Origin of the sequence: Streptomyces sp. NBC_00510 (assembly GCA_036013505.1) — a bacterium.
GTDB lineage: Bacteria > Actinomycetota > Actinomycetes > Streptomycetales > Streptomycetaceae > Actinacidiphila.
The window spans coordinates 3644623-3702293 of sequence record CP107851.1 but is presented as its reverse complement, the minus strand read 5'-3'; the positions used below and the strand labels follow the sequence as shown (position 1 = coordinate 3702293).

General features: G+C 72.4%; 40 protein-coding genes (2 of these 40 only partly in view). 20 read left to right on the top strand and 20 right to left on the bottom strand.

Annotated features, from left to right (window positions below; genetic code table 11):
* Positions 1-417, bottom strand: the 5' portion of a protein-coding gene (locus tag OG937_16195) for a TetR/AcrR family transcriptional regulator (GenBank protein WUD73122.1). The gene continues 201 nt to the left of window position 1, outside the view; only the first 417 of its 618 coding nucleotides appear in the window; its start codon is at positions 415-417; its stop codon lies off the left edge, out of view.
* A 189-nt stretch (positions 418-606) separates the two neighbouring features.
* On the opposite strand from OG937_16195, the gene OG937_16190 reads away from it, so the two are divergent.
* The 4 genes from OG937_16190 to OG937_16175 all read left to right on the top strand — a co-directional run bounded on the left by OG937_16190 (position 607) and on the right by OG937_16175 (position 4772).
* Positions 607-1566 carry a tetratricopeptide repeat protein gene (locus OG937_16190; protein WUD73121.1) on the top strand — a complete coding sequence of 320 codons (960 nt, stop codon included), beginning with the start codon at positions 607-609 and terminating at the stop codon, positions 1564-1566.
* Between the two features lie 620 nt (positions 1567-2186).
* Positions 2187-2810 carry a DUF6230 family protein gene (locus OG937_16185; protein WUD73120.1) on the top strand — a complete coding sequence of 208 codons (624 nt, stop codon included), beginning with the start codon at positions 2187-2189 and terminating at the stop codon, positions 2808-2810.
* A 92-nt stretch (positions 2811-2902) separates the two neighbouring features.
* Positions 2903-3514 carry a DUF6114 domain-containing protein gene (locus tag OG937_16180; protein WUD73119.1) on the top strand — a complete coding sequence of 204 codons (612 nt, stop codon included), beginning with the start codon at positions 2903-2905 and terminating at the stop codon, positions 3512-3514.
* A complete protein-coding gene (locus tag OG937_16175) occupies positions 3504-4772 on the top strand; it encodes a hydrogenase expression protein HypF (GenBank protein ID WUD73118.1) in 1269 nt (422 codons plus the stop codon). The genes OG937_16180 and OG937_16175 overlap by 11 nt, the downstream gene beginning before the upstream one ends.
* Before the next feature lie 114 nt (positions 4773-4886).
* Here OG937_16175 and pyk read toward each other — a convergent pair whose 3' ends face one another.
* The 3 genes from pyk to pta all read right to left on the bottom strand — a co-directional run bounded on the left by pyk (position 4887) and on the right by pta (position 9674).
* Positions 4887-6311 carry a pyruvate kinase gene (gene pyk, locus OG937_16170; GenBank protein ID WUD73117.1) on the bottom strand — a complete coding sequence of 475 codons (1425 nt, stop codon included), beginning with the start codon at positions 6309-6311 and terminating at the stop codon, positions 4887-4889.
* A gap of 109 nt (positions 6312-6420) precedes the next feature.
* The gene (locus tag OG937_16165) at positions 6421-7572 is read right to left on the bottom strand and encodes an acetate kinase (GenBank protein ID WUD73116.1); all 1152 of its coding nucleotides are present in this window, start codon (positions 7570-7572) and stop codon (positions 6421-6423) included.
* A 23-nt stretch (positions 7573-7595) separates the two neighbouring features.
* On the bottom strand, positions 7596-9674 hold the full coding sequence (gene pta, locus OG937_16160; GenBank protein WUD73115.1) for a phosphate acetyltransferase: 2079 nt from the start codon (positions 9672-9674) through the stop codon (positions 7596-7598).
* 158 nt (positions 9675-9832) lie between these two features.
* Here pta and OG937_16155 point away from each other — a divergent pair, with 158 nt between their 5' ends.
* Positions 9833-10858, top strand: a complete 1026-nt coding sequence (locus tag OG937_16155) for a 6-phosphofructokinase (GenBank protein ID WUD73114.1) — start codon at positions 9833-9835, stop codon at positions 10856-10858.
* Positions 10859-10865: 7 nt separating this feature from the next.
* On the opposite strand, the gene OG937_16150 is transcribed toward OG937_16155, so the two are convergent.
* Together OG937_16150 and OG937_16145 are read right to left on the bottom strand one after the other, a co-directional pair.
* Positions 10866-11549, bottom strand: coding sequence for a response regulator (locus tag OG937_16150; protein ID WUD73113.1), 684 nt, complete (start codon positions 11547-11549; stop codon positions 10866-10868).
* Complete coding sequence (locus OG937_16145; GenBank protein WUD73112.1) at positions 11546-13180, bottom strand: sensor histidine kinase; 1635 nt, start codon at positions 13178-13180, stop codon at positions 11546-11548. Before OG937_16145 ends, OG937_16150 begins: the two co-directional genes overlap by 4 nt.
* A 143-nt stretch (positions 13181-13323) precedes the next feature.
* On the opposite strand from OG937_16145, the gene OG937_16140 reads away from it, so the two are divergent.
* The 6 genes from OG937_16140 to fxsT all read left to right on the top strand — a co-directional run bounded on the left by OG937_16140 (position 13324) and on the right by fxsT (position 23951).
* A complete protein-coding gene (locus OG937_16140; GenBank protein WUD78763.1) occupies positions 13324-14697 on the top strand; it encodes a cation:dicarboxylase symporter family transporter in 1374 nt (457 codons plus the stop codon).
* A gap of 514 nt (positions 14698-15211) precedes the next feature.
* Complete coding sequence (gene fxsA, locus OG937_16135; protein ID WUD73111.1) at positions 15212-15409, top strand: FxSxx-COOH protein; 198 nt, start codon at positions 15212-15214, stop codon at positions 15407-15409.
* Between the two features lie 32 nt (positions 15410-15441).
* Complete coding sequence (locus OG937_16130) at positions 15442-17799, top strand: FxsB family radical SAM/SPASM domain protein (GenBank protein WUD73110.1); 2358 nt, start codon at positions 15442-15444, stop codon at positions 17797-17799.
* Between the two features lies 1 nt (position 17800).
* The gene (locus OG937_16125) at positions 17801-18586 is read left to right on the top strand and encodes an AAC(3) family N-acetyltransferase (GenBank protein WUD73109.1); all 786 of its coding nucleotides are present in this window, start codon (positions 17801-17803) and stop codon (positions 18584-18586) included.
* 120 nt (positions 18587-18706) lie between these two features.
* A complete protein-coding gene (locus OG937_16120) occupies positions 18707-20050 on the top strand; it encodes a TIR-like protein FxsC (GenBank protein ID WUD73108.1) in 1344 nt (447 codons plus the stop codon).
* Complete coding sequence (fxsT, locus tag OG937_16115) at positions 20034-23951, top strand: FxSxx-COOH system tetratricopeptide repeat protein (protein WUD73107.1); 3918 nt, start codon at positions 20034-20036, stop codon at positions 23949-23951. Before OG937_16120 ends, fxsT begins: the two co-directional genes overlap by 17 nt.
* Positions 23952-23958: 7 nt before the next feature.
* Here fxsT and OG937_16110 read toward each other — a convergent pair whose 3' ends face one another.
* Complete coding sequence (locus OG937_16110) at positions 23959-24849, bottom strand: alpha/beta hydrolase (protein ID WUD73106.1); 891 nt, start codon at positions 24847-24849, stop codon at positions 23959-23961.
* A 37-nt stretch (positions 24850-24886) separates the two neighbouring features.
* Positions 24887-25822: a DUF4231 domain-containing protein gene (locus OG937_16105; protein ID WUD73105.1), complete on the bottom strand. Its 936-nt coding sequence runs from the start codon at positions 25820-25822 to the stop codon at positions 24887-24889.
* 127 nt (positions 25823-25949) lie between these two features.
* Here OG937_16105 and OG937_16100 point away from each other — a divergent pair, with 127 nt between their 5' ends.
* Positions 25950-26729 (top strand): metallophosphatase family protein, encoded by a 780-nt coding sequence (locus OG937_16100; protein WUD73104.1) that lies wholly within the window; start codon positions 25950-25952, stop codon positions 26727-26729.
* 34 nt (positions 26730-26763) lie between these two features.
* Here the strand turns inward: OG937_16100 and OG937_16095 are convergent, their stop codons facing one another.
* Positions 26764-26970 carry a hypothetical protein gene (locus OG937_16095; protein WUD73103.1) on the bottom strand — a complete coding sequence of 69 codons (207 nt, stop codon included), beginning with the start codon at positions 26968-26970 and terminating at the stop codon, positions 26764-26766.
* A gap of 95 nt (positions 26971-27065) precedes the next feature.
* Here OG937_16095 and OG937_16090 point away from each other — a divergent pair, with 95 nt between their 5' ends.
* Entirely contained in the window at positions 27066-28262 is a 1197-nt protein-coding gene (locus OG937_16090; protein WUD73102.1) for a hypothetical protein, read from the top strand.
* Between the two features lie 7 nt (positions 28263-28269).
* Here OG937_16090 and glgB read toward each other — a convergent pair whose 3' ends face one another.
* The 4 genes from glgB to OG937_16070 all read right to left on the bottom strand — a co-directional run bounded on the left by glgB (position 28270) and on the right by OG937_16070 (position 36352).
* Positions 28270-30915 (bottom strand): 1,4-alpha-glucan branching enzyme, encoded by a 2646-nt coding sequence (gene glgB / locus OG937_16085; protein WUD78762.1) that lies wholly within the window; start codon positions 30913-30915, stop codon positions 28270-28272.
* 31 nt (positions 30916-30946) lie between these two features.
* Positions 30947-32404: a phosphotransferase gene (locus OG937_16080; GenBank protein WUD73101.1), complete on the bottom strand. Its 1458-nt coding sequence runs from the start codon at positions 32402-32404 to the stop codon at positions 30947-30949.
* Between the two features lie 253 nt (positions 32405-32657).
* On the bottom strand, positions 32658-34358 hold the full coding sequence (gene treS, locus OG937_16075) for a maltose alpha-D-glucosyltransferase (protein WUD73100.1): 1701 nt from the start codon (positions 34356-34358) through the stop codon (positions 32658-32660).
* Positions 34355-36352: an alpha-1,4-glucan--maltose-1-phosphate maltosyltransferase gene (locus OG937_16070; protein WUD73099.1), complete on the bottom strand. Its 1998-nt coding sequence runs from the start codon at positions 36350-36352 to the stop codon at positions 34355-34357. The genes treS and OG937_16070 overlap by 4 nt, the downstream gene beginning before the upstream one ends.
* A gap of 566 nt (positions 36353-36918) precedes the next feature.
* On the opposite strand from OG937_16070, the gene glgP reads away from it, so the two are divergent.
* On the top strand, positions 36919-39555 hold the full coding sequence (glgP, locus tag OG937_16065) for an alpha-glucan family phosphorylase (GenBank protein WUD73098.1): 2637 nt from the start codon (positions 36919-36921) through the stop codon (positions 39553-39555).
* A 90-nt stretch (positions 39556-39645) separates the two neighbouring features.
* Here the strand turns inward: glgP and OG937_16060 are convergent, their stop codons facing one another.
* From OG937_16060 to glgX, 5 genes are all read right to left on the bottom strand, one after another.
* Positions 39646-42021: a M4 family metallopeptidase gene (locus tag OG937_16060; protein WUD73097.1), complete on the bottom strand. Its 2376-nt coding sequence runs from the start codon at positions 42019-42021 to the stop codon at positions 39646-39648.
* A 339-nt stretch (positions 42022-42360) separates the two neighbouring features.
* Positions 42361-44247, bottom strand: a complete 1887-nt coding sequence (locus tag OG937_16055; GenBank protein ID WUD73096.1) for an ABC transporter ATP-binding protein/permease — start codon at positions 44245-44247, stop codon at positions 42361-42363.
* Positions 44244-46088 carry an ABC transporter ATP-binding protein/permease gene (locus tag OG937_16050; GenBank protein WUD73095.1) on the bottom strand — a complete coding sequence of 615 codons (1845 nt, stop codon included), beginning with the start codon at positions 46086-46088 and terminating at the stop codon, positions 44244-44246. The genes OG937_16055 and OG937_16050 overlap by 4 nt, the downstream gene beginning before the upstream one ends.
* Before the next feature lie 34 nt (positions 46089-46122).
* Positions 46123-47346: an MFS transporter gene (locus tag OG937_16045; GenBank protein WUD78761.1), complete on the bottom strand. Its 1224-nt coding sequence runs from the start codon at positions 47344-47346 to the stop codon at positions 46123-46125.
* A gap of 111 nt (positions 47347-47457) precedes the next feature.
* A complete protein-coding gene (glgX, locus tag OG937_16040; GenBank protein ID WUD78760.1) occupies positions 47458-49653 on the bottom strand; it encodes a glycogen debranching protein GlgX in 2196 nt (731 codons plus the stop codon).
* A gap of 349 nt (positions 49654-50002) precedes the next feature.
* Between glgX and OG937_16035 the strand changes: the two genes are divergently transcribed.
* The 5 genes from OG937_16035 (at position 50003) to OG937_16015 (ending at position 55260) form a co-directional block, all read left to right on the top strand.
* Positions 50003-51139, top strand: coding sequence for an Ig-like domain-containing protein (locus OG937_16035; protein WUD78759.1), 1137 nt, complete (start codon positions 50003-50005; stop codon positions 51137-51139).
* 202 nt (positions 51140-51341) lie between these two features.
* Positions 51342-52520, top strand: coding sequence for an Ig-like domain-containing protein (locus tag OG937_16030; GenBank protein WUD78758.1), 1179 nt, complete (start codon positions 51342-51344; stop codon positions 52518-52520).
* Positions 52521-52578: 58 nt separating this feature from the next.
* Positions 52579-53346, top strand: coding sequence for an enoyl-CoA hydratase-related protein (locus OG937_16025; GenBank protein ID WUD73094.1), 768 nt, complete (start codon positions 52579-52581; stop codon positions 53344-53346).
* Between the two features lie 254 nt (positions 53347-53600).
* On the top strand, positions 53601-54098 hold the full coding sequence (locus OG937_16020) for an ATP-binding protein (GenBank protein WUD73093.1): 498 nt from the start codon (positions 53601-53603) through the stop codon (positions 54096-54098).
* 289 nt (positions 54099-54387) lie between these two features.
* Positions 54388-55260: a hypothetical protein gene (locus OG937_16015; GenBank protein ID WUD73092.1), complete on the top strand. Its 873-nt coding sequence runs from the start codon at positions 54388-54390 to the stop codon at positions 55258-55260.
* Between the two features lie 217 nt (positions 55261-55477).
* Here the strand turns inward: OG937_16015 and OG937_16010 are convergent, their stop codons facing one another.
* Positions 55478-57115, bottom strand: a complete 1638-nt coding sequence (locus OG937_16010) for an FAD-dependent monooxygenase (GenBank protein WUD73091.1) — start codon at positions 57113-57115, stop codon at positions 55478-55480.
* A 53-nt stretch (positions 57116-57168) separates the two neighbouring features.
* The gene (locus OG937_16005) at positions 57169-57387 is read right to left on the bottom strand and encodes a hypothetical protein (protein ID WUD79095.1); all 219 of its coding nucleotides are present in this window, start codon (positions 57385-57387) and stop codon (positions 57169-57171) included.
* On the opposite strand from OG937_16005, the gene OG937_16000 reads away from it, so the two are divergent.
* Positions 57307-57671: the start of an antibiotic biosynthesis monooxygenase gene (locus OG937_16000; protein WUD78757.1), read on the top strand. The gene runs 691 nt beyond the window's last position; only the first 365 of its 1056 coding nucleotides appear in the window; its start codon is at positions 57307-57309; its stop codon lies off the right edge, out of view. The two genes, OG937_16005 and OG937_16000, sit on opposite strands and share 81 nt — an antisense overlap.

Sequence of the window (57671 nt, the reverse complement as noted above, 5' to 3'; positions counted from 1 at the left end):
CTCGATGACCAGGCGCTTCTGCCGGTCGACGATCGCCTCCCGGATCCGCTGCCGCAGTGCCTCGTCGTGGGTGGCCTCGGCGACCACCGCCATGAGCGCGGTCTTGGTGGCGGGCTGCTCCAGCAGGGCCGCGAACTGCAGGACCACGCCCTCCACGTCGGCGCGCAGGCTGCCGCGGTCGGGCAGTTCGAGCTCGTCGAAGAGCGCGGCGACCGCGTCCACGGCGAGTTCGTTCTTGTTCGCCCAGCGCCGGTAGAGGGTGGTCTTGGCGACCCTCGCGCGCGCCGCGACGTCCCCCATGGTGAGCTTGCCCCAGCCGAGCTCGACCAGGGCCTGCCGCGCGGCGTCCAGGATCGCCCGGTCGGCCTCCGCACTGCGGGGGCGTCCGGTCCTTCTGCCTGTTTCACGCGCGCACATGGCTGGGAACCCTATCCCCGTTGCGTATGGTGCGGCCGTACAGTTACGCTACGGGTCGTATCGAAAGGGTGACGGCCGCCGCGCGGGTGGGGACCTCGCGCCGGACAGCGCGTCATCGTCGCGCGCCGCAGGTGGCGCTTTCGGGGGGCGATTCCCCGGGAACCGCGACGAGGGGGGAGGATTGGTCTCATGCAGCCACGGAACATGTCCATGAGCGGCGTGGTCGACCTCGCCGCGGTGAAGGCGGCCGGCGAGGCCAAGGCGAAGGCCGAGCAGGCCCGCGCGGAAGCCGCCCGCAACGGGGGAGAGCCCGCCGCCCCCGCCCTGGTGACCGAGGTCACCGAGGCCACCTTCGAGAGCGATGTCCTGCAGCGTTCCACCGAGGTCCCGGTCGTCGTCCACTTCTGGACCGACCGCGCGGACGCGAGTGTGCAGTTGCAGGACACGCTGGAGTACCTCGCCGCGTCCTACGCGGGCCGGATCGTCGTCGCGAAGATCGACGTTTACGCGAACCAGCTGCTGGTGCAGCAGTTCGGCGTGCAGGGCATCCCCGCGGTGTTCGCGGTGCTGGCCGGCCAGGCCATGCCGCTCTTCCAGGGCGCCGCACCCGAGGACCAGATCCGCGAGGTGCTGGACCAGCTGGTCGCCGTGGCGGAGCAGCGCTTCGGCATCACGGGCGTACCGGTCGAGGGCGACGCCGAGGTGCCGGTCGCCGAGGAGCGGCCGCCCACCCCGCAGGAGCTCGTGTTGTCGGCCGCGCACGACGCACTGGACCAGGGCGACCTCGGTGGCGCGATCCAGGCGTACCGCAACGTGCTCTCGGACGACCCGTCGAACACCGAGGCGAAGCTGGGCCTGGCGCAGGCCGAGCTGCTGCAGCGGGTGCAGGGCGTCGACGCGCAGGCCGCCCGCAAGGCCGCGGCGGACGCCCCGGCGGACGTGGCGGCGCAGATCGCCGTGGCCGATCTGGACCTGGTCGGCGGCCATGTCGAGGACGCCTTCGGCCGGCTGGTGGACACCGTGCGGCGCACCGCGGGCGAGGACCGCGACACCGTGCGGCTGCGGCTGCTGGAGCTGTTCGAGGTGATCGGGTCCGACGATCCCCGGGTGACGGCCGCGCGTGCGGCGCTGGCGCGGGTGCTGTTCTGACCTGATCACATAAGGTGGCCCTGCCTCGAAAGCCATTTCGAGCCTCGATCAAGACCGGCCGCGCTTTACCAAATCTTGATGAAGCGCGGCCGCTGTTACTTCCGGTAAGAGAGTGACAGGGCTCTGTCCGGATCTATCACCTGATGGGTGATTTTCACACCCCCATCGCAACTACGCAGCGTAGCGGTTATGGTCTAGACCATATCTCCTGGGTTATCGCACCGTTACCCGCTAGTAACGACGCCCCTTGTGCAGCGGCGCCGAATGGACCACGATCGGCCAAGCCCGGTCCGTCGCCGAGCAGTCGGCATCCAGCCGTCCGATCGCCGAACGGGTCCCCACCGGGCCGGGACGCCGATGCTGTGCCAGCAGTGGACGCGGACCGCGGGCAGGGGGGTCTCTGCCGTCCGGCAGGGCCTGTCCAGCAGGTTGCGCGAGAGCGTGGCCGTGTGGTTGTCGCTCGGGGGTGATCGCCGATTTTTCGGACAGCGTCGTCCGCTCTTTCCCGCGTGACGGCCGTCGATACGGCGCTCTCCTTCCCGAGGACGTAGCACTTCTCCCATCCCGCCGCAATCCCCACGATTCCGGCCGGAGATGTACGTCCGAGAAGGAGGAAAGTCATGGAGTCGCTCATCCGCGGCGGTACCAGATGGAAGCGGTTCGCCGTCGTCATGGTGCCGAGCGTCGCGGCCACCGCGGCGATAGGCGTGGCCCTGGGTCAGGGCGCGCTCGCCGCGTCGTTCAGCGTTTCGGGCCAGCAGTTCAAGGTCGCCGCCCAGGACCTGGACGGTGACGGCTTCGTCCAGTACGGAGCCATCGACGTCCAGCACGGCGGCAAGCCGATCCCGGTCGCGGTCTCCGCGTTCGACAGCGCCACGATCACCGGACTGTGCCAGTCCGTGGTCGTGCCGACGCCGATCGGCGACGTCACGCTGAAGCTCGGTGCCGGCAACGACGGCAAGAAGGTCGAGGCGAAGAACCTCTACATCGACCTCGACCAGCTCGACGCCGATGCGGAGTTCACCGACATCAACATCGGTGTCGCCGCCGGTGACACCCAGCAGGGCCCCGGCATCAAGACCGGTGACAAGACCGACCCCGGTTCCTTCGCCCAGGAGGCCCGGAAGGCGCACCTCACCGGTGTGACCCAGACCGCGTGGGCGACCAGCGCGGGCACCTTCAAGCTCAGCGGGCTGAGCATGTCGGTGAAGGTCGGTTCCGGCAAGAAGTACGAGTGCTTCTAGCCTGACCAGAGGGGGTGGGGGGCACGGGATGCCCCTCACCTTCCTCACCCCTGACTCTTTCTAGAAACGCCAGTCCCAGGGAGCTGTTTTCCATGAGCGCCGAGACACACGGACTGAGGGGCCGGTTCGGCTATTGGCGGTTCCGCTTCCGCGTATGGCGCGGACAGCGGCCGTTCTGGGCGGGCCTGCTGACACTGCTGGCCGGACTGCCCATCGCGTACTTCCCGTACGCCCATCTCTCGCTCGGCGCGCTGAGCCTGACCATGGCCACCACGGCCGGGTCCGGTTCGCTGATCATCGGCGTGCTGCTGGTCGTACTCGGCCTGACCATGTGGTTCCAGTCGGCGGTGCGGGTCTTCTCGGGCGTCGCGTCGATCCTGCTGGCGCTGGTCTCGCTGGTGGTCTCCAACTTCGGCGGCTTCCTGATCGGCTTCCTGCTGGGCCTCATCGGCGGTGCCCTCGCCGTCTCGTGGGCCCCGGGCGTACCGCCCGCCGACGGCGGCGCGGACCCGGCGGAACTGCCCGGCAGCGGCAAGGGTGACGACGGTGACGCCGGCTACGTGCCGCCGCCCGGTTCCCCCTACGCGGCGGCCTACGGCGAGTACCCGGCCGACCCGGCCGCCGGCCAGGCAGGGACCGCCCCGCAGCACCCGGCGGACGGCGCCGAGACCGTAGACGCGAACGGGAGGCACAGTGCGGGGTGATGAGGTCCAGCCCGCTTCCGGGGTCGCCGCCGGCAGCGGCACCCGTGAGAGAACGGGGCCGCGGCACGCGGCACCGAGGAAGTCGCTGCTGACCAAGCTGCAGATGCCCGCGGGCAAGGCGATAGCCCTGGCCGCGATGCCGACGGCGGTCCTGATGGGCATGGGACTGACGCCGAGGTTGGCCTCTGCCGACGAACTGCCGAAGAACCCGTTCTCGGGCACGAAGTGCATCGAGCAGCCCGACGAGCCGGCGGAGTCCGCGACGCCGAGCACCACCCCGTCGAGCGGCGGCACCAAGACCCCGACCCCGGATCCGTCCGGGAGCCCGTCGAGCGACCCCTCGGGTTCCCCCGGTTCCGGTGACGAGGGCGGCAAGGGCGACGAGAGCGGCGGCGGTTCGTCCGGTGGCACGGGGACGACGGCGCCCACCCCGTCGGCCTCGCCCTCGGCGACCCAGCAGAACAACCCGCTGGACCCGCTGGGTGTCGGTGACGCCCTGGGCGACCTGCTGGGGCTCGACAAGAAGAGCGAGGAGCCCGCCGCGGCGGCCCCCTCGGCGACCTCGACGCCCGCCCCGGGCGCGACCTCGGCCGCTCCCAAACCGAGCGCCTCCACGGGCACGGTGAAGACGAAGGCCGAGGACACCACCGCCACGCTGAAGAAGACCGTGTCGGAGGCCGTCGAGAAGCTCTCGGAGACCACCGGGAAGGCGACGCAGACCCCGGACCCCTCGCAGAGCTCCCCGGCCGTGTCGGCGGACGGCAAGACCCCGTTCCCGTGCCCGACCCACGACGCGCAGGCCCTGGCGGACGCCGCCTACCAGGAGACGCAGTCGCTGCTGCCCGACGACCCGTGGGTCCTGCGCAGCAGCCTGCTGACCCTGACCGGGCTCGACTACAAGGGCATCGTCGAGGTCAAGACCTGGAGCGGGAAGGTCAAGAAGGTCCTGAAGTTCACCGCCACCGGCGTGGACATCAAGGACCTGCAGCAGGAGGTCGTGGGGCCGAACGGCACCGTCGGGCACGTGGACGCCCGCAAGGGCAGCACCTCGACGATCCGCAACGGCACGGTGACGATGTACACCGAGTCGCTGAAGGGCAACCTCTTCGGGCTCATCCCGATCGAGTTCACCCCGGACACCCCGCCCCCGATCAACGTGCCGGCCGCCTTCTTCACCAACGTCACGGTCAAGCAGGCCGGCCAGTTCGGCGGCACGCTGAAGCTCCCCGGCATGCACGTGTACAACACCGCGGACTGAGCCCCGCCGCACAGGACCCCTCCGGGAGCCGCACGAGGAAACGGCGGAGGGCGCCGTCCCCGCAAGGGGAGGTGCCCTCCGCCGTTTCCGTGTTCCGGGCGGCCCGGCGGCCGGTCAGACCGCGCGGTGGCCGAGGTGGTGGACCCGCACCAGGTTGGTGGTGCCGGGGACGCCGGGCGGGGAGCCGGCCGTGATGATCACGGTGTCGCCCTCGGCGTAGTCGCTGAGCTTCAGCATCTCCTGGTTGACGATCTCGACCATCTCGTCGGTGGTGTTCACGTGCGGGACGACGGTGGTCTGCACGCCCCAGGTGAGCGCCAGCATGTTGCGGGTCGACTCGTCGGTCGTGTACGCCACCACCGTCTGCGGCACGCGGTAGCGGGCCAGCCGGCGGGCGGTGTCGCCGGACTTGGTGAACGCGACCAGGGTCTTGGCGTCCAGGTAGTCCGCGAGCTCGGCCGCGGCGCGGGCGACGGCGCCGCCCTGGGTGCGCGGCTTGCGGCCGTTGAGCGGCCACAGGCCCTGCTTGAGCAGTTCGACCTCGGCCGCCTCGATGATCCGCGACATCGTCTTCACGGTCTCGATCGGGTACTTGCCGACGCTGGACTCGGCGGACAGCATGACCGCGTCCGTGCCGTCCAGGATCGCGTTGGCGACGTCGGAGGCCTCGGCGCGGGTCGGACGGGAGTTGGTGATCATCGACTCCATCATCTGGGTCGCGACGATCACCGGCTTGGCGTTGCGGCGGCAGAGCTCGATCAGCCGCTTCTGCACCATCGGGACCTTCTCCAGCGGGTACTCCACCGCCAGGTCGCCACGGGCCACCATGACGCCGTCGAAGGCCGCGACGACGTCCTCCATGTTGTCGACCGCCTGCGGCTTCTCGACCTTGGCGATGACCGGCACGCGGCGGCCGACCTCGTCCATGACGCGGTGGACGTCGCGGACGTCCTTGGCGTCGCGGACGAAGGAGAGCGCCACCATGTCGACGCCCATGTGCAGGGCGAAGCGCAGGTCCTCGATGTCCTTCTCGGACAGGGCGGGCACGTTGACCGCGGCGCCGGGCAGGTTGATGCCCTTGTGGTCGGAGATGACGCCGCCCTCGACGACCAGGCAGCGGACCCGCGGGCCCTCGACGTCGATCACGCGCAGCGCGACGTTGCCGTCGTTGATCAGCACGGGGTCGCCGGCGCGCACGTCGGCGGGCAGGCCCTTGTAGGTGGTGCCGCAGATGGTCCTGTCACCGGGCACGTCCTCGGTGGTGATGACGAACTCGTCACCGGCGACCAGCTCCACGGGACCGTCCGCGAAGGTCTCCAGGCGGATCTTGGGCCCCTGGAGGTCGGCCAGCACGCCGATGGCACGTCCGGTCTCCACGGAGACCTTGCGCACCCGCTGGTAGCGCTCCTCGTGCTCGGCGTGGCTGCCGTGGCTGAAGTTGAAGCGGGCCACGTTCATACCGGCCTCGGCCAGCGTCTTCAGCTGGTCGTAGGAGTCGACGGCGGGACCCAGGGTGCAGACGATTTTCGCTCGGCGCATGAGGACGATCCTATCGGGTTTGTTCCGCTCCGGAATTTTCCCGTGCGGGGGAGGCATGGACGGTGCGGACGGCGGCCATAGAGTAGAGCCTCCGGGTGGCCGCAACGAGTCACCGGCCGGTGACCAGCGCGTACGTCTGCTGTGCGATCTCCAGTTCCTCGTCGGTGGGGACGACCGCCACCGCCACCCGGCTGCCCGCGGCCGACACCACGCGGGCGGCACTGCCGCGCACCGCGTTGCGCACCGCGTCGAGCTCGACGCCCAGGCCCTCCAGGCCGGCCATGGCGGCGGCCCGGACCGCCGCGGAGTTCTCGCCGACGCCCGCCGTGAAGGCGATCGCGTCGACCCGCCCCAACACGGCGGTGTAGGCGCCCACGTACTTGCGCAGCCGGTGGACGTAGACGTCGAAGGCGAGCTGGGCTGCCGCGTCGCCCTCGGCCATCCGGCGGGCGATCTCCCGCATGTCGTTGTCGCCGCACAGGCCCAGCAGGCCGGAGCGCTTGTTGAGCAGGTCGTCGATCTCCGCCACCGCCATCCCGCCCACGCGGGCCAGGTGGAAGACCACGGCCGGGTCCAGGTCCCCCGAACGGGTGCCCATCACCAGGCCCTCCAGCGGGGTGAGCCCCATCGAGGTCTCCACGCACTCCCCGCCGCGCACGGCCGAGGCGGAGGCCCCGTTGCCCAGGTGCAGGACGATGACGTTGACCTCCGCCGGGTCCCTGCCCAGCAGCCGCGCCGTCGCGCGGGAGACGTACGCGTGCGAGGTGCCGTGGAAGCCGTAGCGGCGCACCTGGTGGGCGTCGGCGGTCTCCCGGTCGATCGCGTAGCGGTAGGCGTGCTCGGGGATGGTGGAGTGGAAGGCGGTGTCGAAGACGGCCACCTGCGGCAGGTCCGGGCGCAGGTCGCGGGCGACCCGGATGCCGGTGACGTTCGCCGGGTTGTGGAGCGGGGCCAGCGGCACCAGTTCCTCGACGGCGGCGAGCACCTCGTCGTCGATCAGCGTCGGCTCGGTGAAGCGCGTGCCGCCGTGCACGACCCGATGGCCCACCGCGGCCAGTTCGGGGGAGTCCAGGCCGAGGCCGCGGGCGGCGAGCTCCTCCGCGACCGTCTTCAGCGCCTCGGCGTGGTCCGCGACCCCGCCCGGTTCGCCGATCCGCTCGACGATCCCGGCCGCCGGCCGGCTGCCGTCGGCCATGTCCAGCAGCTGGTACTTCACCGACGAGGAGCCGGAGTTGAGGACGAGGACGCGGGTAGCGGTCACGGTGCCTTCCCTGTGGTGGCCGGTCACCGGTCGCCCTGCGCCTGGATGGCCGTGATGGCGACGGTGTTGACGATGTCCTGGACCAGCGCGCCGCGCGACAGGTCGTTGACGGGCTTGCGCAGGCCCTGCAGCACCGGCCCGACCGCCACCGCGCCCGCCGAACGCTGCACCGCCTTGTAGGTGTTGTTGCCGGTGTTGAGGTCCGGGAAGATCAGCACGGTGGCGTTGCCGGCGACCTTCGAGTCCGGCAGCTTGGTGGCCGCGACCTTGGCGTCGACCGCCGCGTCGTACTGGATGGGGCCCTCCACCAGCAGCTCCGGGCGCCGCTGCCGGACCAGTTCGGTGGCCCGGCGCACCTTGTCCACGTCGGCGCCCGAGCCGGAGGTGCCGGTGGAGTACGAGAGCATCGCCACCCGCGGCTCGACCCCGAACTGGGCGGCGGTCTCGGCGGACTGGATCGCGATGTCCGCCAGCTGCTCCGCGTCCGGGTCCGGGTTGACCGCGCAGTCGCCGTACACCAGCACCCGGTCGGCCAGGCACATGAAGAAGACGGAGCTGACGATGGCTGCGCCCGGGGCGGTCTTGATGACCTCGAAGGCGGGGCGGATCGTCGCCGCCGTGGAGTGGACGGCGCCGGAGACCATGCCGTCGGCGAGGCCCTGCTCCACCATCAGCGTCCCGAAGTAGGAGACGTCGGCCACGACGTCGTACGCCAGCTCGTAGCTGACGCCCCGGTGGGCGCGGAGCCTGGCGTAGAGCTCGGCGAAGTTCTCGCGCAGCGGAGAGGTCTGAGGGTCGGTCAGGGTGCAGCCGGGCACGTCGACGTTGACGCCGAGCTCTCCTGCCCGCTTGCGGATGGCGTCCTCGTCGCCGAGCAGGACGATGTCGCAGACGTCCCGGCGCAGCAGGACCTCGGCCGCGTGCAGGATGCGCTCCTCGGTGCCCTCGGGGAGGACCACCCGGCGGCGTCCGGTACGGGCCCGCTCGATCAGCTCGTGCTCGAACATCATCGGGGTGACGCGCTCGCCGCGGACCACCGACAGCCGCTCGGTCAGCTCGGGACCGTCCACGTGCTTCTCGAAGAGCCCGAGCGCCGTCTCCGCCTTGCGCGGGGTGGCCGCGCCCAGTCGCGCCTCCAGGGCGAAGAGCTCGGCGGCCGTCGGGAAGCTGCCGGTGGGCACCGACATGACCGGTGTACCGGGGGCCAGCCGGGCCGCCAGGGCCATGATCTCCGGGCCGGGCACCTCGTCCAGGGTGAGCAGGATGCCGGCGATGGGCGGGGAACCGGCGGAGTGCGCGGCCAGCGAGCCGATGATCAGGTCCGCCCGGTCGCCGGGGGTGATCACCATGCAACCGGGGGTCAGCGCGCGGATGAAGGTCGGCAGCATCGCGCCGCCGAAGACGAAGCCCATCACGTCCCGGGACAGGCCGCCGTGGTCACCGAGGAGCACCTCGGCGTGGAGCGCCTCGACGACCTGGGCGACCGTGGGGGCCGACAGGGCCGGCTCGTCGGGCAGCACGTACGCGGGCACCGGGAGCCGGCGGCGCAGCCGCGTCGCGGCCTCCTCCAGCACCTCCGGTGGCACCCGGTTGGCGATCATGGCGACGATGTCGCAGCCCAGGCCGGTGTAGGACAGGTGCGCGTTGCGGACCTCGTCCACGACCGAGTCTGCGGTCTGCTCGCGGCCGCCGACCACGGGGATCACCGAGGCGCCGAACTCGTTCGCCAGCCGGGCGTTGATGCCGAGCTCGCCCGGGAGGTTGGTCTCGTGGAAGTCCGAGCCGAGGACGAGCACGGTGGGGAACTCGGTGGCCACCAGGTGGTAGCGGTCCACCAGGCGGGCGATGAGCGCGTCCCGGCCCTGCTCGGCCTGGAGCGCGGCGGCTTCCTCGTAGGTCAGGCCGTGGGCGGTCGCCGGGTCCTGGGTGAGCCGGTAGCGGCTGCGCAACAGCTCGAACATCCGGTCGGGCGTGTCGTGGACCAGCGGCCGGAACACCCCGACGCGGTCCACCTGCCGGGTCAGCAGCTCCATCACGCCCAGCTCGACGACCTGGCGGCCGTCCCCCCTGCCGATACCGGTTACGTACACGCTGCGCGTCACGCGCTCTCTCCGTTCCTGCCCGGCGTGATCCACCCAGTCGGGTGGCGGATATCTGTTGACATTACCGTTCGGTGTGCGTATGGCGCGCGGCGGGTGCGGTGCGGACCTACGATGCGAAAAGGCGACCGTACACGCGACCGGAGGGAGCGTGGAGCGCCATGCGCATCGGAGTCCTCACCGCCGGCGGCGACTGCCCCGGACTCAACGCCGTGATCCGCTCGGTGACCCACCGCGCGCTGACCTACCACGGCGACGAGGTCATCGGCTTCGAGGACGGCTTCAAGGGCCTGCTGGAGGGCCGCTACCGTCCGCTCGACCTCAACTCCGTCAGCGGCATCCTCGCCCGGGGCGGCACCATCCTCGGTTCCTCCCGCCTGGAGCGCGCCCGCCTCCACGAGGCCGCCGACAACTGGCGCGCCGTGTGCTCCGGCTACGGCCTGGACGTCCTCATCCCCATCGGCGGCGAGGGTACGCTCACCGCGGCCCGGCTGCTCGCCGAGGCCGGCATGCCGGTGGTCGGCGTCCCCAAGACCATCGACAACGACATCTCGGCCACCGACCGCACCTTCGGCTTCGACACCGCCGTCACCGTCGCCACCGAGGCCATCGACCGGCTCAAGACCACCGCCGAGTCCCACCAGCGCGTCATGGTCGTCGAGGTCATGGGCCGGCACGCCGGGTGGATCGCCCTGGAGTCCGGCATGGCCGGCGGCGCCCACGGCATCTGTCTCCCGGAACGGCCCTTCGACCCCGCCGACCTCGTCGCCATGGTCGAGGAGCGCTTCGCCCGCGGCAAGAAGTTCGCCGTCGTCTGCGTCGCCGAGGGGGCCCACCCCGCCGAGGGCACCATGCCGTACGCCCACGGCGAGATCGACGCCTACGGCCACGAGCGCTTCGCCGGCATCGGCGCCCGGCTCGCCGCCGAGCTCGAGCAGCGCATGGGCAAGGAGGCCCGCCCCGTCATCCTCGGCCACGTCCAGCGCGGCGGCGTCCCCACCGCCTACGACCGCGTCCTGGCCACCCGCTTCGGCTGGCACGCCGTGGAGGCCGCGCACAAGGGGGCCTTCGGCTGCATGACGGCGCTGCACGGCACCGCGGTGGAACTGGTGCCGCTCGCCGACGCGGTGATGGTGCTCAAGCGGGTGCCCGAGGACCGCATGCAGGAGGCGGAGTCGGTCTTCTGACGCTCTGTCACGAACGGCGCTGCGGGGCCCAGCGGTAGGTGAGCTCCGGCCTGCCGACCTGGCCGTACTGCGGGGCGCGGACCGCGCGGCCGGTCTCCACCAGGTGCTCCAGGTAGCGGCGGGCCGTGATCCGGGAGACGCCCACGGCCTGGGCCGCCGCGTTCGCCGACAGGCCCTCCGCCGCCTCGCGCAGCGCCGCGGTCACCGCCTCCAGGGTGGGGCCGCTGAGGCCCTTGGGGAGCACCGAGCCCTCCGGGCTGCGCAGCGCCGCCAGGGCGCGGTCCACCTCGTCCTGGCCGGAGGCCTCGCCGCCGGCCAGCTCGTCGCGGTAGCGCGCCCAGCGCTCCAGCCGGTCGCGCAGGGTGGGGAAGGTGAAGGGCTTCAGCAGGTACTGCACCACCCCGACCGAGACGGCCTGTCGCACCACGCCCAGGTCGCGGGCCGAGGTCACCGCCACCACGTCGGCGGTGTGCCCGGCCGCCCGCAGCGTGCGCACCACCTGGAGCCCGTGCCCGTCGGGCAGGTTGAGGTCCAGCAGGATCAGGTCCACCTGGTGCCGTTCGAGCGCGCGCAGGGCCGCGCCCCCGGAGTGGGCCACCGCGGCCACGGTGAACCCCGGCAGCCGCTCGACGTACAGCCGGTGGGCGTCGGCCGCCACCGGGTCGTCCTCGACGACCAGCACCTTGATCATGTCCGCACCTCCCCGCGCAGCGGCAACCGTACGGTGAAGGAGGCGCCGCCGCCCACCGCCCGCTCCAGGTCCACGGTGCCGCCCGTGCGCCGGGCGGTCTGCTCGACGAGCGCGAGCCCGAGGCCGTGCCCGTGGCTCTTGGTCGTCCAGCCGCGCCGGAAGACCTCGCGCACCACCGCCGGGTCCACCCCGCGACCGCTGTCGGTCACCCGCAGCAGCAACTCGCCCTCGTCCGCTCGGGCGGTGACCTCGACGTGCGGGCGCGCGGTCGTCTGCGCGGCACCCTCGATGGCGGCGTCCAGGGCGTTGTCGATCAGGTTGCCCAGGAGGGTGACGAGGTCCCGGGAGGTGAGCGAGGCGGGCAGCACCCCGTCGTCGATGCGGCTGTCCTCGGTGACCGTCAGTTCCACACCGCGTTCGTTCGCCTCGGCCGCCTTGCCCAGCAGCAGCGCGGCCAGCACCGGTTCCGCCACCGCCGCGACCACGCGGTCGGTCAGCGCCTGGGCCAGCTGCAGTTCGGCGGTGGCGAACTCCACCGCTTCCTGGGTGCGCCCCAGTTCGATGAGGGAGACGACCGCGTGCAGACGGTTGGAGGCCTCGTGCGCCTGCGAGCGCAGCGCCTCGGCGAAACCGCGCACGGAGTCCAGTTCACCGGTGAGCGACTGCAGGTCGGTGTGGTCCCGCAGGGTCACCACGGTGCCCCGGCGCTCCCCGCCGCGCACCGGCGAGGTGTTGACCACCACCACCCGCTCCGCGGTCAGGTGCACCTCGTCCACCCGCGGCTCGGCCGCCAGCAGCGCGCCGGTCAGCGAGGCGGGCAGCCCGAGGTCGGCGACGTAGGAGCCCACCACGTCCCCCGGCAGGCCCAGCAGTTCGCGGGCGGCGTCGTTGCACAGGGCGACCCTGCGGTCGGCGTCCATGAGGATCAGGCCCTCGCGCACCGCGTGCAGCGTCGCCTGGTGGTAGTCGTACATGCGGCTCAGCTCGTCCGCGGCCATGCCGTGCGTGTGGCGGCGCAGCCGGGCGTTGGCGAAGTAGGTGCCGAGGCCGCCGACCGCCAGGGCCGCCGCGGCGATCCCGATCAGCACCGCCAGCTGGTCCCGCACCTGGTCGGTGATGGCCTCGACCGTGATGCCGACGCTGACCAGGCCGACGATCCGGCCGTCGTCCCGGACGGGGGTGACGACGCGCACCGACGCGCCCAGCGTGCCGGTGTATGTCTCCGTGAAGGTGCCGCCGCGCTGGGCGCGCTCTATGTGTCCGAGGAAGCGGCGGCCTATCTGGCCGGTGTCGGGGTGCGTCCAGCGGATGCCGTCCGGGCTCATGATGGTGATGAAGGACACGCCGGTGTCCACGCGGACCTGCTCCGCGTAGGGCTGGAGCGCGGCGGTGGGGTCCTCGCCGCGGATCGCCGCCGCCACCGAGGGGGCGTCGGCCACCGCCCGCGCCGCCGCCGTGACCCGGTCCCGCGCGGCGTCCTCCGCGCGGCCGGCGGCGTTGACGTAGACGAGCACCGCTATGCCCGCGACCACCATGGCCACGATGACCACCTGCATCGCGAACAACTGGCCCGCCAGGCTGCGCGCACGGCGGCGCGGCCGGGGGCGGTGGAGGCGGGTCGGGATCGGCATGCCCACCAGTGTGCACAGGTCCCGCGAACACAATGAACGCAAACGTGACCTGGCTCACTGCCCGGGCGCATAGTCACCGGGACCTATCCAATCGCGGACGTCCTGGGACGACGTCCGGGTGGACCGAGGAGACGAAGGTGTCAGTGCCGGTACAGAGCCGTACCCAGGGTCGCAGGGACCGTACCCATTTCCTGTACATCGCGGTGGTCGTCGCCGCGATCGCCGGCGCCGTGCTCGGGATGGTCGCGCCCGACGCGGCCATCGAGCTGAAGCCCATAGGCACCGGGTTCGTGAACCTGATCAAGATGATGATCTCGCCGATCATCTTCTGCACGATCGTGCTCGGCGTGGGCTCGGTCCGCCAGGCCGCCAAGGTCGGCAGGGTCGGCGGCCTCGCCCTCGGCTACTTCGTGGTGATGTCCTTCGTCGCCCTGGCCATCGGCCTGGTGGTCGGCAACATCCTCCAGCCCGGCGACGGGCTGCACCTGACCGACGCGCTCAAGGACGCGGGCCAGGCACAGGCCAAGGACGCCCCGGCCGAGACCCTGCCGGACTTCCTGCTCAGCATCATCCCGGTCACCCTGGTCTCCGCCTTCACCGAGGGCCAGGTGCTGCAGACCCTCCTGGTCGCGCTGCTGGTCGGCTTCGGCCTGCAGGCCCTGGGGACGGCGGGCGAGCCGATCCTGCGCGGCGTCGGCCACATCCAGAAGCTGGTCTTCCGCGTCCTGTCCATGATCATGTGGGCGGCCCCGATCGGTGCCTTCGGCGCGATCGCGGCGGTCGTCGGCTCGGCGGGCGTGGACGCCCTCAAGGCGCTCGCCACGATCATGCTCGGCTTCTACGTCACCTGCCTGATCTTCGTCGTGGTCGTGCTCGGCCTGATGCTCCGCTTCTTCGCCGGAGTCAACCTCTTCCAGCTGCTGAAGTACCTCGGCCGGGAGTTCCTGCTGATCGTCTCCACCTCGTCCTCGGAGTCGGCGCTGCCCCGTCTGATCGCCAAGATGGAGCACCTGGGCGTCAGCCGCCCGGTCGTCGGCATCACCGTGCCGACCGGCTACTCCTTCAACCTCGACGGCACCATGATCTACCTGACCATGGCCTCGCTGTTCATCGCGGACTCGATGGGCCAGCCGCTCGCCATCGGCCAGCAGATCACCCTGCTGCTCTTCATGATGGTCGCCTCCAAGGGCGCCGCCGGCGTCACCGGCGCGGGCCTGGCGACCCTCGCGGGAGCGCTCCAGTCGCACAAGCCGGCCCTGGTCGACGGCGTCGGCCTCATCGTCGGCATCGACCGCTTCATGAGCGAGGCGCGCGCCGTCACCAACTTCGCGGGCAACGCCGTCGCCACGGTGCTGATCGGCACGTGGACCAAGGAGTTCGACCGTGAGCAGGCCCAGCGCGTGTTCGCGGGTGAGCTGCCCTTCGACGAGACCACGCTCGTCGACGACGGCCACGGCACGGCCCCCGAGCCCGCCGCCCCCGTGGACACCGGCAAGGAGCCGGTGAAGACGGCCTGACCGGCCGTCACCCCAGAACGGTCCCGCCGGGTGGATCCCCCTCCGCCCGGCGGGACCCGTTGTGGTGTGCGGGGGCGGGGGAGTTCACCTGATCGGCCCAGGGTGCGGTGCGAGTTCCGTGAGGCGCGCCGGGGCGCGTCGGTGCAGGTCAGCGCGCGGGTGTGCGGGACTCGTGCGCGGGGCGCCCGGCATGCGGCGCGATGCGCCGGGAGGCGTGACGAGGGGATGTGTGGGGAGCGGCGCACGAACCGCTTCAGAAAGTTCGTCTCGGTTCGTGGATATGGCCAATTCCCGTTCCCCGTAAGGGAGATAATCACACGGCCCGGCGTTGGGGGGCGGGGAGTGCGTGTGTCCGCCGTCTGCTGCATTTGGCGTAAACCGCACACTTGCGGACGGCTCGCTCGTTAGGAGTGCTGCGTCGCCTTTCAAGGTCTGGGATGCAGTGAGATGATTCTACTCAATTCCGGACAAATGGTGTGCGCGCCAACGCACCTTACCGAACAAGGACCCCGCTATGACTGCCACCCCCACCGTGAACGCCGGCCACGACGCTCCGACCCGGCGCTCGCAGACGCGGCGGAGGATCCCGCTGGCGGAGCTGGCCTCCCGCGGCAGCTCCGTGGCCTCCCCGGCCCTTGACCGCGTGATGCCCGCCGCCGCCTCCGCCGGGAACGTCCCGGTCGCGGCCTTCCAGTCGTTCAGCAGCAAGTAGGCCCGACCGACTCGGGGGTCCGGGCCGCAGTCATGGAGACATCAGCACCGGCCAGAGCGCTGTCACAATTCGTGCTGAAACTGCACAGCCGGTGCGATTTGGCGTGCGATCACTGCTACGTCTACGAGCACGCCGACACCAGCTGGAAGACGCGTGTCCGGGCCACCCCCGACGAGGTGTTCGAACGGGTGGCCGCACGGATCGCCGAGCATGCCGCGGCGCACCGTCTGGCGGCCGTCCAGGTGGTGTTCCACGGGGGAGAACCCCTGCTGGCAGGCCCGGCCCGCATCCGGCGGGCGGCCGAGGCGCTGCGCCGGGCGCTCGACGGCGTGTGCGCCCTGGAGCTCGGCATCCAGACCAACGCCGTCCTCCTGGACGAGCGGTTCTGCGACGTCTTCGACGAGTTCGGCATCTCGGTCGGCGTCTCCCTGGACGGCGGCCGGGCCGAGAACGACCGCCACCGGCGGTTCGCCGACGGGCGTGGCAGCTACGACCGGGTCGTGGCGTCGCTCGGGCTGCTCCGCGAGCCGCGCTACCGCCATCTGTACGGCGGTCTGCTCTGCACCATCGACGTGGCGAACGACCCGCTGGCGGTGTACGAGGCACTGATGGCGCTGGAACCGCCCCGCATCGACTTCCTGCTGCCCCACGCCACCCACGACGCCCCGCCCGCGCGCCCCGGCGGCGCCCGGGCGCCCTACGCGGAGTGGCTGCTGACCGTCCACCGCCGCTGGGCGGCCGAGGGGCGCCCGGTGCCCGTGCGGGTCTTCGACTCCGTGCGCCGGATGCTGCGCGGCGGGAGCAGCCTCGTCGAGTCGATCGGCACCGACCCGGTCGACCTGGTCGTCATCGAGACCGACGGGACCTTCGAGCAGGCCGACTCGCTCAAGACCGCCTACGACGGCGCCCCGGCCACCGGGATGGACGTGTTCGCCCACTCCCTGGACGAGGTCGCCGCCCACCCCGGCATCGCGGCCCGGCGGCAGGGCAAGGAGGGGCTGTGCGACGAGTGCCGCCGGTGCCCGGTCGTCGACGTCTGCGGCGGGGGACTGTACGCGCACCGCTACCGCACCGGGACCGGATTCGAGAATCCGTCCGCGTACTGCGGTGACCTGATGGAGTTGATCCTCGGCATCCGTGACGCCGAGGAGACGGAACGGGAGAATCCGGTGAGCACCGCGTCGGGGCGGCAGCCCCAGTCCTCGCTGACCGAGGACCAGATCGACCAGCTGGCCGCCGGCTACGGCGACGCCGCGACGGTCGCCGCGCTCGCCGCCGAGCAGCTGGACATCACCCGCGGGCTGCTCACCGCCGTCTGGGAGCGCGCTCCCCGGGACGGCAGGACCGCCGCGGTCTGGCGGGTGCTCGCCGAGGTCGACGAGGCCGCGCCGGAGGCCCTGGACGAGGTGCTCGCCCATCCCTACGTCCGGCCGTGGGCCCGGCACTGCCTGGAGACGGGCGGCGACGGCGGGGCGGACGTGGCGGGGCTCGCCGAGTTCGCCGCCGCCGTGGTGGTGCGGGCCGCCGGCCGGTACGGGGCGAGCGTGCGGGTGCCCGTCCGCGACGGCGCGGTCCGGCTGCCGGGACTCGGCCGCGTCCTGGTCGGCGCCCCCGACGGCGAGGACGCCGACGTCACCGCGACCGCCGACGGTTTCTCGGTGAGCGCCGCGGGCGGCACCGTGCGGATCGACGTGCACGACCCCGGGGACGCGCGGTGGCACCCGGTACGGCGGGTCGGCCCGGCCGGCTGGAGCGTCGCGCTGGAGGACACCGACCCCTACCGCGACGCCCACCAGTGGCCCCTGGTGCCCCGGCAGGACGAGGCCGAGGTCAAGGCCTGGCACGAGGACCTGGTCGCCGCCTGGGACTTCCTCGGCCGTGAGCTGCCCCGCTACGTGCCGGGACTGGCCGCCGGGCTCGGCACCGTCACCCCGCTGGTCCCGCCGGGCGACGGCAGCGACGTCAGCGGGGCCGCCCGGCAGGCGTTCGGCGCGGTCGGCATCGCGCGGCCCGCCGCCCCGGACACGCTGGCCCTGCTGGTCGCCCACGAGTTCCAGCACCTGAAGCTCGGTGCCGTACTGGACCTGATGGACCTGTACGACCCGGAGGACACCCGCCTCTTCCACGCCCCGTGGCGCCCCGACCCGCGCCCGCTGGAGGGGCTGCTGCAGGGGACGTACGCGCACGTCGCCGTCGCCGAGTACTGGCGCGCGCTGGCCCGCCGGGGCGTCCCGGAGGCGGCCGCGCCCTTCGCCCGCTGGACCCGCGAGACCGCGGAGGCGGTCGACCGGCTGGCCGGCAGCGGATCGCTGACCCCGCTCGGCAAGCGCTTCGCGGACGGGATGGCCGGCACCGTCGCCCCCTGGCTCTCCGAACTGAACGGGGTCTGAGGTGCACACTCTGGAAAGCCTGACCCGGGATCTGCGCGCGCTGGGCGTCGAGGCGGGGGAGGTGCTGCTCGTCCAGGGCTCGCTGAAGGCGGTCGGCCCGGTCGAGGGCGGCGGACGCACCGTGGTCGAGGCGCTGCGGGCGGCGCTGGGCGACCACGGCACCCTGGTCGCGTACGCGGCGACCCCGGAGAACTCCGTCACCTCCCGGCTGGACCGGCAGCGCACGGAGGGCATGAGCGAGGCCGAACTGGCCGCCTACCGAGACGCGATGCCCGCCTTCGACCCGCTGACCACCCCCGTCTCGCCCAGCGTGGGACGGCTCGCCGAGGAGGTCCGGCTGATCCCGGGCGCGCTGCGCAGCGCGCACCCGCACACCTCCTTCACCGCCTTCGGCCCGGCCGCGCGCTTCGTCACCGAGGGCCACGAGTTGGAGAGCCACCTGGGCGAGGACTCGCCCACCGCCCGGCTGTACGACCTGCGGGCCCGTGCCCTGCTGATCGGCGTGGACCTGTGGGTCTGCACCGCCTACCACCTCGCCGACTACCGGGCGGTCCCGCCGCCGGACCGCCCGTACCAGGCCCTGGTGCGCACGGCGGACGGCGGCAAGGAGTGGGCGCACTTCCAGGCGCCCGACATCGACGACCACCACTTCCCGCGGCTGGTCCCGGTGGTGGCGCGCGAGTGCGCGGTGCTGGACGGTCCCCTCGGCGACGCGCCCTGCCATCTGGTGCCGATCGCCGACGCCGTGGACGTCATCGCCAAGTGGCTGGTGAACAACGGCCGTTGACGTAATCCGGGCAAAAATGATGGTCATGCGCTATTCCGCCGGAGAATAGACGGTTCCTACACTGAGGTTCCCTCACGAGGGGCGGAGTGGGGTCGTGCAGGCGGGCGGGGGAGATGGCGCATGGCATTACCCGTGGGGCAGGGAGACGCCTCGGACAAGCCCTATTTCTTCCTCAGCTACGCGCACACCCCCAGGAACGACCCCTCGGATCCCGACCCCGACCTGTGGGTCGCCAAGCTCTACAACGACCTGTGCGCGCACATCCTGCAGATGACGACGCTGCCCGCCGGGGTCAAGGCGGGCTTCATGGACCGGGGGATGAACGTCGGCGAGGGCTGGCCGGAATCGCTCGCCGAGGCGCTGGCGCACTGCCAGGTCTTCGTCCCGCTCTATTCGCCCCGCTACTTCCGCAGCCAGCAGTGCGGCAAGGAGTGGTTCGCCTTCTCGCAGCGCGCCGTCCACCACCGGTCCCTGCACGACCGCCCGATATCCGGCATCGTGCCCGCGCTGTGGGTGCCGGTCGCCGCGAACGACATGCCGGGCCCGGCCGAGGGACTGCAGTTCAACCACGCGGACTTCGGCGAGGACTACGCCGCCGAGGGCTTCTACGGGCTGATCAAGCTCAGCTACCTCAAGCACGAGTACGAGCGGGCGGTCTACCGCCTCGCACAGCGCATCGTGCAGGTGGTCGAGGACACCAAGATCGCCAAAGGGCGCCACCTCGACTACCACCACGTCCCCAGCGCCTTCGGCCCCCCGGGCGCCAGCCGGCCGCTGCGCGTGACGGTGCTCGCCTGCTGCGACGCCGAGGAACTGCCCGCGGGCCGCAGCCCCACCTGTTACGGGCCCTCGCCGCGCGACTGGAACCCCTACCGCCCGCAGAGCAGCCGACCGCTCGCCGACCACGCGGCCGACCTGGCGCGCAATCTCGACTACCGGGTCAGCGTGGGGGTGTTCGAGGAGGAACTGGACCGCCTGCTGGACCCCACGCCCACCGCCCCCGGGCTGCTGCTGCTCGACCGCTGGGCCCTGGACTCGCCCGACCGGCGGGAGATGCTGAGCCGCTTCGGCAGCGAGCACCGGCCCTGGGTCAGCGTCCTGGTGCCGTGGAACCGCACCGACCCGGAGTCAAACGGCCACGAGGAGACCCTGCGCCGCCTCGCCGACGACGCCCTCGACCCCAGCCGCGCGGACGGCCCGGGCGGGCGCTTCGTCCGCAACAACATCCCGAGCCTGGAGGCGTTCAGCGACGACGTGCCCAGGGCCGTGGGACGCGCCGCCAAGCACTACGCCGCCCACGCCCCGGCCTTCCCGCCCCAGGGCCCGCACAGTTCGCGCCCCAGGCTCCGGGGACCGTCCCCAGGGGCGTACGGACCCGAACGCTCCTCCCCGTACGGCCTGCACGACGACCGCGGCACCACGGAACCCGACAAACCGGAGGGCCAGGATGACCGAGAGCCGTAACGGACGTGTGATCACGTTCTACTCGTACAAGGGCGGCACCGGACGGACCATGGCCCTGGCGAACACCGCCTGGATCCTCGCCGCCAACGGCCACCGGGTGCTGACGGTGGACTGGGACCTGGAGGCCCCGGGCCTCTTCCGCTTCTTCCACCCCTTCCTGGACCCCTCCGCGCTCGCGGCCACCACCGGCATGATCGACCTGATCACCGAGTACCGGGAGGAGGCGCTGCGCGACGTGCCGCGGCCGCCCGACTGGCACCGCCAGTTCGCCCGGGTCCGCCCGCACGCCATATCCCTCAACTGGGCCTTCCCCGGCGGCGGCAGCCTGGACTACCTGTCCGCGGGCCGGCAGGACCGCAACTACTCCACCGCGCTCACCGGCATCGACTGGGACGTCTTCTACGACCGCTTCGGCGGCGGCCAGTTCCTGGACGCCATGCGCGCGGACATGCGCCGCCACTACGACTACGTCCTCATCGACAGCCGCACCGGCCTCAGCGACATCGCCGACATCTGCACCGTCCACATGCCCGACGAGCTGGTGGTCTGCTTCACCCTCAGCGACCAGAGCATCTTCGGCGCCGCCGCCGTCGCCCGCGACATCGAGGAGCGCTACAACGGCCGGGGCATCCGCATCTTCCCCGTGCCGATGCGCATCGACGACGGCGAGAAGGAGAAGGCGGACGCCGGACGGGCCCTGGCCCGCGCCCAGTTCGACGGTCTCCCGGCCGGGATGGACGACGACGAACTCGTCTTCTACTGGGGGTCGGTGGAGATCCCGTACCGTCCCTTCTACGCCTACGAGGAGATCCTGGCCACCTTCGGGGACGCCCCGGGCCTGTCCAGCTCGATGCTGTCGGCCTGCGAACGCCTGACCTCCGTGGTCTCCGGCGGCGCGGTGAACTCGCTGCCCCCGATCGCGGAGTCCGAACGGCTGCGGTGGGCGGCGGAGTTCACCCGGCGCAGGCCCGTCCCGCCGTCCGGCCTGGTGCTGGCGTACGTGCCCGAGGACCGCATGTGGGCGGACTGGATCGAGTGGATCCTGACCCGGGCCGGGTTCCGGGTCGTCCCCTGGGACGTGGAGACCCACACCGCCCCCGCGGAACAGCCCGCCGTGGCCGGGGCCTCCGCCCGCACCCTCGTCGTGCTCTCCGCCGCCTACCTGCGGTCCCGGCGGGCCATGCGGGTGTGGGAGTCGAGCTCGGGCACCGACCCCTCGGGCCCGCAGCACCAGCTGCTGCCGATCCGGGTCGGCGACGTCCGCCCCGGCCCGCCGCTGGCCCAGCGCAGCCCGGTCAGCCTGGTGCGGCTCGACCACGCCGCGGCCGCCACCACGCTGCTGCGCGCCCTCGGCCGTGACGACACGGACCTCAACCCGACCGCCATGACCAACGGCCCGCGCTACCCCGTCGGCGACCCCAAGGTGTCCAACCTGCGGCCCCGCAACACCTTCTTCACCGGCCGCTCCACCGTCCTGGACCGGCTGCGCGACCGCCTGGGCGGCGGCAACCCCTCCGTCCAGCCCTTCCCGCAGACCCTCCACGGCCTCGGCGGCGTCGGCAAGACGCAGGTCGCGCTGGAGTACGCGCACCGCTTCAAGGCCGACTACGACCTCGTGTGGTGGATCGAGGCGGAGCAGGAGGACCGGATCGCGCCCTCCCTCGCCGAACTCGCCCGCCGCCTGGAGCTGAGGGTCGGCGACAGCGTGTCCGAGGCCGCCGAGGCGGCCCGTGAGGAACTGGCCACCGGCACCCGCTTCCCGCGCTGGCTGCTGGTGTTCGACAACGTCGAGGACCCCGACCGGGTGCGCCGCTTCTTCCCCGGGGGACGCGGCCACATCGTGGTCACCGCCCGGAACAAGCCGCCGACGGGAGCGACCGAGCCCCTGGAGATCGAGGTCTTCAACCGTTCGGAGAGCGTGGAGCACCTGCGCCGCCGGGTCGGCGGGATGAGCCGGGAGGACGCCGGGCAGGTGGCCGAGGCGGTCGGCGACCTGCCGCTGGCGGTCGAGGTGGCCGCCGCATGGCTCGCCGAGACCGCCACCCCCGTCGACGTCTACGTGCACCAGCTCAAGGAGCAGACGACCAAGGCGCTGTCGGTCACCACCGCCGCCGGCTACCCGCGGGAGGTCGGGGCGACCTGGAGCATCTCCATCAGCCGGCTGCGCAACCAGTCCAAGGCCGCCGTCCGGCTGCTGGAGCTGTGCGCGTTCTTCGCGGCCGAGCCGATCTCGATGACCCTCATTGAGAGCGACTCCATGATCCAGGCGCTGCTGCCGCACGACCCCCAGCTGCGCGACCGCTACATGCTCGGCAAGGTCATCCAGGCGCTCAACCGCTTCGCCCTGGCCAAGGTCGACCCGGCCGACAGCAGCATCCAGGTGCACCGGCTGGTGCAGGCCGCCGTGCGCTCGGAGATGTCGGAGGACGACCAGCAGGACACGATGCACGAGGTGCACCGCATCCTCGCCGAGGCCCGGCCGCCGGAGGACGCCATCAACGACCCGGCGAACTGGCCCGGGTTCGAGCTGATCTGGCCGCACCTCGCGCCGTCGCAGGCCGAGGACTGCCGCGAGGAGAAACCGCGCCAGCTGCTGGTCAACCGTGTCCGCTACCTGTGGAAGAGCGGCGAACTGGAGCAGGCCAGGCAACTGGCCGAGCAGCTGCTCGGCGTGTGGCAGCAGTCCCTCGGCGAGGACGACCTGCAGACCCTCAACCTGCAGTTCGAGCTCGCCAACGTGCTCCGCTCGCAGGGCAAGTACCAGGAGGCCCGGCAGTACGACGAGGACACCCTGGCCCGGCAGACCGCCCTGCTGGCCCCCGGCCACCCGCACACCCTGATCACCGGCGGCAGCCTCGCCGCGGACCTGCGGGCGCTGGGCCTGTTCCAGGAGGCCAGGGAACGCGACGAGCAGATCTACGCCGGCTTCAAGGACATCTTCGGCGAGCAGCACCCGCGCTCGCTCGTCGCGGCCAACAACCTCGCCATCGACTACCGGCTCACCGGGGACTCCGAACTCGCCCGCCGGCTGGACCAGGAGACCGTGGACCGGCGCACCCCGATGCTCGGCGACCGCCACCCGTACACCCTGTCCACCAAGGCCAACCTCGCCCGCGACCTGCGGGAGATCGGCGACTACACCGGTTCCGTCGCGATGCTCGAAGAGGTGATGGACGTCTTCCAGGACGTCCTCAACCCCGACGTTCCCGAGACCCTCCGCAACGCCAAGAGCCTCGCCGTCTCGCTGCGCAAGGCGGGCCGCGCCGCGGAGGCGATGCGGCTCACCCAGGTGACGTACGACCGCTACCTGGAGCGGTACGGGCCCGACGTGCCCGACACGCTCGCCTGCGCGCTCAACCTCGCCGCCGACTACTCGGCGGCCGGCGACAAGGCGAAGGCCCGCGACCTGGCGAGCGACGCCCTCGCCGCCTACCGCCGGCTGCTCGGCGACGACCACCCGTTCACCCTGGCCTGCCGCAACAACCTCGCCATCTACCTGCGGGGCAGCGGCAACGCCGAGGAGGCCGTGGCGGTCGGCACCGACACCCTGGCCGGGCTGGAACGCGCGGTCGGCCCCCGGCACCCGTACACCCTCAACTGCACGATCAACCTGGGCAACGCCACCGGCGAACAGGGGGACACCGACCGCGCCGTGACCCTCCTGGAGACCGCCCTGCGCGGCCTCACCGAGCGCTACGGTCCCGAGCACCCGGACGCCCTGGCCTGCGAGATCAACCTGGCCTACGCCCTGCGGCAGTCCGGTCGGCACGCACGGGCGCAGGCGATCCGCAGCAAGGTGCTCCCGGAGTGCGTACGGCTGCTCGGCGAGGAGCACCCCCTCAGCCGGGCCGCCCGCGAGTGGTACCGGGTCAACCGGGACCTGGAGCCGCAGCCGGTGTGAGCGGCGGTCAGGCGGGCATCGACCGTGCCCGACCGCCCCCGGCGGCCGCCCAGGCGAGCACCTTGGGCAGCACCGACAGGGCCGCGAAGTGCGCGGCCCCCGGCTGCACCACCATGCTCGCGCCGGGGATGTGCTCGGCCAGCCAGCGGGAGTGCGCCACCGGCGAGAACACGTCGTCCTCGCCGTGCCACAGCAGCACCGGCGCCGCGATGCGGTCCAGGCCGAACCCCCAGCTCCGGTTGAACGCCAGCGTGTCGTCGATCCAGCCGTCGGCCGAGGTGCGCAGCGCCTCCGCGTAGGTGCGCAGCAGCATCGTGCGCAGGCCCGCGTCCGCGATCACCCGCTGGTCCGGCTCCGGCATCTCCTCCCGGAGCACGGCGAGCAGGCTGGCCGGGTCGTCGCGGATGGTGCGGGAGCGCAGTTCCAGCCGGGCGGCCAGCCGCCGTTGCGCCGCGTCGGCGGTGGTGTGGTCGCGGACGTTGGACCGGGTCATCCCCGCGTACCAGGCGAGCCCCTGCGCGTCCCGCGGCGCGAGCCCCACCAGCACCGCCACCCGCGTCACACGGTCGGGCAGCAGCGCGGCGCACGCGAGCGAGTGCGGCCCGCCGCCCGAACGGCCGACCACCGCGAACGTGTCCAGGCCCATGGCGTCGGCGATCGCCGCGACATCGGCGGCGACGTCCGCCACCCGCCGGCCGGGCAGCCGCTCGGAGCCGCCGTACCCGGGCCGGTCGAAGGAGATCAGCCGCACCCCCAGCCGGTACAGCACGGCGCTGCGCGGCACCGGGCCGAGCCGGCTGCCGGGTGTGCCGTGCAGCAGGAACACGGGCCTGCCCCGCGGATCGCCCCGGGTCTCCACCGCCAGTTCCCGCCCGTCCCTCGCCCGTACGACACGCACTCCGAGCGGCCCCCTCTCGTGTCCTGCGGCCCGTCCCTCACACGCGCATCTCGCGCCTCGCCTGCCAGGTGGTGTGCTCCCGGGACACCGCGTCCTCGGCGTCCCGGGTCAGCTGCGACCACAGGTGCTCGGCATGCGGGTCGTCCAGGTCCAACGACGCCAGCTGCACCCGGATCAGCTCCAGTTCGTCGGCCGCCACCCGGTACGCCGCGGCCAGCGGGCTGTACTGGCGCAGCTGTGCCCAGGCCGCGACCGAGGCCGTGATGGCCGACACGAATCCCAGGGTGTCGAAGGGGGACCAGCCGCCCGCCCGCAGCACCAGGAAGAGGACGCCGAGCAACGGGAAGGCCATCGCCAGCCGTCCCGCCCGGCGCCCGTTCACCTCGCAGCGGACCGCCTTCATCGTGTACCACTCGTGCTGCACCCGGATGCGCTCCCGCAGGTACACGTCGTGCCGCACGCGCAGCGGCGCGTCCCGCAGCCGCCGCATCGCCGGGGTGATGCCCGAGTCGACGTGGGAGGGCAGGGCCCGGCTGCGCCGGAAGGTGTGCAGGACGTCGCCGAGCTGCAGCCGGTACAGGGCGTCCGGGTCGCGTTCGTCGCCGGGCGGCGTGAAGGGGTCGGCCCGCACCGAGTACTTCCAGGCGAGCGTCTTCATGGACTCGGCCAGGGCCCGGCCCTCGTACCACAGCGCCTGCGGGTTCTGGCGGTGGATCACCCAGGTGGTCCACGCGGCGTACGCGAACAGGACGGCCGCGAGCCACGAGGCCCAGTGCAGGCGGCCCGCGGTGACGTCGAACGAGCTGAAGACGGAGGCCACCGTGAGCAGGCCGAGCTGCTGGCGCGAGAGCCGTACGGTCTGCCACTGGCCCCGCAGTGACGCCCGGTCGGCGGACCGGAACAGGTCCGGGAGCAACTCGTGTTCGCTCACCATCGGCAGCGGCCCCCCGCACTCGCTGAATCCCGCAGTCATCCCAGTATGGGCGTGCCGGGGGCGGCAGCCCAGTAGGCGTCCGGCCGAACTCCCGCGTGCGGCACGTCCGTCACGCCCTCGGCGAACGTGCGCCGCACGGGCCGGAGCGGCGGGCAGGCTGACCTGTGTGCTGAGACGAATCGCGGTCCTGTCCGACGTCCACGGCAACCTGCCGGCCCTGCAGGCCGTACTGGCCGAGCCCGACGTCCGCGCCGCCGAGCGGGTGGTCCTCACCGGCGACCACGCGGCGGGCCCGATGCCGGTGCCCACCCTCGACGCACTGCGCGACCTCGGCGGGCGCGCCCTGTGGATCCGCGGCAACGCGGACCGCGAACTGGTCGAGCACCGCCGTACGGGCAGGACCACCGGGTACCCGGAGTCGGACTGGGCCGCGCGACGGCTCCGCGCGGACCAGGTGACCCTGCTGGCCGGCCTCCCGGACACCATGGAGCTGGAGGTCGACGGCCCGGGCCGGACGCTGTTCTGCCACGCCACCCCGCGCGACGACGAGGAGATCGTGCTCGTCGACTCCCGCGCCGAGCGCTGGGCCGAGGTGATGTCCGGCGTCGCCCCCGAGGTGGAGACCGTCGTCTGCGGGCACACGCACATGCCGTACGCCCGGGTCGTCCACGGCCGGCTGGTCGTCAACCCCGGGAGCGTCGGCATGCCGTACGGCCGCGGCGGCGCCCACTGGGCGCTCCTGGGCGCGGGCGGCGTCCAGTTGCGTCGCACCCTCTACGACCGCGAGGCGGCGGCCGCGCGGATCGTCGCGGAGTCCGGCTTCGACGGCGCGGCGCGGTGGGTGCGGGAGTACGTCCTCGGCTGCCATCCGGCCGAGGCCGTGATCGACGCGTGGGGCCCGCGCGACGGGCGGCCCGCGCCGGAGCGCCCGGGCGACGGCGGCTGACGCCACGGCTCACGCGACCCGCGGTGAGGACCGCTCAGTCCCACCACACGACGACGTACGGCCCCCGCCGCGAGGCCTGCTCGTAGAAGGCGCGCAGCGCGGTGAAGTGCCCCGTCAGGTATCCCCAGGGGCCGCGGACGCCGGAGATCCCGTGGTCCGCCCGGTGCGCCCTCACCGCGTCTCGGTCGAGGTCGAGCACATCCTCGCGCGGCGGGTCCCATCCCGGGTCGCCGTACGGCATCGGGCCAGGAACTCCTCCGTCACCCGTGCGAGTTGCTGTGTCACCGCCACGGGAACAGTGTTGTCCGGCCCCGGCGCCGCTGGTAGGAACGCCGCATGGATGTGGGGACGCTCACCGCGGTGGCCGGCCTGCCGCTGGCGGCCGTGGCGGCGTATCTGGCCTGGGAGCCGCAGCGCACCGTGCGCCGGCAGCGGGCGGTCGACCGCTTCATCGAGGTGCGCCGGCACCTCAAGGAGCACCGCGCGGAGCTGGCGGAGGCGGGACTGGCCGCGCATCCCGCGCGGGACGGGGAGCTGGCGCTGCTCACGGCGCCGGGGTGGATCCCCGAGGAGCCGCTGCCCGCCGCGCGGGTGCGGCTGAGCCTGCGGCCCGAACCGGAACCGGGGAACGGGGAGTTCGAGGCCGCGAAGCGCAGGCTGCGCGGCTACTGGCCGCGCCGGGACGGCTTCGCCTCGGCCGTGGGGGAGTACGACCGGCCCGCGATGTGGTTCAACGGGCCCGGCTACCGGCTGACCGGGGTGACGCCCGGGGAGGGGGCACCGGCCCTGGAGTTCGCACTGGCCGGCTACTTCGATTCGTACGACACCGCCGAGCCGCTCGCCTACGAGGCCGCCCTGCGCCACCGTGACGGCGACGCCCCGATGGCCGGCCGCTACCGCCGCTGGCTGGGGGACCCCTTCGACCTGGGCCGCCGCTGCGCCCAGTCGGGCGTCAGCACCCTCACCGTCAGGGTCGACGGCGACCGGGCGTACTTCTTCCTCCACCGGCGCGACGCCCAGGGCGTGGCCACCGCCATGAACACCACCCACGTCGTCCCCGCCGGGGAGTTCCAGCCGCACGCCGACGTGCTGCCGGTCTGGCACTCCGACCTGGACCTGTGGCACAACACGATGCGCGAGTACGCGGAGGAGTTCCTCGGCGCGCCGGACGCCGGGGGCGTCGGCGGGGCGACCCTCGACTACGACACCGACGAGCCGTACGCGAGCATGAACCGCGCCGCCCGCCAGGGCCGGGCCCGCTTCAGCTTCCTGGGGCTCGGGCTGGATCCGCTGAACTGGAAGCCGGAGCTGCTCACCGTCTGCGTGTGGGAGGCCGCGACCTTCGACACCGTCTTCGGCGGCATGACCGAGCGCAACGAGGAGGGCGTGATCGTGGTCGGCCACGGCCACCGGGGGCTGCCCTTCACCGAGGAGAACGTCCTCGGCTACGCCCGGCACCCCCGCACCCACTCCGCGGGGCGGGCCTGCCTGCACCTGGCGTGGCGCAGGCGGGCCGCACTCGGCATCCCGTGACGCACGGTCAGGCCGGCCGCAGCCAGACCGTGGCCAGCGGCGGCAGGGTGAGCTGCACGCTCTCGCGCCGGCCGTTCCAGGCGACCGGCTCGGACTTCAGCGGTTCGGGGTTGGTGACGTCGCTCCCGCCGTACGTGGCGGCGTCGGTGTTGAGCACCTCCCGCAGCGCCTCCACCCCGTCCGGCACGCCGATCCGGTAGCCGTGGCGGACGACCGGCGAGAAGTTGCTGACGGCGACCAGCGGGTTCCCCCCGGCGTCGAGGCGCACGAAGGAGAAGACGTTGTCCTCGGCGGCGCCGCCGTCGAGCCAGGCGAAGCCGTCCGGGGTGGTGTCGAGCTGCCACAGCGCCGGTGTGGCCCGGTAGCAGGTGTTGAGGTCCCGGACGAGGTCCCGCACTCCGCGGTGGTCGCCCGCCGCGGAGTAGGTCTCGTCGAGCAGCCACCAGTCCGGCCCGTGGTCGTGGGACCACTCGGCGCCCTGCGCGAACTCCTGTCCCATGAAGAGTAGTTGCTTGCCCGGGTGGGCCCACATGAAGCCGAGGTAGGCGCGGTGGCCGGCGCGCTGCTGCCACCAGTCGCCGGGCATCTTGGCCACCAGCGCGCCCTTGCCGTGGACGACCTCGTCGTGCGAGATCGGCAGGACGTAGTTCTCGCTGTAGGCGTACACCATCGAGAAGGTCATCTCGTTGTGGTGGTACTTGCGGTGCACCGGCTCGTGCTTGATGTACTCCAGCGAGTCGTGCATCCACCCCATGTTCCACTTCAGGCCGAAGCCGAGCCCGCCGAAGCCGGCCGGGCCGACGTGGTGGGTGGGCCGGGTGACGCCGTCCCAGGCGGTGGACTCCTCGGCGATGGTGACGACACCGGGGCAGCGCCGGTAGACGGTCGCGTTCATCTCCTGCAGGAAGGCGACGGCGTCCAGGTCCTCGCGCCCGCCGTACGCGTTCGGCGCCCACTGGCCGTCCTCGCGCGAGTAGTCCAGGTAGAGCATGGAGGCGACGGCGTCCACCCGCAGCCCGTCGATGTGGAACTCCTCGCACCAGTAGACCGCGTTGGCCACCAGGAAGTTCCGGACCTCGGTGCGGCCGAAGTCGAACTCCAGCGTCCCCCAGTCGGGATGGTCCCCGCGCCAGGGGTGCTCGTAGAGGTTGGTGCCGTCGAAGTCCGCCAGCGCCCAGTCGTCCTTGGGGAAGTGGGCCGGCACCCAGTCCATGATGACGCCGATGCCCGCCCGGTGCAGCGCGTCCACCAGGTACCGGAAGTCGTCCGGGGTGCCCATCCGGGCGGTGGGGGCGTAGTACGAGGTGACCTGGTAGCCCCACGATCCGCCGAAGGGGTGCTCGGCGACCGGCATCAGCTCCACGTGCGTGAAGCCCAGGTCGCGCACGTACGCCGGGAGCTGCTCGGCCAGTTCGCGGTACGACAGCCCCGGCCGCCACGAGGCGAGGTGCACCTCGTACACCGACAAGGGCGCCTCGTGCACCGGCACGCCGCCGCGCGAGGCCATCCAGTCGGCGTCCTGCCACTCGTGGCGGGACGCGGTGACGACGGAGGCGGTGGCGGGCGGTGTCTCGGTGCGGCGGGCCATCGGGTCGGCCTTGAGCCGCCGCCCGCCGTCGGGCCCGCAGACCTCGAACTTGTAGCGCTGCCCCTCGCCGACCTCGGGCAGGAACAGCTCCCACACGCCGGACGAGCCCAGTGAGCGCATCGGGAAGGCGGTGCCGTCCCAGCAGGTGAAGTCGCCGACCACCCGCACCCCGCGTGCGTTGGGCGCCCACACGGTGAACCGGGTGCCGGTGACGCCCTCATGGGTCATCGGCTCGGCGCCGAGCGCCTTCCACAGCTGCTCGTGCCGCCCCTCGTTGATCAGGTGCAGGTCGAACTCGCCGAGCGCCGGCAGGAAGCGGTACGGGTCGTGCACCTCGCGCTCGTCGCCGTCGTAGGTGACGGCCAGCCGGTACGCGGGGACCTCGGTCAGCGGCAGCACACCGCTGAACAGCCCGTCGCCCTCGTGGTGCAGCACCGTCCGCGCCCCGTCGCCGGTGACGACGGCCACGCTCCGCGCGTACGGCCGCAGCGCCCGGAAGGCCAGGCCGTCCGCCACGCGGTGGACGCCGAGCAGCCCGTGCGGGTCGTGGTGGGCGCCGTCCAGCAGCCGGCGCCGCTCGCCGGGGTCGAGCTCCGGGGCCGGGGGCACATCGCCGGTCACGGGGCCTGCGGCCGGGGCGACCTCGGGTGCGGGCGGCGGCGCCTGGTGGCCGACCCCCGCGGGGGGCGCGGTGCGCGGCGCGGTGCCCGAGGCGGCCGGCCGCCCGGACCCGGCGGGGTCGTAGCCCCGCGCGACGGCCTCGGAGGAGCCGGACGCGTCCGGTCGCGGGCGGTCCGCGGCGGCCGGGCGGGCGGCCTCGGCCGCGGGTTCCGCGCCGGCGGCCTTACCCCCGCGTGCGGGCTTCGCGCCGGCGGCCTTCTGCGGCCGGGTGGCCGGGGCCGGCGGGGTCGGCGGGGTCGGCGGGGCGGCGGGGGGCGGCGGGGGAGCCGAGCCCTCGGACCCGGTGCCGCGTGCGGGACGTGCGGCGCGGGCCCTCCCGTTCCCGCCCGGGCCGGGGGTGCCGGGGGTGGAGTCGGGGAACGGCTGGCGATCGGTCACGGTCAGGTCCTCCTCGGATGGGCGTGGGGGCGCCCGGTCAGGGGGTGCGGCCGTGCGGCGGCTGCGCGAGGCGGCGCACCGCGGCCATGGGGATGGGGAGCCAGGCGGGCCGGTGCCTGGCCTCGTAGAGCACTTCGTAGACGGCCTTGTCGGTCTCGTAGGCGCGTATGACGACGGGCTCGTCCCTCGGATCGGTCCCGGTGGCCTCGGCGTAGCCCGCGCAGAAGGCGGCGCGCTGCGTCTTGGCCCATTCGGGCGCCCCGGAGGCGGACGGGTCGTGGTGCCGGGCGGCGTAGTCGAAGGAGCGCAGCATCCCGGCGACGTCCTGCACCGTGGATGCGGGACGGCGGCGTTCGGGCAGCGGCCGCGCCGGCTCGCCCTCGAAGTCGATCAGCACCCACCCCCCGGGCCCGGTCCGCAGGGCCTGGCCGAGGTGGAGGTCGCCGTGGATGCGCTGGGCGGCCAGCGTCATGCCGAGCGTCCCGAGTGCGGCGAGGTCGTCGAAGGCGGCCCGCAATGCCGCGCGGTACGGCCGCAGGGCGGGCACCGCCGCGGCGGCGGCGTCCAGCCGTCCGGCCATCGCGGCGGCGAGCAGTTCGATCTGTGGACGGCGCAGGGTGCTCGTCGGCAGGGCGCGCGCCAGCGCCAGGTGGACCTCCGCGGTCGCGCGCCCCAGCGCGTGCGCCTCGCGGGAGAAGTCCGTGCCGTCCTCCACCGCCTGCAGGGCGAGTTCCCAGGCCCCTGCGGAACCGGGCAGGAAACGCTGCAGCACGCCGAGCGTGGCGGGCTCGTCGTACAGGCCCAGCGCCTCGAACCAGGCGGCGGGCGCGGCGACGCGCCGCGAACCGGCCCGCGCGAGGGCGAGCGACAGCTCCAGGTCGGGGTTGGGGCCCGGGGCGACCCGCCGGAACAGCTTGAGGATGAACGTGTCGCCGTAGATGACCGAGCTGTTGGACTGCTCCGCGGTGGACAGCCGCGGCGCCAGCCCCGCCGGGATCGCCGCGGCGGGCTCGGAGCCGAAGCGCAGGTGCCCTGTGCGGCCGGGCGCCCGCAGCCGCTCCAGCAACAGGGACGTCAGACGCGGGTCGTGCAGCGCCTCGTAGATGGTGAGGCCGTCCAGGGGCCCGCCGACGGCGTGCCCGACGAGCGCCGGGGCCAGCGCGGGCGGCAGCAGCGCCCGGGTGCCGAGCAGCAACTGGTAGGTGTCGGCCGGCTGCCCGTGACCGGTGCCCGGCATCCGCTCCTGCACGTCCTGGTGGACGTCGAGCAGCAGATGGAGCAGTCCGGGGGTGCCCAGCCGCCCGTCGGCGGGCAGCAGCTCGGTGGCCGAGACCAGTCCGAAGCCGCTGATCGGCCGCCCCTTCCCGGCGAACCACCGCTGCCGGGGCAGCCATTCCCGCAGCAACGGGCCGAGCGCGGAGAGCAGTCCCGGTGCCGGGGGCACGGTGGTCCCCGACCGGACTGCTGAGGTGCGAAGCCACGAGGTGTCCGACATGACGTCCTTTCCTCGGGTGCCGGGCCTGCTGGTTCCCTAAGTGAAGGGGCGCGCTGCGGCGATGGTCCGACGAGTGGGACGTGTCGGACGAATATCATCCGAGCCGGTGGAGCAATTGGCGTACTTGGCGTACGAGGGACAAGGGCCCGTACAGCATCCGATATGACGCTGGATCCGGCAGGGGGAGCCTGCCCCGGCGGCCCGGCACGAAACCGTGCCGGGCCGCCGGGTCGCCGTCACCCGGCGGGTCCGCCTACGCCACGTCGCGGCGGAGCCGGAACCAGTAGAAACCGTGACCGGCGAGGGTGAGCAGGTAGGGCCACTCGCCGATGGCCGGGAAGCGCACCCCGCCGATCAGCTCGACGGGATGCCGGCCGGTGAAGGCCCGCAGGTCGAGTTCGGTGGGCTGGGCGAAGCGCGAGAAGTTGTTCACGCACAGGACGAGGTCGTCCTTGTACTCGCGCAGGAAGGCCAGGACGGCCGGGTTGGTGGAGGGCAGCTCGGTGTACGAACCGAGGCCGAAGGCCGGGTTCTGCTTGCGGATCTCCACCATCCGGCGGGTCCAGTGCAGCAGCGAGCTCGGGGAGCTCATCTGCGCCTCGACGTTGGTGACTTGGTAGCCGTAGACCGGGTCCATGATGGTCGGCAGGTAGAGCCGGCCCGGGTCGCAGGACGAGAAGCCCGCGTTGCGGTCCGGGGTCCACTGCATCGGGGTGCGCACCGCGTCGCGGTCACCGAGCCAGATGTTGTCGCCCATGCCGATCTCGTCGCCGTAGTAGAGGATCGGCGAGCCCGGCAGGGAGAGCAGCAGGGCGGTGAAGAGCTCGATCTGGTTGCGGTCGTTGTCCAGCAGCGGGGAGAGCCGGCGCCGGATGCCGATGTTGGCCCGCATGCGCGGGTCCTTGGCGTACTCCGCGTACATGTAGTCGCGCTCTTCGTCCGTCACCATCTCGAGCGTCAGCTCGTCGTGGTTGCGCAGGAAGATGCCCCACTGGCAGTTGTGCGGGATGGCCGGGGTCTTGGCCAGGATCTCCGAGACCGGGTAGCGGGACTCCCGGCGCACCGCCATGAAGATGCGCGGCATGACCGGGAAGTGGAAGGCCATGTGGCACTCGTCGCCGCCCTTGGCGTAGTCGCCGAAGTAGTCGACCACGTCCTCGGGCCACTGGTTGGCCTCGGCGAGCAGGACGGTGTCGGGGTAGTGGGCGTCGATCTCCTCGCGCACCATCTTCAGGAAGCCGTGGGTGCGCGGCAGGTTCTCGCAGTTGGTGCCCTCCTCCTGGTACAGGTACGGCACCGCGTCCAGCCGGAAGCCGTCGATGCCGAGGTCCAGCCAGAAGCGCAGGGCTGCCAGGATCTCCTCCTGGACCTTGGGGTTCTCGTAGTTGAGGTCCGGTTGGTGCGAGAAGAAGCGGTGCCAGTAGTACTGCTTGCGTACCGGGTCGAAGGTCCAGTTGGAGCTCTCGGTGTCGACGAAGATGATGCGGGCGTCCTGGTACTGCTTGTCGTCGTCCGCCCAGACGTAGTAGTCGCCGTAGGGGCCGTCGGGGTCCGTGCGGGACTGCTGGAACCAGTCGTGCTGGTCGCTGGTGTGGTTGACGACGAAGTCGATGATCACGCGCATACCGCGTTGGTGGGCGGCGTCCACGAACTCCACGAAGTCGGCCAGGTCCCCGAACTCCGGCAGCACGGCCGTGTAGTCCGAGACGTCGTAGCCGCCGTCGCGCAGCGGCGAGGCGAAGAACGGCGGCAGCCACAGGCAGTCGACCCCGAGCCACTGCAGATAGTCCAGTTTGGCGGTGAGCCCTTTGAGGTCGCCGATGCCGTCGCCGTTGCTGTCCTGGAAGGACCGTACGAGCACTTCGTAGAAGACGGCCCGCTTGAACCAGTCGGGGTCCCGGTCCTTGGCCGGGGTGTCTTCGAACGTGTCAGGTACGGGTTCGTTGACGATCAAGTGGGTGACCCTCCTGTCGATGGAGTAGGTCGCAGGGTGAGGATGTGCGCGGGCGCGCGGCCCGGCTCGAGGCGCACATAGTTGTCCCTGCCCCAGTGGTAGGTCTCGCCGGTGAGCTCGTCGCGCACCGGGGTGGACTCGTGCCACGCGAGGCCGAGTTCCGGCATGTTCAACGAGACGGTCGCCTCCTGGGTGTGGTGCGGGTCCAGGTTGACGACCACCAGTACGACGTCGCTGCCGTCGCCCGAGCGCTTGGAGTACGCCAGCACCGCGTCGTTGTCCACGGGGTGGAAGCGCAGGTCGCGCAGCTGCTGGAGCGCGGGGTGGCGGCGTCGCAGCCGGTTCAGCGTGGTGAGCAGCGGAGCCAGCGAACGGCCTTCGGCCTCGGCTGCCGCCCAGTCACGGGGCTTGAGCTCGTACTTCTCCGAGTGTAGGTACTCTTCGCTTCCCTCGCGCACCGGCGCGTTCTCACAGAGCTCATATCCGGCGTACACCCCCCATGTGGGGGAAAGGGTCGCGGCGAGGACCGCACGCACCTCGAACGCCGGGCGGCCGCCGCGCTGCAGGTAGGCGTGGAGGATGTCCGGGGTGTTGACGAAGAAGTTGGGCCGCATGTAGCCCGCGGCCTCGCCGGACAGCTCCGTCAGGTACTCCGTCAGTTCCTGCTTCCCGTTGCGCCAGGTGAAGTAGGTGTACGACTGCTGGAAGCCGATCTGCGCCAGCGTGTGCATCATGGCCGGACGGGTGAACGCCTCCGCCAGGAAGATGACGTCGGGGTCGGTGCGGTTGATGTCGGCGATGACCTTCTCCCAGAAGACCACCGGTTTGGTGTGCGGGTTGTCGACCCGGAAGATCCGCACCCCGTGGTCCATCCAGTGCCGCAGCACCCGCTCGGTCTCCTGCACGATGCCGCTCAAGTCGGCGTCGAAGGCGATCGGGTAGATGTCCTGGTACTTCTTCGGCGGGTTCTCGGCGTACGCGATCGAGCCGTCCGCCCGGGTGGTGAACCACTCGGGGTGCTTGCCGACCCACGGGTGGTCCGGCGAGCACTGCAGCGCGAAGTCCAGCGCGATCTCCAGGCGCAGCTCACGGGCCCGCTCCACGAAGAAGTCGAAGTCCTCGATCGTCCCGAGGTCCGGGTGGACGGCGTCGTGGCCGCCCTCCGCGGAGCCGATCGCCCAGGGCGAGCCCACGTCGTGCGGGCCGGGGTCGAGCGTGTTGTCGGGCCCTTTGCGGAACGCTGCGCCGATCGGGTGGACGGGCGGCAGGTAGACCACGTCGAAGCCCATCGCGGCGATCGCCGGCAGTCGCTCGGCCGCCGTGCGGAAGGTCCCGGACCTCGGTGGCCGGCGGCCCGTGGGGTCCACCACGGCGCCTTCGGACCGGGGGAACATCTCGTACCAGGACCCGAACAGCGCCCGCTGCCGCTCCACCTGGAGGGCCGCCGGCCGCGAGGCGCTCACCAGGTCGCGCAGCGGGTGCCGGTCGAGCACCGCCACCACGTCCGGTGCGAGGGCGGCGGCGTGCCGCTCGGCGGCCGTACGGGAGGTGTCGCGCAGGGTGTCGACCGCGGCCAGCACCACGGCCCGGCCGTCCTTCTTCGGTACCCCGGCCGCCGCGCGCTCGTGCAGCTCGGCCCCCTCGGCGAGGACCAGTTCGGTGTCGATGCCGGCGGGGACCTTGATGCCCGCGTGGTGCCGCCAGGTGGCCACCGGATCGCTCCAGGCCTCCACCGTGTACGTCCAGCGGCCCTCCGCGGTGGGCGTCACCTCGGCGCCCCACCGGTCGGTGCCGGGGGCGAGTTCGCGCATGGGGATCCGTGGCCCGGAGCGCCCCGCGGGGCTGCGCAGGACCACGTTCGCCGCCACCGCGTCATGTCCCTCCCGGAACACCGTGGCGGTGACCTGGAAGGTTTCGCCGACCACGGCCTTGGCGGGGCGGCGGCCGCAGTCGACCAGCGGGCGGACGTCCAGGACGGGGATGCGACCGATCATTGCGCCTCACCAGTTTGTGCGGGTGGCCGGACGGGTACCTTCCGCTCTTTTTATCTGCTCCTTCGGATGCCTGCCTGTGGGCATGACCGCTCCTGTCCGCGTTCACTCGGGTGGGCGGATACGAGTTGTGGTGTGGGAGGGTTCGGCGCCGCGTCGCGCAAGGGTGAGCCTGCCCATTGGATGACGGTCGAATACTCCCCGGGAAGGGGTACTGGCGCGTAAGTTGCGCGCCGGGCGGCCCCGGCGGCGCCCGGACGCAGACAACCGGCCACCGTCCGGCGGACCGGCGCGCGCGGTCGCCGGGGCGCCGGGCCCCGCCCGTGCCCCGGTCCTGGCCGCCGGTCGTAGCTCCCGCGGTGCGCCCCGGCCCGGCTGCCGTGCTGCGGCTGTCGTAGCCGCCGCCCGACACGCTGACGAGGCGTCCACCGGGCCGCGTGCGGGGGTCCCGGGACGCCCGGGGCGTCCTGGTGCGCCAGGGGACGGGTGCCGCGCGGCGGCGCCGGGCCGCGGGTGTTGGGTCCCCGGATGTCACCACCGCACCGAAAGATGCCGCTACCGTCGGAGATGTGAAGGCTATTCGTCGATTCACCGTGCGAACCGTCCTGCCCGAACCACTACGTCCCCTGGGGGAGCTCGCGCAGAATCTGCGCTGGTCCTGGCACAACGAGACCCGTGAGCTGTTCCAGTCCGTCGACCCCGAGGGCTGGAGAGCGGCGGCCGGCGACCCGGTGCGGCTGCTCGGCGCGGTCTCGAAGGACCGGCTGAACGCCCTCGCCAAGGACCGCAGGTTCCTCCGCCGGCTCGGCACCGCCGTCGAGGACCTCCACGACTACCTCGGCAACCCGCGCTGGTACCAGGGCGCCGCCGAGGCCGGGGAACTCCCCGCCGCCATCGCCTACTTCTCGCCCGAGTTCGGCATCACCGCGGCGCTGCCGCAGTACTCCGGCGGCCTCGGCATCCTGGCCGGCGACCACCTCAAGGCCGCCAGCGACCTGGGCGTGCCGTTGATCGGCGTCGGCCTGCTCTACCGGCACGGCTACTTCCGCCAGTCCCTGTCCCGGGACGGCTGGCAGCAGGAGCACTACCCCGTGCTCGACCCCAACGAGCTGCCGCTGTCGCTGCTGCGGGACGAGGACGGCGGCCCCGTCCTGATCGCCCTGGACCTCCCCGGCGGGCGCAGCCTGCGCGCCCACGTGTGGCTGGCCCGGGTCGGCCGGGTCCCGCTGCTGCTGCTCGACTCCGACGTCGAGGAGAACCACCCCAACGAACGGGACGTCACCGACCGCCTCTACGGCGGCGGCAGCGAGCACCGGCTGCTCCAGGAGATGCTGCTCGGCATCGGCGGCGTCCGTGCCGTGCGCACCTACTGCGCGCTGACCGGGCACCCGGCGCCCGAGGTCTTCCACACCAACGAGGGGCACGCGGGCTTCCTCGGCCTGGAACGCATCCGCGAGCTCGCGGCCGACGGAGAAGGGCTGGATTTCGACTCCGCCCTGGAGGCCGTGCGGGCCGGCACGGTCTTCACCACCCACACCCCCGTACCGGCCGGCATCGACCGCTTCGACCGCGAACTGCTCGCCCGGCACCTGGGCGACGACGGCGAGCTGCGCGGCGTCGACGTCCAGCGGGTGCTGGAGCTGGGGATGGAGACCTACCCCGGCGGCGACCCCAACGTCTTCAACATGGCCGTGATGGGGCTGCGGCTGGCGCAGCGCGCCAACGGCGTGTCCACCCTGCACGGCGGTGTCAGCCGCGAGATGTTCGCCGGGCTGTGGCCGGGCTTCGACCCGGAGGAGGTGCCGATCACCTCCATCACCAACGGCGTGCACGCCCCCACCTGGGTCGCGCCCGAGGTGTTCCGGCTCGGCGCCCGGCAGGCCGGCGTCCAGAACGCCGAGGACGCGATGACCACCGGGCTCGCCGACACCTGGGAGAGCGTCTTCCGCATCCCCGACGCCGCGATCTGGGAGCTCCGCCGGGAGCTGCGCGAACAGCTGGTGCGGGAGGTGCGCCGCAGGGTGCGCGCCTCCTGGCGGCAGCGCGGCGCCGGCTCGGCCGAGCTGGGCTGGGTCGACGACGTCCTCGACCCGGACGTGCTGACCATCGGCTTCGCGCGCCGGGTCCCGTCGTACAAGCGGCTCACCTTGATGCTGCGCGACCAGGACCGGCTGATGGAGCTGCTGCTGCACCCGACCCGGCCGATCCAGATCGTCGTCGCGGGCAAGGCGCACCCGGCCGACGACAGCGGCAAGCGGCTGGTGCAGGAGCTGGTGCGCTTCGCCGACGACCCCAGGGTGCGGCACCGCATCGTCTTCCTGCCGGACTACGACATGGCCATGGCCCAGCACCTCTACCCCGGGTGCGACGTCTGGCTCAACAACCCGCTGCGGCCGCTGGAGGCCTGCGGCACCTCCGGCATGAAGGCCGCGCTGAACGGCTGCCTCAACCTGTCCGTCCTGGACGGCTGGTGGGACGAGTGGTTCGACGGCAACAACGGGTGGGCGATCCCCACCGCGGACGGCTTCGGCGCGGCCGGCGACCCCGACCGCCGCGACGACATCGAGGCGGCCGCCCTCTACGACCTGGTCGAGAACCAGGTCGCGCCGCGGTTCTACGACCGCGGCACGCACGGTCTGCCGGTCCGCTGGATCGAGATGGTCCGGCACACCCTGAGCACCCTGGGGCCGAAGGTGCTCGCCGGGCGCATGGTCCGCGAGTACGTGACCCGGCTGTACGCGCCCGCCGCCCGCGCCCACCGCCTTGCGGGGGGCGGGGAGTCCGTCGAACTCGCCGCGTGGAAGCGGCGGGTGCGCGAGCAGTGGCCGATGATCGCGGTCGACCACGTGGAGACCGGTGCCTCGGTCGGCGGCTCCCCGGAGCTCGGGACCACGCTCACCCTGCGCGTCCAGGTGGCCCTCGGCGGCCTGGAGCCCGGGGACGTGGACGTCCAGGTGGTGTCCGGGCGCGTCGACGACTCCGACCGGATCGCCGACCCGACCGTGGTCTCCCTCAAACCGGGCGGACGGCCGGACCTGGAGGGCCGCTGGCTCTACGAGGGCCCGCTCACCCTCGACCGCACCGGCCCGTTCGGCTACACCGTCCGCGTGCTGCCGTTGCACCGGCTGCTCGCCTCGGTCGCCGAGCTCGGGCTGATCGCGGTGCCGCCCGAGGCGACGGGGATGACGGCCGGCGTGCTGCGCTGAGCCGGACGTCCACGGAAGCGGGAACGGGACCGGGCCCCGGCCGTCGTTGACGACGGCCGGGGCCCGGCGTGCGCTGTCAGCCGACGGGGGTCAGCTGCTGGTGTTCACCGCGGTGTCGTCGACCACGAAGCTCGTCTGCAGCGAGGAGTCCTCGGTGCCGGTGAACTTCAGGGTGACGGTGGAGCCGGCGAAGGAGTTCAGGCTGAAGGACTTCTGGGTGTAGCCCGTGGCCTTGTTGAGGTTGGAGTAGGTGGCCAGGGTGGTCGACCCGGCCGTGACGGTCAGCTTGTCGTACTGGGTGCTGGTGGTCGTCTCGGCGGAGTCGATGTGCAGCCAGAAGGTGAAGGTCGCCTTGCAGCCGGCCGGGATCGTCACCGACTGGGTGAGCGTGTCGGTGTGCGTCGAGCCGTAGCCGTCCAGCCACGCCTTGTACGAACCGCCGTGGGCGGCCTGGCTGCTGGAGTTGGTGATCACACCGCTGGTGGCCGTCCAGGAGGCGCTGCCGGACTCGAAGCCGGGGTTGCCGAGCAGCTGGCTGGAGGCGCAGCTACCGGGGGTGGTGACGGTCCAGGTGAAGGAGGCGGTGCCGGTCTTGGACGCGGAGTCGGTGACCGTGACCGTGGTGTTGTAGGTGCCCGCGGCGGACGGGGTGCCGGAGATCAGACCCGTGGAGGCGTTGATCGACAGACCGGAGGGCAGGCCGCTCGCCGCGTAGCTCAGCGCGCCGCTGTTGGTGCTGCTGGCCTGGATCTGCAGGCTGGCGGCGGTGCCGACGGTGCTGCTCTGGTTGCCCGGGTTGGTGACCGTGACGCCCGAGACGGGCGCGTGGCTGCCGACACCGATGCCCGCGAAGGCGTTCTGCACGCCCGCGTACTGGGCGGAGCCCGCGCCGTACAGGGCCGTCGCGGCGTTCAGGGCGGCGGTGCGGGCGGCCGCGTAGTTGGTGCTGCTCGTCATGTACGTGCTCAGCGCCTTGTACCAGATCTGCAGCGCGGCGGCGCGGCCGATGCCGGCGACGGCGATGCCGTCGGCGGTCGGGCTGTTGTAGCTGACCCCGTTGATGACCTTGGCGCCGCTGCCCTCGGAGAGCAGGTAGAACATGTGGTTCGCCGGACCCGAGGAGTAGTGGACGTCCAGGTTGCCGATCCCGGAGTACCAGTTGTCGGGCGACGTGCCGTCGCGGGACGGCTTGTCCTGGTAGCGCAGCGGGGTGCCGTCGCCGTTGATGTTGATCTCTTCACCGATGAGGTAGTCACCGATGTCGTTGCTGTTGTTGGCGTAGAACTCGACGCCCGTGCCGAAGATGTCGGAGGTCGCCTCGTTCAGGCCGCCGGACTCGCCCGAGTAGGTGAGGTTCGCGGTGGCGGAGGTGACGCCGTGGCTCATCTCGTGGCCCGCGACGTCCAGCGAGGTCAGCGCGTGGGTGTTGCCCGAGCCGTCGCCGTAGGTCATGCAGAAGCAGCTGTCGTCCCAGAAGGCGTTGACGTAGCCGCTGCTGTAGTGGACCCGCGAGTACGCGGCGACACCGTCGTTGCGGATGCCGCTGCGGCCGAAGGTGTTCTTGTAGAAGTCCCAGGTCGTCTGGGCGCCGTAGGCGGCGTCGGCGCCCGCGGTCTGGGTGTTGGAGCCGGTGCCGTCGCCCCAGACGTCGTCGGCGTCGGTGAACAGCGTCCCGGTGCCCGAGGTGCCGCGGTTGAGGTTGTACGTCTTGTGGCCGCCGCGGGTCGTGTCGTACAGCTGGTACGTCGAGCCGGACAGCGTCGTGGTCAGCGACACCTGGCCGCTGTACTGGGTGTTGCCGGTGCCGGTCTTGATGTCCTGGTACCGGTAGAGCTCCTTGCCGGTCACGGCGTCGGTGACGACGTGCAGCCGGCTCGGCGTGCCGTCGTCCTGCAGGCCGCTCACCACGGTCTCCCAGGCGAGCTTCGGCGTGCCCTGGCCGGCCCAGATCACCTTGCGGGCGTCGTCGGCGGCGGGCGCCTCGGCCTTCAGCGTCTTGGCGGTCTTCAGCGCGGCGGTCGTCGCGGCGGACTCGGCGACCTTCGGCGTCGTCGAGGCGACCGTGATCCTCTGGTTCGTGTTGAACGTCGTGCCGACCGTGCCGGTGCCCTTGGCGGGCGTGTGCACCACGAGGTCGCCGCCGAGCACGGGGAGCCCGGCGTAGGTGCGCTCGTAGCGGGTGTGCAGCGCGCCGTCGGCGTCCTTGACGACGTCCTTGACGACCAGCTTCTCCTTGCTGCCCAGACCCAGCGACTGCGCCGTGACGGCCGTGCGGTCGCTCGCGCTCTTGATGAGCGCGGTGCGCTGGGCGGGGGTGAGCTTCGCCTCGAGGGCTCCGGTGCGGAGCTGGCTCGTGTGGGGGGCGGCGTTCGCCGTGGCGGAGGTGGCCGGTATGCCGACGGCGATGAACGCGGCGGTGGCGACCACACTGGCGGCCGCGACTGCCTTGCGGGGGGATCGTCTCACTCGGACTCCTACTGCGTCGGCCGCGGTTGGCGGCCGGGGACAGCCGGGCAGACGGGGTGTGCTGCCCGGGCGGAACTAGCCGTGCGGGTGGGACGTGCGGAGTTCGGCCGGTGCGTCAGCACGAAGCGGTGCGGTGTGTGGGCGTACTGACGGCCGACGGGGGGAAGAGTGCCACTGTTCATGGCTTGGTGTCATGTACGTGGCGAGAAGTTGGCCGAATTCGTCCTTTGAGGGGGACGTCGGGTTCGCATTCCGGACAGGGCGGGGCGAAGCGTGCCGGAAAGAGGCGGGGGCGTGCGGGGCCGGCCGGCCCCGCACGCCCCGGCAGGTGCCGGTGGCTCAGACGAGGCTGTCGCGCCAGGCCTGGTGCAGATCGGCGAAGCGGCCCGCGCCGGAGACGAGTTCGGCCGGGGTGCCGTCCTCCACGACGCGGCCCTGGTCCATCACCAGCACCCGGTCCGCGATCTCCACCGTCGACAGCCGGTGGGCGATGATCACGGCGGTGCGGCCGCGCAGCACCTCGCGCATCGCCTGCTGCACCGCGCGCTCGCCCGGTACGTCCAGCGAGGAGGTCGCCTCGTCCAGGATGAGCACGGCCGGGTCGGCGAGCAGGGCGCGGGCGAAGGCCACCAACTGGCGCTGGCCCGCCGAGATGCGGCCGCCGCGCTTGCGGACGTCGGTGTCGTAGCCCTCGGGCAGCGCCGCGATGAAGTCATGGGCGCCGATCGCCCTGGTGGCGCCCTCGATCTCCTCACGGGTGGCCTCCGGACGGCCGATGGCGATGTTCTCGGCGACCGTGCCGGAGAAGAGGAACGCCTCCTGGGTCACCATCACCACCCCGCGGCGCAGCTCCGGCAGGGCCAGCTCGCGCAGGTCCACCCCGTCCAGGGTGACCCGGCCGTCGGTCGGGTCGTAGAACCGGGCCAGCAGCTTGGCCAGCGTCGACTTGCCCGCGCCGGTGGCGCCGACCACCGCGACCGTCTGCCCGGCGGGCAGCCGCAGGTCGAAGCGGGGCAGCACCTCGCCGCCCGTGCGGTAGGCGAAGCGGACCTGATCGAAGACGACCTCGCGGCCCGGGATGCCCGCCTGCGTGGCCGGCAGCGCCCGCGGTGTCTGCGGCTCGGGCACCGTCGGCCGCTGGGCCAGCAGCCCGGCGATCTTCTCCAGCGAGGCGGCCGCCGACTGGTAGGAGTTGAGGAACATGCCGAGCGGGTCGATCGGCGCGTACAGCCGCCGCAGGTAGAGCACGAACGCGGCGAGCACGCCCAGCGCGAGCGAGCCGGAGGCGACGCGGTACGCACCCCACAGGACCACCAGCGCCACCGAGGTGTTGGCGATCAGCCAGGAACTCACGGTGAAGCGGCCCATCTCCAGGATCGCGTCACCGTTGGCCTGCCGGTGGGCGGCGTTGAGCTCGTCGAACGCCTCGTCGTTCGCCTTCTCGCGGCGGAAGGCCTGTACGGGCCGGATGCCGTTCATCGTCTCGGTGAAGCGCACGATGACGGAGGCGATCGCCGCGGAGCGGCGTGTGTAGACCGTGGCCGACCGGCGCCGGAAGATCCGGACGGTCACCACCAGCGGCACCGCGGTGGCGAGCGCGAACAGGCCGAGCCCCCAGTCCAGCCACAGCAGGACCGCCGAGATGTAGAGCACCGACAGCCCGACGTTCAGCAGCTCCTGGAGGCCCTCGGTCAGCAGCTCCCGGATCGACTCCACGTCGGAGGTGGCGCGGGCGATGATCCGGCCCGAGGTGTAGCGCTCGTGGAAGTCCAGGCCGAGCGCCTGGGCGTGCCGGAAGATCCGGCCGCGCAGGTCGACCAGCACGTCCTGGCAGACCCGGCCGGCCTGCCGGACGAACGTCCGCTGCAGGAGACCGCCGGCGACGGCGCAGCCGATGTAGCCGACCGCGACCGCGATCAGCGGTCCGTGGTCGTCGCGGCGCAGCGCCGGGATGGCCCGGTCGATGGCCACCGCGACGATGAGCGGGCCCGCCTGCACGGCCGCCTGCTGCAGCAGCAGGACCACGGCCGCCAGCCACACGCGCCGCCGGTGCGGCCCGACCAGTTCCCGCAGCAGGGCGCGTGACGCCCCCTCGGGCGCCGGGAGCCGGTCCCGGTCGAAGAGGTCGTCCTCCCTGGCCTGCCGGGCCTCCTCGGTCTCCCGGTGCCCCGCCGGTTCCCCGTCGGCCGACTGCTCGGCAGGCTGCGACTCCGCGACGGAGGTCATCGGGTGCTGCTCCCTTCGAATTGCGGACGGTCCGGCGCGGCGGGCGCGCTCCCGTCCTGGCCGGACATCAGGCGGCGGTAGGCCGCGGAGGAGGACAGGAGTTCCTGGTGGGTGCCGACCGCGGTGACCCGGCCCTCCGACAGCAGCGCCACCCGGTCGGCGAGCATCACCGTGGAGGGGCGGTGGGCGACCACCAGCGCCGTCGTGGTGGCCAGCACCTGGCGCAGGGCCGCCTCGACGAGGGCCTCGGTGTGCACGTCGAGGGCGGACAGGGGGTCGTCCAGCACCAGGAAGCGGGGGTGGCCGACGACCGCGCGGGCCAGCGCGAGCCGCTGCCGCTGACCGCCGGACAGGCTCAGGCCCTGCTCTCCCACCTGGGTGTCCACCCCCTGCGGCAGCTTGTGGACGAAGTCGCACTGGGCGATCTCCAGCGCCCGCAGCAGGTCCGTCTCGTCTGCGTCGGGAGCGCCCATCAGCACGTTCTCCCGCACGCTGGCGGAGAACAGGGTCGGTTCCTCGAAGGCCGTCGCGACCAGGGAGCGCAGCGCGGACCGGGTGAGCTGAGCGGCGTCGGTGCCGTCCAGCGTGATGCGGCCGCCGGTCGGCTCGTACAGCCGCGGGATGAGCGAGGTCAGGCTCGTCTTGCCGCTGCCCGTCGCGCCGACCAGCGCCACGGTCTCGCCGCTGCGGATGTGCAGGTCGATCCCGGTGAGCAGGTCGGGGCTGCCCTCGGGGGCGTCGGGGTAGCGGAAGCGCACGGCGCTGAAGCGGATGCCGTCGGCGGGCCGCCCGTCCTCGCCCGGGACCGGGCCGGTCCCCGTCCCCGAGCCGGTCTCCGGCGGGACCTCGGTGTCCAGGACCTCGAAGACGCGGTCGGCGGCGGTGGCCGCCTCGTTGCTGAAGGAGAGCAGCCAGCCCAGCGACTCCACCGGCCAGCGCAGCGCGAGCGCCGTGGACAGGAAGGCGACCAACGTGCCCGCCGACAGGTCGCCGTCGGCGACCTGCACCGCGCCCAGGACCAGCGCCGCGCCCAGCGCCACGTCCGGCAGCCCGGTGATCACCATCCACAGGTCCGCCAGCAGCCCGGCCTTGCGCAGCTCGGTGCCGCGCAGTTCGCGCGACTGCCGGCGGAAGGTGTCGGCCTGGCTGCGGTGCCGGCCGAAGGCCTTGATGATGCGGATGCCGAGCACCGACTCCTCGACCAGCGTGGTCAGGTCGCCGACCTGGTCCTGCGCGGTGCGGGAGGCGACCTGGTAGCGCGCCTCGAAGTACGAGCAGAGGATCACCAGCGGCACGACCGGGCCCAGCAGGATCAGCCCCAGCGACCAGCGCTGCACGAACAGGATGCCGAAGCCCGCCGCGATGGTGGCCGTGTTGACCGCCAGGAAGACCATCGGGAAGGTCAGGAACATCCGCAGGATCTGCAGGTCGTTCGTGGCCCGCGAGAGCAGCTGCCCCGAGCCCCACCGGTCGTGGAAGGACACCGGCAGGCGCTGCAGCCTCCGGTACAGCTCGGCCCGCATCCCGGCCTCCAGCGCGGCCATGGGGCGCGCCACCAGCCAGCGCCGTACGCCGAAGAGCCCGGCCTCCAGGAGACCGAGCAGCAGCACCAGCCCGCCGCCGAGCCACACCCCGGACGGCTCGTGGTCGGCGACCGGGCCGTCCACGATCCACTTCAGGACCAGCGGGATCAGCAGCGCCAGGCAGGACGCGACCACGGCCACGCCCGCGGAACCGAACAGCCGGTGGCTGACCGGCTTCACGTACGGCCACAGGCGCAGCAGTGAGCGCACGGCGGATCGGGAACGTTCGGGCGCGGGTTGGTTGGTCGACTCAGGCATCGTTTCAGAGACTACGTGCGACCACCGACAACGCTCATCCGGATTTTCGGCCGAGGTTGCGCACGGCGGGCACCGCCAGCAGCGCCACGCACACCAGCAGGGTCACCGCACCCCCGGCCACCAGCACCGGGCGCGCCCCGAAGACACCCGCCGCCGGCCCCGCGAGTGCCTGGCCGACGGGCAGCATGGCGACCGAGCCGGCGACCTCGTACGCGTGGATGCGGTTGAGGATCTCGCCGGGCACCTGGGTCTGGACGCTGGTGGCCCACATCACACTCCAGAACGCCCAGGCCGTCCCGGCGACCAGCACCGCCGCCGCGACCGCCGGCACCGGCAGCCCGGCGCCGACCGCGGCCGGGTAGAGCGCGAACCCGAACAGCGCCACGGCCCCGCCCCGCAGCGGCCGGGCCGGCCGCAGCCGTATCGCCAGCAGCCCGCCGAGCGCGGTGCCCGCCCCCAGGGCGGAGGAGACCAGCCCGTACGCCTTCGGGCCGTGCGCCGGCAGGATCTCGCCGGCCGCCAGCGGGGTGACCGGGCCCATGACGAGGATCATGAAGCCCATCCAGATGACGATCACCGACCACATCCAGGTGCGGGCCCGGAACTCCCGCCACCCCTCGACCAGGTCGGCCCGGAAGCTGCTGCGCCGGGCGGCGTCCCGGGGCTCCCGCGCGGTCCGGGCCGGCAGCCGGAGCAGCAGCAGGCAGACGGCGCTCACCGCGTACGTGGCGGCGTGCGCGGCGAACACCCCGCCCGCCGAGGTGAAGGCCACCAGCACGCCGGCGAGCGCCGGGCCGGCCAGCGCCATCAGCGACTCGGCGGTGCGGACCACCCCGTTGGCCTCCTGGACGTCCCGGGCCACCTGGGGCACCGTGCTGGCCACCCCCGGCTGGAACATGGCGCCCGCCACGCCGTTGACGGCGCCGATCAGGCAGATCTGCCAGAGCACGACGTGCCCCGAGAAGAAGAGCCAGGCGGCCAGGGACTGCGTGCCGACCCGCACCAGGTCGGCGCCGATCATCAGGCCGCGGGCGCTGAACCGGTCGGCGAACACGCCACCGAGGACGACCAGCCCGGCGAAGCAGGCGGTGAAGGAGGCCATGGCGTAGCCGATGTCGCCCGCGCCGTAGCCGTGCTGGAGCAGCCCGGCCGACAGGGCGACGGGCAGCATCGAGTCGCCGAGCATGGCGACGCTGCGGGCGGTGAAGTACAGGCTGAACCCCCGTGACCACAGGCGGTCCCGGGGGGCGGCCGGCAGGGCGAGGCCGGAGGCGCACGGCGGCGAGGGCGGAGGTGCGGAGGTCACGGACGACCAGTGTGGACTGGACCAATTGGCCGAGTCCACACCTTTGCCGCCGCGTCTCGTCCCTCAGACGGCGCGCAGCAGCAGCACCGTCCTGCCCGGCACGGTCAGCGCCTTCCCGCCGCGGTGCCGGCTGCCCGGCGCTTCCGTCTGGTCCTCGCGCGAGGTGTCGAGCAGCAGCTCGTACTCCCTGGCCCACGGCCCGCCCGGCAGCGTGAAGCGGACCGGGCGGTGCGAGGCGTGGAAGACCGCCAGGAAGCTGTCGTCGGTGACCGGGCGGCCGCGCGCGTCGCGGTGCGGGATGTCGGCGCCCGACAGGTACATCCCGAGCGTGGACGTGGGGCTGTACCAGTCGCCGTCGGTCATCTCCCGGCCCTGCGCGGTGAACCAGGCCAGGTCCCGCAGGCCCTCGGCGGACTGCGGCCGGCCGGAGAAGAAGGCCCTCCTGCGCAGCACGGGGTGGGCGCGGCGCAGCGCGATCAGCCGGGCCGTCAGCTCGCGCAGCGAGGCCCAGTCCGGCTCCTCCGGCAGCGACCAGTCCAGCCAGCTGATCTCGTTGTCCTGGCAGTACGCGTTGTTGTTGCCGCCCTGGGTGCGGCCCGTCTCGTCACCGGCCACCAGCATCGGCACGCCGGTCGACAGCAGCAGCGTCGAGAGCATGTTGCGCAGCTGACGGCGGCGCAGCCCGCCCACGGCCGGGTCGTCGGTCTCGCCCTCGTGCCCGCAGTTCCAGGCGCGGTTGTCGTTGGTGCCGTCGCGGTTGTCCTCGCCGTTGGCCTCGTTGTGCTTGCGCTCGTAGCTCACCAGGTCGCGCAGGGTGAAGCCGTCGTGCGCGGTGATGAAGTTGACCGAGGCGTACGGACGGCGCCCGCCCCAGGCGTACAGGTCGCTGGAGCCGGACAGCCGGTACCCCAGGTCGCGCACGTCGTGCTGGGTGCCGCGCCAGAAGTCCCGGACGGTGTCGCGGTAGCGGTCGTTCCACTCCGTCCACAGCGGCGGGAAGGCGCCGACCTGGTAGCCGCCGGAGCCGACGTCCCAGGGCTCGGCGATGAGCTTGACCCGGCGCAGCACCGGGTCCTGGGCGATGACGGCGAGGAAGGGGGAGAGCATGTCGACGTCGTGCATCGACCGGGCGAGCGCAGCGGCGAGGTCGAAGCGGAAGCCGTCGACGCCCATCTCGGTCACCCAGTAGCGCAGGGAGTCGGTGATCAGCCGGAGCACCTGGGGCTGGACGACGTGGAGGGTGTTGCCGCAGCCGGTGTAGTCGGCGTAGCGGCGCGCGTCGCCCGGCAGCCGGTAGTAGCCGCGGTTGTCGATGCCGCGCAGGGAGAGGGTGGGCCCGAACTCGCTCCCCTCGGCGGTGTGGTTGTACACGACGTCGAGGATCACCTCCAGCCCCGCGTCGTGCAGGGCGCGCACCATCCGCTTGAACTCGCCCACCTGCTGTCCGCGGGTGCCGGTGGCGGCGTAACCGGCGTGCGGGGCGAAGTAGCCGATCGAGTTGTAGCCCCAGTAGTTGCGCAGGCCCCGGCGCAGCAGGTGGTCCTCGTGCGCGAACTGGTGCACCGGCAGCAGTTCGACGGCCGTCACGCCGAGGCCGGTGAGGTACTCGATCGCCGCCGGGTGCGCCAGCCCGGCGTAGGTTCCGCGCAGTTCGGGCGGGATGCCGGGGTGGCGCATGGTGAAGCCGCGGACGTGCAGCTCGTAGATGACCGAGTCGGCCCAGGGCGTCTTGGGCCTGCGGTCGTCCGTCCAGGGGTCGTCATCGTCCACCACGACGCCCTTGGGCACGTACGGGGCCGAGTCGCGGTTGTCCCGCACGGTGTCGGCGACCTCCTGCTCCGGCCAGTCGCGGACGTGGCCGTACACCTCGGGGGGCAGCGTGAAGTCGCCGTCGACCGCCCGCGCGTACGGGTCCAGCAGCAGCTTGGCCGGGTTCCAGCGGGCACCCGTCCACGGGTCCCAGCGGCCGCCGACCCGGTAGCCGTACCGGTGGCCGGGCAGGACCCCGGGCACGAAGCCGTGCCAGATCTCATGGGTCAGCTCGGTCAGCGGGACCCGGGTCTCGGCCCCCTCGTCGTCGAACAGGCACAGCTCCACCGACTCGGCGCCGCCCGCCCACAGGGCGAAGTTGGTGCCCGGGCGTCCGTCGGGGCCGGTGTGGAAGCGCGCCCCCAGCGGCTGCGGGCTGCCCGGCCACACCAGGGTGTCCCCGGCCCCGGCGGGCCCCGGCACGGCCGGCGCGGTCTCCGGGCGCGGCAGCGGCACGGCCACGGGGGCGGTCCGGTGGCCGTTCGGGCGCAGCTTTCCGGCCCGGTCGACCGATTCGTCCTCGCGCGTCTCCGACACGTGCTCGCCTCCTGCGGCTCGGGGGACGCCGGACCCGGCCGGCGCCGGCCGTGCCCGTGCGCGGCGCGGTGTCCCTCCGCGCGCGCGTCGCGCCCTCCCGCTTTACCTTCCCGTTCACCCTGCGGCGTCACACGCGTGATCGATCGGACGCGTCGGAGACGTTTCCCCGGGGCCGTCCGGTCGTTGACCGAGCGTGACGACTGCGGTGCGGCGCGCTCTGCGCGCGGGGGCGGGGCTTGCCACCGCCATGTGGCTGGCGGGGATGCTGACGGCGTGCGGGCTCGGGTTCGGGCCGGCGGACAGCGGTGCGGTGGCCGACGACACCCCGAAGGTGTCCGAGGCGAGGATCAGGATCACTCCGGGGGACGGCGCCCGTGACGTGGAGGCGGACGACCCGCTGACGGTCGAGGCCGAGGACGGCCTCCTCACCTCCGTGCACGTCGAGGACGGGGAGGGGGAGGTGGTCGAGGGCGTGTTCACCGCCGACCGCTCCCGCTGGCACGCCCGGTCCAGGCTGTCGCTGTCGGAGAAGTACACGGTGGACGCCGTCGCCGAGGACACGGGGGGCCGGCGCGCCGCCAAGCACGCGGTGTTCACCACCCTCGTCCCCCAGAACACCCTCATCGGCTACTTCACCCCCGAGGACGGGCAGACCGTCGGCACGGGCATGATCGTCTCCCTGGACTTCAACCGGCCGGTCGCCGACCGCGCCGCCGTCGAGCGCGCCGTCCGCGTCGCCTCCTCGCCCGCCGTGGAGATCGCCCCGCACTGGTTCGGCGACCGGCGCCTCGACTTCCGCCCCCGCGAGCGCTGGGTCCCCGGCACGAAGGTGACGCTCTCGCTGCGACTGCTCGACGTGGAGACCGGCCCCGGGGTCTACGGGGTGCAGTCCAAGGACGTCACCTTCGACATCGGCCGGGACCAGACCAGCACCGTCGACGCCGCCGCGCACACCCTGACGGTGCGACGCGGCGGGCAGGTCACGCGCGTCCTGCCGATCTCGGCGGGCGCCCCGTCCAACCCGACGTACAACGGCGTGATGGTCATCTCCGAGAAGCTCCGGTTGACCCGGATGAACGGGGACACGGTGGGCTTCGGCGGCGAGTACGACATCCCCGACGTCCCGCACGCCATGCGGCTCACCCGCTCCGGCACCTTCGTGCACGGCAGTTACTGGGCCACCCCCGGCACCTTCGGCGCGGCCAACACCAGCCACGGCTGCGTCGGCCTGCTCGACGTGAAGGGCGGCGGGACGGCCACCCCGGCGGGCTGGTTCTTCGCGCACTCGCTCGTCGGCGACCTCGTCACCGTCGTCAACTCCCACGACCGCACCGTCGCTCCCGACAACGGCCTGGGCGGCTGGAACATGGCCTGGGAGCAGTGGGCGGCCGGCGGCTGAGGCCGGGCCCCGCGACTGGGACGGAACGGTGACAATACCGGGATCCACAACACCGGTTCCGTGTGGTTCTCTAAGCGCTAGGTGAGGGGGACTCACCCTTGGGCCACGGGGCCACGGGCCGGTTTTGGGGAGACGTGAGTTGAAGGCGATACAGGGCGCGCCGGGCGCAAGGCGGACCACCTTGGCCCTCGCGGTAGGGGCGATGCTGCTCCTGGTCAGCGCGTGCGGGGGCAGCGCCAGCGGCGACAGCAAGGGCGGCGACAAGGCCAGGCCCGGTGCCTCGGCCTCGCAGGGCGGCAAGGGGGACACGACCGAGTCGCAGGCCGTCGTGACCATCGCGCCCGAGGACGGGGCCGACGAGGTGGCCACGACGGGGGACCTCAAGGTCACCGCCGGCAAGGGCAAGCTGACCTCGGTCGTGGTGAAGAGCGGCAAGGGCGACCCGGTCGAGGGCAAGATATCCACCGACGGCAGCAGTTGGGAGCCGACCGAGACGCTCGGCACCTCCACCGAGTACTCGGTGGACGCGATAGCCAAGGACGGCGCGGGCCGCGAGTCGGCCAAGCACGCGAGCTTCACGACGGTCACCCCGAAGGACACCTTCATCGGCTTCTTCACCCCCGAGGACGGCCAGACGGTCGGCGTCGGCATGCCGGTCTCGCTCAAGTTCAACCGGGCGATCACCGACAAGAAGGCGGTCCAGGACGCGATCGAGGTGACCGCGAACCCCTCGGTCCCCGTCGTCGGCCACTGGTACGGCGACCAGCGCGTCGACTTCCGTCCCGAGAAGTACTGGGCGAAGGGCACCAAGATCACGCTCTCCCTGCGGCTGAACGGGGTCGAGGGCGCGAAGGGCGTCTACGGCACCCAGTCCAAGGACGTGCACTACACCATCGGCCGCAGCCAGGTCAGCATCGTCGACGCCGCCAAGCACACGATGAAGGTCTACCGCGACGGCAGCCTGCTGAAGACCATCCCGATCACCTCGGGCGGGCCCGGCACGACGACCTACAACGGCAAGATGGTCATCACCGAGCGGTACAAGGTGACCCGCATGAACGGCGACACCGTGGGCTTCGGCGGTGAGTACGACATCAAGGACGTGCCCAACGCCCAGCGCCTGACCACCTCGGGCACCTTCATCCACGGCAACTACTGGGCCTCGTCCGGCACCTTCGGCAACGCCAACGTCAGCCACGGCTGCGTGGGCCTGCGGGACGTGCGCGGCGGCAACGGCGACACCCCGTCCTCGTGGTTCTACAACAACTCGATGATCGGTGACGTCGTGCAGGTCAAGAACTCCCACGACAAGACCGTGCAGTGGTGGAACGGGCTCAACGGCTGGAACCTGCCGTGGAGCCAGTGGACCCCCGCCTCCTGACGCGCCCCGTGAGGCACGTCGCAGCGTAAACGGGCGTTCACGGATACCCTCGTCGGCCATGACAGTTAATCTCGAGGTCGACGAGGGTGTCGGCACCATCCGCCTGGACCGCCCCCCGATGAACGCCCTGGACGTCGCGACCCAGGACCGGCTCCGCGAGGTGGCGGAGGAGGCCTCCCGGCGCGAGGACGTACGGGCCGTCGTGATCTGGGGCGGCGAGAAGGTGTTCGCGGCGGGCGCGGACATCAAGGAAATGCAGGTCATGGATTACGAGGCCATGGCCGTGCGGTCCCGCGCACTGCAGGACTCCTTCACGGCGGTCGCCCGGATCCCCAAGCCGGTGGTGGCCGCCGTGACCGGTTACGCCCTCGGCGGCGGCTGCGAACTCGCGCTCTGCGCCGACATCCGGGTCGCCGCGGAGGACGCCAAGCTCGGCCAGCCGGAGATCCTGCTCGGCCTCATCCCCGGCGCGGGCGGCACGCAGCGGCTGTCGCGCCTGGTGGGTCCCGCCAAGGCGAAGGACCTCATCTTCACCGGCCGCATGGTCAAGGCCGACGAGGCGCTCACCATCGGCCTGGTGGACAAGGTGGTCCCGGCCGGGCAGGTGTACGCGCAGGCCCGCGCCTGGGCCGAGCGGCTGGCCCGGGGGCCGGCGCTGGCGCTGCGCGCCGCCAAGGAGGCCGTGGACGCCGGTCTCGAGACCGATCTGGAGACCGGCCTCACCATCGAACGGAACCTGTTCGCAGGCCTGTTCGCGACCGAGGACCGTACGACGGGCATGCGCAGCTTCGTCGATGAGGGTCCGGGCAAGGCGAAGTTCCGCTAGACCCAACCCGGTTGAGTGACAGCCGGCACCCGTCGGGTCGCCTTAAGCCGACCTTAAGAGGACCTTAAGGCGACCTGCGCCGGATCCGCCGACCGTTCGTCGTCGGCGCCCCCTTCGCGCAGGTGGGAAGGGTCGTGTGAGATCCATCATTGCCCTTGACATATGCCAGTACGGCAACTCGGAATGACGCGTTCCGCCCCGTCAATTCCCCCGATCCGCCCCGAACCGCCGTCGCGTACGGCCATCATGAGAGCATGGCGGGGCAGCAGGGAGCATCTGAGCAGCCGCAGCGGGTAACGGTCCCGGCGGCGGGGTGGCCGCCCACGGCGGTCGACGATCTGGCGGCGACGTCCCTCGATCTGTTGGGGAATCCCTCCGTGGACGAGGTGCGGCTCTCCTCGCGCCCGGAGTCCGCGGCCACGGCCCGGCGGCTGAGCCGTTCGGTGCTCCGGCTCTGGGGTCTGCCCCAGTTCAACGACGTCGTCGAGTTACTCGTCTCCGAACTCGTCGGCAATGCCGTGCGTCACACCGGGGCCCGTACCTTCGGCCTGCGCATGCTGCGCCGCCGGGGCTGGATCCGGGTGGAGGTGCGCGATCCCTCGCGGGCGCTGCCCTGTCTGATGCCGGTGCGCGAGATGGACGTGAGCGGGCGGGGCCTCTTCCTGATCGACAAGCTCGCCGACCGCTGGGGGGTGGATCTGCTGCCACGCGGCAAGACCACCTGGTTCGAAATGCGGGTCATGGACCGCTGAACGTCAAATGAACATCTAACCTGCGTTTACAAGGTCAGTGTCCCACCTCACTCCCACATCGTGAGGTTTCGGCTGCGATGTCTCGTATAGTTGTGGAGCAACGACCCCCATGACCCGGGCTCGGTCGTCCCATGGCGTCGTGGATCACACCCCCTGGTTCCACGACGAATCGAGAGGCCCCAGCAGCGTCCCACAACGATGCGCAGGGGCCTCTTTCGTCTTCCGGCGGGACACGCCGACAAGGGTGACCATTCCGGCGACCGGGCGATACCGGGGTGATCGTGGGCATATGATCGCACTGCGCACGCTGCGCCGGCTCTGCGCCGCCGCCCTTTCCCTGGGGGTGCTCGCACTCCCCGTCTGCACGGCCGCCGCGGCCGTCGCCCCGGGTCTTCCACGCGACCCGGCCGTCCCCGAATGGTGCCCCGTCGTCCCCGACCGGCTCTACGCCGCCGCGGACGCCAGCGTCGACCTCGACCGGATCAGGCCCGACGAGCCGACCTGGCGCTCCAACTGCAACGCCCTCTTCCACGGCGACGACCGCCCGCCGGAGACCGTCTTCAAGGACGGCCTGCGTCCCGAGGACGTGGGCGAGGGCGAGTACGACCTGCAGGCCTACGCCCGCCGCGAGCAGCCCTCGCCGTTCGTGGCCACCACCTACGACCGCGAGGCCCTCAGGCAGCAGACGGCCGCGTACCACTACTACATCGACGCCCCCGGCGGCATCGAGCTCGACGAGACCCTCGGCACCCGTGAACTGCGCTCGGCCCGTACCGGCGTGGTCTTCCCCGGGGGCATCGCCCGCCAGTTCCTCGTGAAGGCCTGCCCGGTGGACAAGGCCACCAAGGCCGAGCTCACGGCCCGCTGCGTGGTCAACCCCGCGTACTCGCCGTGGCGCGGCTGGCCCGCCCCCGACTGGACGGGGGTGAGGGAGCCCGCTGCCCCCGCCGCACCCTCCGCCCCCGCCCCGTCGGTGCCTCCGGCGGCCCAGCCGGGTGCGTCACCGGCCGGCCGGCCCTCCGCGCCGCCCGCCGCCCGGCCGGGTGCGTCACCGGCGGTCCGTCCGTCCGCGCCGCCCGCCGTCCAGCAGGCGACACCGCCCGCCGCCCGGCCGGGCGTGCCACGGTCATCGGTGGAGGGCGGGGAGGGCCCGGTGGGCTGACGGCGCCCTTCCCGTCGTGCGGTGCGGTGACCGGCCCCGGCCGGTCACCGCACCGCGTTCGGCGGGGGAGACGTCGAGCTCCGGCGGCGGCGCCCCGGGCCGAGGGCGCCGCCGAACGGGAACGGCGGCCACCGGCGCTCCCGTGAGCGTGGTGGCCGCCGTTCACACGGTCAACCGTCCCCCCGTGCCGCCTCCTCGGCCGCCTGCGGCGCGACGCTCAGCCGAGCCGCAGCACGGAGGTGAGGACCTCGTCCAGCGTCGCCGCGGGGTCCTCCACGGCCTCGCGGCTCCGCCATGCGACGAAGCCGTCCGGGCGGACCAGGATCGCGCCGCTCGGCGTCATGCCGTGCACCGCGGTCCAGTCCGTGCCCGCCTCGGGCACCAGGTCGGCCTGCGTCGACTCGCCGAGCCGGTACGCCGCCAGCGGCACCCCGAGGCGCTCCGCGACCGTGCGGGCCGCGTCGTGCCAGGCCGTGCCCTTCGGTCCGTCCCCGGTGAGCAGCACCATGGAGCGCTCGTACAGGTCCAGCGTGGAGCGGCGCTCGCCGTCCCGGGTGGTCACCCACACGTGCGGGGAACGGCCACCGGGTTCGGCGACCGGCCGGAAGTCCTCGGGGACGACCGGCCGCCCCGGGTCCGCGCCCAGGAACGCGCCCTCGGGGTAGCGGTAGCCCAGCGCGACGACCAGGACGCCCTTCTGGGGCCCGCCGCCGGCCGGCGGCGCGTAGCCCGGGTGGGCGTGCTCGGCGGAACGGGCGGAGGCCCGCTCGCTGGTGGCCACGGCGACCGGGCGGCGCTCGGCCTCGTACGTCTCCAGCAGCTCCGGCCCGGCCCAGCCGCCGGTCACCGCGGCGAGCTTCCACGCCAGGTTGTGGGCGTCCTGGATGCCGGTGTTGGAGCCGAAGGCGCCGGTGGGGGACATCTCGTGGCACGAGTCGCCGGCGAGCAGCACCCGCCCGCGCCCGTAGGAGTCCGCGACCCGCTCCGCGGCCCGCCAGGGTGCGCGGCCGGTGATCTCGATCTCCAGGTCCGGCACGCCCACCGCGGTGCGGATGTGCGCGGCCAGCCGCTGGTCGGTGAAGTCCTCCGGCGTCTCGCCCCGTTCGGGGTGCCAGGGCGCGTGGAAGACCCAGTTCTCCTGGTTGTCGACCGGCAGCAGCACGCCGTCGGCGTCCGGATTGGTCAGGTAGCACGCGATGAAGTAGCGGTCGCCCACCGCGTCGGCCAGCCGCTTGGCGCGGAAGGTCGCGCTGATGTTGGCGAAGAGGTCGCCGCGTCCGGTGTGACCGATGCCCAGGGCGCTGCGCACCGGGCTTCGGGGACCGTCGGCCGCGACCAGGTAGTCGGTCCTGACGGTGCTGCGGTCGCCGGTCTCCCGGTCCATCAGCTCGCAGGTGACGCCGTCGTCGTCCTGGGTGAACGACACCAGCTCGGTGCTGAAGCGCAGGTCGCCGCCGAGCGTGCGGGCGAAGTCCAGGAGCACCGGCTCCAGGTCGTTCTGGCTGCACAGGCACCAGCCGCTGGGACTGATGCCGGACAGCCGGCCGCCCGGGTCGATCTCCCGGAACAGCCATTCGGCGTTGTCCGAGGTCAGCGAGTCGGCCTGCAGGATGCCGTGGTTGTCGGCGAGTACGGAGGCGGCCTGCCGGATCAGCGGCTCGGCCCCGGCCGTACGGAACAGCTCCATGGTCCGCAGGTTGTTGCCGCGGCCACGGGGGTGGATGGAGGTACCCGGGTGCTTCTCGACGAGGACGTGCCGGACGCCGAGCCGGCCCAGGAAGACTGAGCTGGAGAGCCCGACGAGGGAGCCCCCCACGATGAGGACCGGAACCCGGTCTTCGGCCTGTGGAGTCATAGCTCCCTTGATGCCCGATTACCGGGGGTATTTTCGCCCGTCACCCAATTGGATCACATATCTCGCACCGGTTGGGCCACCACAGCACGATCGTTGGACGACGGACCTCGGGGGTTGCTCGCTCTCGGAAGAGGTGGAATATGCCGGCCCAGGCCGAAAAGGTCTCGCAGTCCGCGCTCGATGGCAATCGCCTGCGCGTCGTCCTCATGCTTGATGTTGAAGACGACGCCGAGCAGCGGTTTCTTGACGCGTATGACCAGATGTGCCGCCACGTCGCTGCCGTGCCCGGACACGTCAGCGACCAGCTTTGCCAGTCGATCGAAAATCCCTCGCAATGGCTGATCACCAGTGAGTGGGAGAGTGCGCTGCACTTCCTCGCCTGGGTGGACAGCCCGACCCACCTGGAGATGGTGCAGCCGATGCACGGCTGCGTGAAGGACACCCGCTCGCTCCGCTTCGGGGTGCTGCGGGAGACCCGTACCTCCTACGAGTCCGGTCGCATGCAGACCGTGCCGAGGGTCGGGGACGGGATCATCCGCCACGCCATCACCTTCAC

Bases quoted from the DNA above. Each gene is read 5' to 3' on its own strand.
- OG937_16025 (WUD73094.1), top strand. From the start codon at position 52,579: ATGACAGTTAATCTCGAGGTCGACGAGGGTGTCGGCACCATCCGCCTG.
- OG937_16185 (WUD73120.1), top strand. From the start codon at position 2,187: ATGGAGTCGCTCATCCGCGGCGGTACCAGATGGAAGCGGTTCGCCGTC.
- OG937_16015 (WUD73092.1), top strand. From the start codon at position 54,388: ATGATCGCACTGCGCACGCTGCGCCGGCTCTGCGCCGCCGCCCTTTCC.
- OG937_16120 (WUD73108.1), top strand. From the start codon at position 18,707: ATGGCATTACCCGTGGGGCAGGGAGACGCCTCGGACAAGCCCTATTTC.
- OG937_16155 (WUD73114.1), top strand. From the start codon at position 9,833: ATGCGCATCGGAGTCCTCACCGCCGGCGGCGACTGCCCCGGACTCAAC.
- fxsA (WUD73111.1), top strand. From the start codon at position 15,212: ATGACTGCCACCCCCACCGTGAACGCCGGCCACGACGCTCCGACCCGG.
- OG937_16180 (WUD73119.1), top strand. From the start codon at position 2,903: ATGAGCGCCGAGACACACGGACTGAGGGGCCGGTTCGGCTATTGGCGG.
- OG937_16030 (WUD78758.1), top strand. From the start codon at position 51,342: ATGCTGCTCCTGGTCAGCGCGTGCGGGGGCAGCGCCAGCGGCGACAGC.
- OG937_16070 (WUD73099.1), bottom strand. From the start codon at position 36,352: ATGATCGGTCGCATCCCCGTCCTGGACGTCCGCCCGCTGGTCGACTGC.
- OG937_16145 (WUD73112.1), bottom strand. From the start codon at position 13,180: ATGCCGATCCCGACCCGCCTCCACCGCCCCCGGCCGCGCCGCCGTGCG.
- fxsT (WUD73107.1), top strand. From the start codon at position 20,034: ATGACCGAGAGCCGTAACGGACGTGTGATCACGTTCTACTCGTACAAG.
- OG937_16190 (WUD73121.1), top strand. From the start codon at position 607: ATGCAGCCACGGAACATGTCCATGAGCGGCGTGGTCGACCTCGCCGCG.
- OG937_16130 (WUD73110.1), top strand. From the start codon at position 15,442: ATGGAGACATCAGCACCGGCCAGAGCGCTGTCACAATTCGTGCTGAAA.
- OG937_16050 (WUD73095.1), bottom strand. From the start codon at position 46,088: ATGCCTGAGTCGACCAACCAACCCGCGCCCGAACGTTCCCGATCCGCC.
- OG937_16055 (WUD73096.1), bottom strand. From the start codon at position 44,247: ATGACCTCCGTCGCGGAGTCGCAGCCTGCCGAGCAGTCGGCCGACGGG.
- OG937_16035 (WUD78759.1), top strand. From the start codon at position 50,003: ATGCTGACGGCGTGCGGGCTCGGGTTCGGGCCGGCGGACAGCGGTGCG.
- OG937_16010 (WUD73091.1), bottom strand. From the start codon at position 57,115: ATGACTCCACAGGCCGAAGACCGGGTTCCGGTCCTCATCGTGGGGGGC.
- OG937_16020 (WUD73093.1), top strand. From the start codon at position 53,601: ATGGCGGGGCAGCAGGGAGCATCTGAGCAGCCGCAGCGGGTAACGGTC.
- OG937_16150 (WUD73113.1), bottom strand. From the start codon at position 11,549: ATGATCAAGGTGCTGGTCGTCGAGGACGACCCGGTGGCGGCCGACGCC.
- pyk (WUD73117.1), bottom strand. From the start codon at position 6,311: ATGCGCCGAGCGAAAATCGTCTGCACCCTGGGTCCCGCCGTCGACTCC.
- OG937_16095 (WUD73103.1), bottom strand. From the start codon at position 26,970: ATGCCGTACGGCGACCCGGGATGGGACCCGCCGCGCGAGGATGTGCTC.
- OG937_16080 (WUD73101.1), bottom strand. From the start codon at position 32,404: ATGTCGGACACCTCGTGGCTTCGCACCTCAGCAGTCCGGTCGGGGACC.
- OG937_16090 (WUD73102.1), top strand. From the start codon at position 27,066: ATGGATGTGGGGACGCTCACCGCGGTGGCCGGCCTGCCGCTGGCGGCC.
- OG937_16105 (WUD73105.1), bottom strand. From the start codon at position 25,822: ATGACTGCGGGATTCAGCGAGTGCGGGGGGCCGCTGCCGATGGTGAGC.